The 42879-nt window shown below is 67.5% G+C and carries 42 protein-coding genes, 1 tRNA gene and 1 pseudogene (1 of these 44 only partly in view); 21 read left to right on the top strand and 23 right to left on the bottom strand.

The genetic code is table 11. The features are described 5' to 3' along the window. A pseudogene (locus AB0L57_RS24170) lies at positions 1-358 on the bottom strand (hypothetical protein); the annotation flags it as partial. A gap of 10 nt (positions 359-368) precedes the next feature. On the opposite strand from AB0L57_RS24170, the gene AB0L57_RS24165 reads away from it, so the two are divergent. Together AB0L57_RS24165 and AB0L57_RS24160 are read left to right on the top strand one after the other, a co-directional pair. Next, positions 369-704: a hypothetical protein gene (locus AB0L57_RS24165; protein WP_364966240.1), complete on the top strand. Its 336-nt coding sequence runs from the start codon at positions 369-371 to the stop codon at positions 702-704. Positions 705-727: 23 nt separating this feature from the next. Further along, complete coding sequence (locus tag AB0L57_RS24160; protein WP_364966521.1) at positions 728-1915, top strand: aminotransferase class V-fold PLP-dependent enzyme; 1188 nt, start codon at positions 728-730, stop codon at positions 1913-1915. A 9-nt stretch (positions 1916-1924) separates the two neighbouring features. Here AB0L57_RS24160 and AB0L57_RS24155 read toward each other — a convergent pair whose 3' ends face one another. The 4 genes from AB0L57_RS24155 to AB0L57_RS24140 form a co-directional block, all read right to left on the bottom strand. Next, positions 1925-3007: an ADP-ribosylglycohydrolase family protein gene (locus tag AB0L57_RS24155; RefSeq protein ID WP_364966237.1), complete on the bottom strand. Its 1083-nt coding sequence runs from the start codon at positions 3005-3007 to the stop codon at positions 1925-1927. A gap of 208 nt (positions 3008-3215) precedes the next feature. Beyond that, positions 3216-3794, bottom strand: a complete 579-nt coding sequence (pth, locus tag AB0L57_RS24150) for an aminoacyl-tRNA hydrolase (RefSeq protein ID WP_364966234.1) — start codon at positions 3792-3794, stop codon at positions 3216-3218. Positions 3795-3816: 22 nt separating this feature from the next. Next, positions 3817-4422, bottom strand: coding sequence for a 50S ribosomal protein L25/general stress protein Ctc (locus AB0L57_RS24145; protein ID WP_364966231.1), 606 nt, complete (start codon positions 4420-4422; stop codon positions 3817-3819). A gap of 246 nt (positions 4423-4668) precedes the next feature. Continuing rightward, positions 4669-5331, bottom strand: a complete 663-nt coding sequence (locus AB0L57_RS24140; RefSeq protein WP_364966228.1) for a lysophospholipid acyltransferase family protein — start codon at positions 5329-5331, stop codon at positions 4669-4671. Between the two features lie 194 nt (positions 5332-5525). On the opposite strand from AB0L57_RS24140, the gene AB0L57_RS24135 reads away from it, so the two are divergent. Together AB0L57_RS24135 and AB0L57_RS24130 are read left to right on the top strand one after the other, a co-directional pair. Further along, entirely contained in the window at positions 5526-6080 is a 555-nt protein-coding gene (locus AB0L57_RS24135; protein ID WP_364966225.1) for a TetR/AcrR family transcriptional regulator, read from the top strand. A gap of 125 nt (positions 6081-6205) precedes the next feature. Then, complete coding sequence (locus tag AB0L57_RS24130) at positions 6206-7861, top strand: peptide chain release factor 3 (RefSeq protein ID WP_364966222.1); 1656 nt, start codon at positions 6206-6208, stop codon at positions 7859-7861. 195 nt (positions 7862-8056) lie between these two features. Here AB0L57_RS24130 and AB0L57_RS24125 read toward each other — a convergent pair whose 3' ends face one another. Both AB0L57_RS24125 and AB0L57_RS24120 read right to left on the bottom strand, forming a co-directional pair. Beyond that, on the bottom strand, positions 8057-8614 hold the full coding sequence (locus tag AB0L57_RS24125; protein WP_364966219.1) for a nuclear transport factor 2 family protein: 558 nt from the start codon (positions 8612-8614) through the stop codon (positions 8057-8059). Between the two features lie 89 nt (positions 8615-8703). Beyond that, complete coding sequence (locus tag AB0L57_RS24120) at positions 8704-9576, bottom strand: DUF4393 domain-containing protein (protein WP_364966216.1); 873 nt, start codon at positions 9574-9576, stop codon at positions 8704-8706. A gap of 459 nt (positions 9577-10035) precedes the next feature. Here AB0L57_RS24120 and AB0L57_RS24115 point away from each other — a divergent pair, with 459 nt between their 5' ends. Next, positions 10036-11358, top strand: coding sequence for a hypothetical protein (locus AB0L57_RS24115; protein ID WP_364966214.1), 1323 nt, complete (start codon positions 10036-10038; stop codon positions 11356-11358). After that, entirely contained in the window at positions 11355-12263 is a 909-nt protein-coding gene (locus tag AB0L57_RS24110) for an Abi-alpha family protein (RefSeq protein WP_364966211.1), read from the top strand. The genes AB0L57_RS24115 and AB0L57_RS24110 overlap by 4 nt, the downstream gene beginning before the upstream one ends. 75 nt (positions 12264-12338) lie before the next feature. Here AB0L57_RS24110 and AB0L57_RS24105 read toward each other — a convergent pair whose 3' ends face one another. Then, positions 12339-14138: an ABC-F family ATP-binding cassette domain-containing protein gene (locus tag AB0L57_RS24105; protein WP_364966209.1), complete on the bottom strand. Its 1800-nt coding sequence runs from the start codon at positions 14136-14138 to the stop codon at positions 12339-12341. On the opposite strand from AB0L57_RS24105, the gene AB0L57_RS24100 reads away from it, so the two are divergent. Both AB0L57_RS24100 and AB0L57_RS24095 read left to right on the top strand, forming a co-directional pair. Next, on the top strand, positions 14106-14825 hold the full coding sequence (locus tag AB0L57_RS24100) for a DUF4267 domain-containing protein (protein ID WP_364966207.1): 720 nt from the start codon (positions 14106-14108) through the stop codon (positions 14823-14825). The genes AB0L57_RS24105 and AB0L57_RS24100 overlap by 33 nt on opposite strands. Positions 14826-14991: 166 nt before the next feature. Then, positions 14992-15864 (top strand): LLM class flavin-dependent oxidoreductase, encoded by an 873-nt coding sequence (locus AB0L57_RS24095; RefSeq protein ID WP_364966205.1) that lies wholly within the window; start codon positions 14992-14994, stop codon positions 15862-15864. 17 nt (positions 15865-15881) lie between these two features. On the opposite strand, the gene AB0L57_RS24090 is transcribed toward AB0L57_RS24095, so the two are convergent. Then, positions 15882-16811, bottom strand: a complete 930-nt coding sequence (locus AB0L57_RS24090) for a 4-(cytidine 5'-diphospho)-2-C-methyl-D-erythritol kinase (protein WP_364966202.1) — start codon at positions 16809-16811, stop codon at positions 15882-15884. Between the two features lie 241 nt (positions 16812-17052). Here AB0L57_RS24090 and AB0L57_RS24085 point away from each other — a divergent pair, with 241 nt between their 5' ends. The 4 genes from AB0L57_RS24085 (at position 17053) to AB0L57_RS24070 (ending at position 20880) form a co-directional block, all read left to right on the top strand. Then, positions 17053-17259 carry a copper ion binding protein gene (locus AB0L57_RS24085; protein WP_364966199.1) on the top strand — a complete coding sequence of 69 codons (207 nt, stop codon included), beginning with the start codon at positions 17053-17055 and terminating at the stop codon, positions 17257-17259. Position 17260: 1 nt separating this feature from the next. After that, positions 17261-18157, top strand: coding sequence for a hypothetical protein (locus AB0L57_RS24080; RefSeq protein WP_364966197.1), 897 nt, complete (start codon positions 17261-17263; stop codon positions 18155-18157). Continuing rightward, the gene (locus AB0L57_RS24075; protein ID WP_364966195.1) at positions 18154-20391 is read left to right on the top strand and encodes a heavy metal translocating P-type ATPase; all 2238 of its coding nucleotides are present in this window, start codon (positions 18154-18156) and stop codon (positions 20389-20391) included. Before AB0L57_RS24080 ends, AB0L57_RS24075 begins: the two co-directional genes overlap by 4 nt. Before the next feature lie 144 nt (positions 20392-20535). Then, positions 20536-20880, top strand: coding sequence for a hypothetical protein (locus tag AB0L57_RS24070; protein ID WP_364966193.1), 345 nt, complete (start codon positions 20536-20538; stop codon positions 20878-20880). A 137-nt stretch (positions 20881-21017) separates the two neighbouring features. Here the strand turns inward: AB0L57_RS24070 and rsmA are convergent, their stop codons facing one another. Together rsmA and AB0L57_RS24060 are read right to left on the bottom strand one after the other, a co-directional pair. After that, positions 21018-21899 (bottom strand): 16S rRNA (adenine(1518)-N(6)/adenine(1519)-N(6))-dimethyltransferase RsmA, encoded by an 882-nt coding sequence (gene rsmA / locus AB0L57_RS24065; protein WP_364966190.1) that lies wholly within the window; start codon positions 21897-21899, stop codon positions 21018-21020. Positions 21900-21921: 22 nt separating this feature from the next. After that, positions 21922-23109 carry a lipase family protein gene (locus AB0L57_RS24060; protein WP_364966187.1) on the bottom strand — a complete coding sequence of 396 codons (1188 nt, stop codon included), beginning with the start codon at positions 23107-23109 and terminating at the stop codon, positions 21922-21924. A gap of 190 nt (positions 23110-23299) precedes the next feature. On the opposite strand from AB0L57_RS24060, the gene AB0L57_RS24055 reads away from it, so the two are divergent. Continuing rightward, positions 23300-24064, top strand: coding sequence for an SDR family NAD(P)-dependent oxidoreductase (locus AB0L57_RS24055; RefSeq protein WP_364966183.1), 765 nt, complete (start codon positions 23300-23302; stop codon positions 24062-24064). Positions 24065-24179: 115 nt separating this feature from the next. On the opposite strand, the gene AB0L57_RS24050 is transcribed toward AB0L57_RS24055, so the two are convergent. Both AB0L57_RS24050 and AB0L57_RS24045 read right to left on the bottom strand, forming a co-directional pair. Further along, positions 24180-25307 carry a transglycosylase family protein gene (locus AB0L57_RS24050; RefSeq protein ID WP_364966519.1) on the bottom strand — a complete coding sequence of 376 codons (1128 nt, stop codon included), beginning with the start codon at positions 25305-25307 and terminating at the stop codon, positions 24180-24182. Positions 25308-25587: 280 nt separating this feature from the next. Beyond that, positions 25588-26424: a TatD family hydrolase gene (locus AB0L57_RS24045; RefSeq protein ID WP_364966180.1), complete on the bottom strand. Its 837-nt coding sequence runs from the start codon at positions 26422-26424 to the stop codon at positions 25588-25590. Positions 26425-26527: 103 nt separating this feature from the next. On the opposite strand from AB0L57_RS24045, the gene metG reads away from it, so the two are divergent. Together metG and AB0L57_RS24035 are read left to right on the top strand one after the other, a co-directional pair. After that, positions 26528-28090 (top strand): methionine--tRNA ligase, encoded by a 1563-nt coding sequence (metG, locus tag AB0L57_RS24040; RefSeq protein ID WP_364966177.1) that lies wholly within the window; start codon positions 26528-26530, stop codon positions 28088-28090. A gap of 12 nt (positions 28091-28102) precedes the next feature. Further along, positions 28103-28768 (top strand): TetR family transcriptional regulator, encoded by a 666-nt coding sequence (locus tag AB0L57_RS24035; protein WP_364966175.1) that lies wholly within the window; start codon positions 28103-28105, stop codon positions 28766-28768. On the opposite strand, the gene rsmI is transcribed toward AB0L57_RS24035, so the two are convergent. Next, positions 28765-29613: a 16S rRNA (cytidine(1402)-2'-O)-methyltransferase gene (gene rsmI, locus AB0L57_RS24030; protein ID WP_364966172.1), complete on the bottom strand. Its 849-nt coding sequence runs from the start codon at positions 29611-29613 to the stop codon at positions 28765-28767. The genes AB0L57_RS24035 and rsmI overlap by 4 nt on opposite strands. Before the next feature lie 134 nt (positions 29614-29747). On the opposite strand from rsmI, the gene AB0L57_RS24025 reads away from it, so the two are divergent. Then, positions 29748-31334, top strand: a complete 1587-nt coding sequence (locus AB0L57_RS24025) for a phospholipid carrier-dependent glycosyltransferase (RefSeq protein WP_364966169.1) — start codon at positions 29748-29750, stop codon at positions 31332-31334. A gap of 9 nt (positions 31335-31343) precedes the next feature. Here AB0L57_RS24025 and AB0L57_RS24020 read toward each other — a convergent pair whose 3' ends face one another. Both AB0L57_RS24020 and AB0L57_RS24015 read right to left on the bottom strand, forming a co-directional pair. Next, positions 31344-31712 carry a GntR family transcriptional regulator gene (locus tag AB0L57_RS24020; protein ID WP_364966167.1) on the bottom strand — a complete coding sequence of 123 codons (369 nt, stop codon included), beginning with the start codon at positions 31710-31712 and terminating at the stop codon, positions 31344-31346. Positions 31713-31717: 5 nt separating this feature from the next. Continuing rightward, positions 31718-32944 carry an arginine deiminase gene (locus AB0L57_RS24015; protein ID WP_364966165.1) on the bottom strand — a complete coding sequence of 409 codons (1227 nt, stop codon included), beginning with the start codon at positions 32942-32944 and terminating at the stop codon, positions 31718-31720. A gap of 119 nt (positions 32945-33063) precedes the next feature. Here AB0L57_RS24015 and soxR point away from each other — a divergent pair, with 119 nt between their 5' ends. Next, entirely contained in the window at positions 33064-33624 is a 561-nt protein-coding gene (gene soxR / locus AB0L57_RS24010) for a redox-sensitive transcriptional activator SoxR (protein ID WP_364966162.1), read from the top strand. Here the strand turns inward: soxR and AB0L57_RS24005 are convergent. The 6 genes from AB0L57_RS24005 to AB0L57_RS23980 all read right to left on the bottom strand — a co-directional run bounded on the left by AB0L57_RS24005 (position 33605) and on the right by AB0L57_RS23980 (position 40142). Beyond that, positions 33605-34453 carry an SDR family oxidoreductase gene (locus AB0L57_RS24005; protein WP_364966160.1) on the bottom strand — a complete coding sequence of 283 codons (849 nt, stop codon included), beginning with the start codon at positions 34451-34453 and terminating at the stop codon, positions 33605-33607. The two genes, soxR and AB0L57_RS24005, sit on opposite strands and share 20 nt — an antisense overlap. 129 nt (positions 34454-34582) lie before the next feature. Next, entirely contained in the window at positions 34583-35710 is a 1128-nt protein-coding gene (locus AB0L57_RS24000) for a glycosyltransferase (protein ID WP_364966157.1), read from the bottom strand. 130 nt (positions 35711-35840) lie between these two features. Further along, a complete protein-coding gene (locus AB0L57_RS23995; protein WP_364966154.1) occupies positions 35841-36899 on the bottom strand; it encodes a GAF domain-containing protein in 1059 nt (352 codons plus the stop codon). 9 nt (positions 36900-36908) lie between these two features. Then, complete coding sequence (locus AB0L57_RS23990) at positions 36909-38726, bottom strand: EAL domain-containing protein (protein WP_364966517.1); 1818 nt, start codon at positions 38724-38726, stop codon at positions 36909-36911. 544 nt (positions 38727-39270) lie between these two features. Further along, positions 39271-39702, bottom strand: a complete 432-nt coding sequence (locus AB0L57_RS23985; protein WP_364966151.1) for an effector binding domain-containing protein — start codon at positions 39700-39702, stop codon at positions 39271-39273. Beyond that, the gene (locus AB0L57_RS23980) at positions 39699-40142 is read right to left on the bottom strand and encodes a GyrI-like domain-containing protein (protein ID WP_364966149.1); all 444 of its coding nucleotides are present in this window, start codon (positions 40140-40142) and stop codon (positions 39699-39701) included. Before AB0L57_RS23980 ends, AB0L57_RS23985 begins: the two co-directional genes overlap by 4 nt. 459 nt (positions 40143-40601) lie before the next feature. Between AB0L57_RS23980 and AB0L57_RS23975 the strand changes: the two genes are divergently transcribed. Together AB0L57_RS23975 and AB0L57_RS23970 are read left to right on the top strand one after the other, a co-directional pair. Beyond that, a complete protein-coding gene (locus AB0L57_RS23975) occupies positions 40602-41306 on the top strand; it encodes a uracil-DNA glycosylase (RefSeq protein WP_364966514.1) in 705 nt (234 codons plus the stop codon). A gap of 89 nt (positions 41307-41395) precedes the next feature. Next, a tRNA-Ala gene (locus AB0L57_RS23970) sits at positions 41396-41468 on the top strand. A 56-nt stretch (positions 41469-41524) separates the two neighbouring features. Here the strand turns inward: AB0L57_RS23970 and AB0L57_RS23965 are convergent. Next, the gene (locus tag AB0L57_RS23965; protein ID WP_364966147.1) at positions 41525-41662 is read right to left on the bottom strand and encodes a hypothetical protein; all 138 of its coding nucleotides are present in this window, start codon (positions 41660-41662) and stop codon (positions 41525-41527) included. 192 nt (positions 41663-41854) lie between these two features. Here AB0L57_RS23965 and AB0L57_RS23960 point away from each other — a divergent pair, with 192 nt between their 5' ends. Both AB0L57_RS23960 and AB0L57_RS23955 read left to right on the top strand, forming a co-directional pair. Further along, entirely contained in the window at positions 41855-42664 is an 810-nt protein-coding gene (locus AB0L57_RS23960) for an alpha/beta hydrolase (RefSeq protein WP_364966144.1), read from the top strand. A 55-nt stretch (positions 42665-42719) separates the two neighbouring features. Continuing rightward, positions 42720-42879 carry the 5' end (the start) of a hypothetical protein gene (locus AB0L57_RS23955; RefSeq protein WP_364966141.1) on the top strand. It continues 245 nt past the right edge of the window, so 160 of the gene's 405 nt are visible here — the first part of the coding sequence; it begins with the start codon at positions 42720-42722; its stop codon lies beyond the right edge, outside the window.

Genomic DNA, 42879 nt, shown 5'->3' with positions numbered 1-42879 from the left:
GCAGCGGCAGCAGCGGCAGCAGCGGCAGCAGCGGCAGCAGCGGCAGCAGCGGCAGCAGCGGCAGCAGCGGCAGCAGCGGCAGCAGCGGCAGCAGCGGCAGCAGCGGCGGCAGCGGCGGCGGCAGCGGCGAGCGGCAGCGGCGGCAGCGGCGAGCGGCAGCGGCGAGCGGAATGTGGGCGTAGATGATCCTGGGAACCAGCTCACCGGCCCGCGCGGCCGCGAGCGCCTGCTCGACATCGGTGCGCTGTTCCGCATCGGATGTGCGGATGACGACGCCGAGGGCACCGCCCATACCGTCGAGCCCCGTTGCGACAGCGTGCGCGCCTCGAGCGGGGCCGGATTCCCGGAGGCGACCCATACACGGCCCGATGCGCGGCCTCGACCGGATCACGGCGCGCGAGCCGGCCACGCGCGCCATGGTCAGCGGAGCAGCGTTCCACCGCGACAAGTGCGAACTGGTCGAACAGATATTCGCCGAGGCGATGGTGGAGATGGCCGACGTCACGGCCATGTCGAGCGAACGTCTGGCCGGACAGAGCGCGAGGGGATTCGTCCCCGGCATCGTCGGGGCGATGTCCGTTCGAACGATCGTGGGGTGGCTCGACACCGATCGGCCGAGCCCGCCGCAGGAGAGTGCCGCCGCGGCTGCGCAGCTGATCCAGGCCGTGCCGGCAGCGGTTTGCGGCGATGACGACCGCCCATGACATACCGTCGTGTCGTGCTCGATATTCCCCGCCTGCGCGCCGATATCCCCGCCTACGCCGATCCGGCCGGCCTGTCACCGGTCTTTCTCGACAGTGCCGGATCCTCCCTCCCGCCACAGGTCGTGGCCGACACCATCACCGCCCATCTGCGCCGCGAGGGCGAGATCGGCGGATATCGCGCGGCCAATGAGCGGCTCGACGATCTCGCGGGGGTGAAATCCGCCATCGGCACGCTGATCGGTGCCGATTCCTCCTCGATCGCCCTCAGCGACAGCGCTTCTCGTTCCTGGTCGGACTTCTTCTACGCCGTCCCATTGCGCCCCGGCGACCGGATCCTCATCTCCGGTTCGGACTACGCCAGCAATGCCATCGCCGCCCTGCAGCGAGCCCGCGCCACCGGAGCCACCGTCGAAGCGATCCCGAGCGATGCCACCGGCCGGATCGATCTCGAGGCCCTGGCCGAGCTGCTCGACGACCGCGTGAAGGTGGTGTCGCTGCTGCACGCACCGACCAATGGCGGCCTGGTCAATCCGGTGGCCGACGTCACCCGGATCGCACATCGGGTGGGTGCGCTGGTGCTGCTGGACGCGTGCCAGTCGGCCGGTCAGCTCCCCATAGATGTCACGGAGCTGGGTGTCGACGCGATGTCGGCCACCGGGCGGAAATGGCTGCGTGGACCGCGTGGCACCGGATTCCTCTACGTCCGGCCGGAGATCTGCCGGGAGCTGGAACCCAGCCGCCTCGATCTGCACAGTGCCGCCTGGACCGGACCGCAGGATTACCGGATCGCCGCCGACGCCACCCGATTCGAATTCTGGGAATGCGATGTGGCGGCACGGCTGGGATTGGGTGCGGCCGTGCGCTATCTGCTGGATCTGGGGCCGGACAACGTCTTCGCCGCGGTCGCCGCCAATGCCCGCTATCTGCGCGAACACCTGCCCGGCGTGCGCGGAGCCACCGTGCGCGATCTGGGCACCGAGCATTCGGGCATCGTCTCGTTCACGATCGAGGGAATCGATCCGGTCGAGATTCGCGATCGGCTCCGCGAATCGGATATCACCGTGACGGTGAGTCATCGCGGTTCGACGCTGCTGGACATGTCGGCCCGCCACCTCGATGCCGTGGTTCGCGCCTCACCGCACTGCTTCGTCACCACCGCCGAACTCGACCGCTTCCTCGATGCGGTCGAGCGGCTGGCTCATACGAACTGAGCGCGGCGCCTACCGCGCGACGGCCTCTTCCACAACATCCACGGGATACCTGGTCCCCAGCGGCGCCCGGTCGCCGTAGACGAAGTTCGCCACCAGATCATCGGCGACCCGGGCCAGCTCATCGCGCCCCTCCACCGCGCCGCACCAGTCCAGCGGGAGCTCGGTGAGTCCATGGCAGGCGCCCAGCAGATTGCCGGCCACCGCGCCCGTGGAGTCGGAATCACCGGAATGGTTGACCGACAACAACAGTGCGCGGCGCGGGTCACCGGACCGGTCGGCCTCCAGTGCGCAGTAGACGGCGACGGCCAGGCATTCCTCGGCCACCCAGCCCTCGCCGACCGTCTCGACGCCTTCGGAGGTCGCCGGGCCGGCTTCGGCGGTCGCCACGGCCCGCCGCAGCGCCGCCGCGGTCTCCGCTCCGCCGGGAGAGTTCTCCACCTGAACAATGCTGTCGCGTACCGCGGTTCGCAGATCGATTCCGGTGACCACCCGATCGATGAGTGCGGCGAAGGCGCCGGCGGCCGCGGATCCGGTGGGGTGGCCGTGCGTGAGCTGGGCACAGCGCGCGGCCAGTTCGAAGGCACCCTCGGGACCCAGCGCCGCCAATCCGAAAGGCGCCGAACGCATCACGGTGCCGCAACCCTTGGAGTCGGGATTCACCGAGCCTGGTGTGCCGAACGGCTGCGGCGGAATGTACTGCGCCGTCTGCCGATTCAGCCCGCCCATACAGGCGTTGCCCGGTGCGCGCACCGCGTACAGATACGGCAGACTCGACAGCCAGCCGTCGGACCGCGGACCGGGCCCCGATTCCCGCTGAGTCTGCAACCAGCGAAGATAGGCGCGTCGCAGCACCGGTACCGGGTCGGCGCCCGGCGCGCACCGCAACAGTCCCTCGGCCGTGAACAACGTCATCTGCGTATCGTCGGTGATGTGCTTGGGCGCGGGATCGCTTGCCGCCGGAGCGAAATCGGTGAGCCCGTCCGGCCCGAACCGATCGCGGATCTGCTCCAGTTTCAGAAATTCGATCGGCCACCCGAGTGCGTCACCAACCGCCCCACCCAGCAGCACACCGCGATATCTGTCGAAGATCATCGTATGGTCCCGCACAAGCGAATCATCGCAGAAGATCATGTGATCCCGCAGGCTGACCGGAACACCACAGCCAGATCGCACGGCGACAACCGATTTCGAAAGCACATGGGTGACTCACCGGGTACCGGCCGACAGAACCACCCTCGCACCGCCGGTCACCGACGCAACCCCCGAACCTGAACCAGGCCGAGATTCCCGGAGTGGTGGGTCAGTGCAGTTGGTTCTGAGCGGTTTCCAGCCCCACGCGCAACAGCAGTTCCACCGCGTCGGCGGTCTGTTCGACCAGGACCGGAACCTCTTTGCGTTCGGCGGCGGCAAAGGGTTTCAATACGAAATCGGCCGGATCCTGGCGCCCGGGCGGGCGGCCCACGCCGAAGCGCACCCGCAGATAGTCCTTGGTGGACAACGCATTAGAAATCGAGCGCAGCCCGTTGTGGCCGCCCTCGCCACCACCGCGTTTGAGCCGGATACTGCCGAACGGCAGATCGAGTTCGTCGTGCACGACGATGACCTCGGTGGGCACAACCGAGAAGAACCGCGCGAGCGCCGCGACCGGCCGGCCGGACAGGTTCATATAGCTACGCGGCTTGGCCAGCAGGATCTTGCGGCCGTCGAGCCGGGCCTCGAGCAGATCGGCACCCGACTTCTTGTGCACGGAAAACCGGCCGCCGATGCGCTCGGCGAGCACATCGGCGACCAGGAAACCGGCATTGTGACGCGTGCGCTCGTATTCGGTCCCGGGATTACCCAGGCCCACAACGAGTGCGGGCGCGTTCGAATCCGTCATCGAAACGATGGCGTGGCGCGAATTATTCGGCGCTCTCTGCCTCGGCCTCGGCTTCACCCTCGGTGGCCTCGGTGGCCTCGGCGGCCGGGGCGACGATGATGTTGACGATCAGCTGCTCCGGGTCACCGGCCAGGGTGGTGCCCTTGGGCAGCGCGATCTCACCGGCGGTGATCTGGGTGCCCGCCTCGATGCCCGCGACGGAGACCTCGATGGATTCGGGCAGCTTCAGCGCGTCGGCCTCGACCGACAGGGTGGTGGTCTCCTGGGTGACCAGGGTGCCGGGGGCGGCGTCGCCGGACAGCGCGACCGGCACGTCCACGACGACCTTCTCGCCACGCTTGACGATCAACAGGTCGGCGTGCTCGATGTAGCGGCGGATCGGGTGCACGACCACGGACTTGGTCATGGCCAGCTGCTTCTTGCCGTCGATCTGCAGGTCCACGATGGCGTTGGTGCCGTGCTCACGCAGGATGGCGGCGAAGGCCTGGGCGTTCACCGCCACATGCGTCGGCGCCGAGCCGTGGCCGTACAGGACAGCGGGAACGTTGCCGTCACGGCGGGTACGTCGTGCGGCGCCCTTGCCGAATTCGGTGCGGGTCGTGGCTTCGAGAACGCTGACGTCGGACATGACTGGAATACTCTCCTACGGCTTTCCGGGGCGGACGGTGTGCTGGCCAGATGCCATCCGTATTCGGACCATCTGGCGAAAGGGTCTGCTTGTCGGGAGACGACCACACGACAACGACCGGAAGCCGAGCCGCGTCGATCACGGTGTGCACTGGGTGCCACACCCTCGCCGAGACAACCCGAGAACAATAGCATGTGACCGAAACCGCCCCGTGCAACCCCCCGATACGGTAATGCGGTCCCGGAGTCAGGCCGATTCGGCCCGGAAATTCGCGGCGTAGCAGTCGACATACCGGCGGCCCGAGCGCATGGCCAGTTCGACCATCAGATCATCGGTCGCCGCCCGCACCGCGGCCCGGCCGACCGGCTCGAACCGGCGCGGCGGACCGAACACGATGCGCACCTTGCCGAACCGCAGCAGCCGCGCACCGCGCCGATCCACCCGATCGGTGCCGGTCAACGCCACCGGGACGACCGGCGCACCGGTCCGCACGGCAACCCGGACGACGCCGGTCCGCCCGCGATAGACCCGGCCGTCCGGCGATCGGGTGCCCTCGGGATGAATCCCCCACACGCCACCGGACGCCAGAATTCCGACCGCCGCGGCCAGGGCGTCGGCGGCGGCCGAACCGCCCGTCCGGTCCACGCGCACCTGGCCCGTCGCCGTCATCACCCACCGATTCAACCGGCCACGCCACCCTCGCTCGTCGAAATACTGACTCTTGGCCAGGAAGGTGATCCGGCGGGGCAGGACCAGCGCCAGGTACAGCGAGTCGATCGCGGCGAGGTGATTGGCGGCGATGATCACCGGCCCCTCATCCGGAATATTGTGCAACCCTTCGACTTTCGGGCGGCCCAATATTCGCAGTACGGGACCGATCAGGATGAATTTCAAAATCCAATACCACATACCACTCCTCCACGAACCCTTGTAGACAGTGTCTACCCATGCTAGTAGACACTGTCTACTCAACGCATCCGCGGATCGGCACAGGAAGAGGCGGACCCGGAACACGTGCCGATCTCCGCCGCGACTGATGCGGCGCGCCACTCCGATTCACCCGAGGTGCGTCCACACCGCTCCTGGGCGCGACAATGTGTGGCATGGGTGTGGACGAACCGGTGCGAGAACGGCTGGTCAGCGTGGGGGTGGCCATGCTGGAACAGGTCGGGGCGGCACAGCTGGGACTGCGCGCCATCGCCCGCGAAGCGGGGGTCTCCCATGGTGCGCCGCGGCGCTATTTCCCGACCCACAACGCATTGCTGGCCGGGATCGCGGTGCGCGGATTCGCGGATCTGAGTGCGCGTTTCGCCGCACACGATCACGAACCACCTCGGGTGCGCATCGACCGGATGGCCACCGAGTACATCGACTTCGCGGGCCGGCGACCGGAGATGTTCACCCTGATGTTCCGGCACGACCTGTTGCAGGGATCGGGGGAGAATCTGCGTCGCAGGACGTTGCCGATCTATCGATCCTGGGTGGACCTCGTCGCCGAATGCGCCCCCGACCGTCCGGCGGAGCGCGCCTTCGGCCTGTGGACGAATATGCACGGCATCGCCACACTGGTCGCCAATCGCAGCGTCGAACTGATCGCCCCCGGGATCGGTCTGGACGCACTGGTACGCGACACCGTCGCACTGCACATGTCGGCCTGAGAAGGTCCCGGACTCCGGCCAGGGTCCGCGACCGGGCCGGCTGGCCGGCACGCCTGTGACCGGGCGCTTTCCCGTCCGAGACGGAGATCCCGGCGCGGGCCGGATTCACCGGTTCCCGTATTCTGATGCTTTGCACTCATCCCGCGAAGAGGAGCCGATCGGTGAATTCCCCCGCAGCCAGCACGACCACATCCGGGCGGGTGGCGCAGGAGGCGGAACGGCGGCGCACCTTCGCGGTGATCTCCCACCCCGACGCGGGTAAATCGACACTCACCGAAGCGCTGGCACTGCACGCCAAGATGATTTCCGAAGCCGGTGCCATTCACGGGAAATCCGGCCGCAAATCCACGGTCTCGGACTGGATGGAAATGGAGAAGGCGCGCGGTATCTCGGTCAGCTCCACCGCGCTGCAGTTCGAATACGGCGAGTGCGTGATCAATCTGGTCGACACCCCCGGCCACTCGGATTTCTCCGAGGACACCTACCGAGTGCTGACCGCCGTCGATGCCGCGGTCATGCTGATCGACGCGGCCAAGGGCCTGGAGCCGCAGACGCTCAAACTGTTCCAGGTGTGCCGTCATCGTGGCATTCCGGTGATCACCGTGATCAACAAATGGGACCGGCCCGGGCGCGCACCGCTGGAACTGCTCGACGAGATCAGCGAGCGCATCGGCCTGACCCCCACTCCCCTGTTCCTGCCGGTCGGTATCGCGGGCGATTTCCGGGGCCTGCTGCGCCGCGGCGACGAGGGCACCGCGACCGAGTACATCCATTTCACCCGCACCGCCGGTGGTGCCACCATCGCTCCCGAGGAGTCCTTCGCTCCCGAGCAGGCGGCCGCGCGTGAGGGTGAGCCGTGGGACACCGCCGCCGAGGAGAGCGAACTGCTCTCGGCCACCGGCCAGGACCACGATCAGGAACTGTTCCTCGCCGGGCAGACCTCACCGGTGATCTACGCCTCGGCGATGCTGAACTTCGGTGTGCGCCAGATCTTGGACACGCTGGTGTCGCTGGCTCCGCCGCCCGCCGGGCGCGCCGACATCGCCGGCACCGAGCGGGAACCTGCCGATCCGTTCAGCGCGGTGGTGTTCAAGGTGCAGGCGGGTATGGATGCCGCCCATCGCGACCGGCTGGCGTTCATGCGCATCGTGTCGGGTGAATTCGAACGCGGCATGGTGGTCACCCACGCCCAGACCGGCAGGCCGTTCGCGACCAAATACGCGCTCACGGTCTTCGGCCGGGAACGCGCGACCGTCGACACCGCCTATCCGGGCGATGTGGTCGGCCTGGTCAATGCCACCGCCCTGGCTCCCGGGCACACCCTGTTCGTCGACAAGAAGGTGGAGTTCCCGCCCATCCCGTCCTTCGCGCCGGAACATTTCGCCACCCTGCGCGCCCGCAGTGCGGGGAAGTACAAGCAGTTCCGCAAGGCCATCGACCAGCTCGATTCCGAAGGTGTCGTGCAGGTGCTGCGCAACGATGTCCGCGGTGACGCCTCTCCCGTCCTGGCCGCGGTCGGCCCGATGCAGTTCGAGGTGGTCACCGCCCGGATGCAGGCCGAATTCAATGTCGAGACGCAACTGGACTTCCTGCCCTATCAGCTGGCCCGGCGCACCGACGCGGAATCGGCGCCGGAACTGGATCGCCAGCGCGGAGTCGAGGTCTTCACCCGCACCGACGGCGTGATTCTGGCTCTGTTCAGTGACAAGTGGCGGCTGCAGTACATCCAGAAGGAGATGTCGGAACTCACCCTGGAACCGCTGGTCGCGACCGCGGACTGACGAGCCGGGCCGCCTTCGGACCGCCGGCCAACCAAGTACCGGCCGAACACCCTCACGCATCGAAAACCCTGATGGTTTTCGGCCCGCCTCGATTTTGGACCGACGGAGCGAAGGAGCGCAGCGACTGAGCGGAGGAGGGAAAAATCGAGGCCCAAAGGGCCGAAAACCCGCGTCGGCGAAGCCGACGCCAACAACTCAGCCGATCGCCTCGTCGGGCTCTTCCTCGCGCCCACCGGGGATGTCCTCGATATCGGAGACCACGGCCGGGATGTCGGGGACCGTTCCCGGCTCGCCCGTGATCACACCCCACCGGCTCGCGGTCAGCCGCAGGCTCGGCAGGTCCGACAGCGACAGCACCACCTCGTAGGTCCGCTCGTACCCGGTGTGGGCGATCCGCCAGCGGCCGTCGTCGCAGCGCACATATCGGTCGTTGTAGAAGGCCGCCCCGCGCAACAGCATGTTGTGGCCGGGGATGAGGACGGTATCGGCCAGATACCAGGTCCCCGTCGCCGCGTCGCCGTCGACATCGATTTCGGGGTGGTCGCACCGGTGTTCGGTGATGACATGCGGACCCAGGGTATTGCGCATGAACGCCAGGAACGCGTCACGCGATTCGAACTGCAGGTACTCGCTGTAAGTCGCCGTCGCCTCCGGGATCATCGTGTCGGCGAAGTCTTCCCACGACTTGGTGTCGAGTGCGCGCAGGTACCGGAATTTCAGCCGGCTGATCGCGGAGACCGCATCGGAATCCATACATCAACAATCCCACCGGATCCGGCTAATCTGCGCAGATCGGAAAATCTGTATCGGATCGCTATACAGCGTTCACCGGTGCGGCCGGATCAGGAACCGTTGATGGTGAAGCAGGTCTTGCAGAAGTCTTCGCCGAATTCGGTGAGGCGCAGGCTCTTTCGCACGATCTTGGGGACCCGGCCGGCCTGTTTGAGCGCCGATTCCACGATCGGCTGGACCTCGAGCACCATATAACGGCTCAGCACCACCGGATCGTCGGATGTGGTCAGCAGACCGAGCCTGGTCAGGTTGATCAAATACAGCCGCGACCGGTCCGGATACCGCACACCGGCCTGTTCGGGTACGGAGGTCAGATCGCCCGCGACGAGCTCCGAGCCGATTCCGAGCGGCCGGTTGGTACGCACGTCGACCGACGGCTGCGGGCCGTTGATGGCCATGAATCGCAGAATGCGGGCCTCGTCGGAGGCGAGCTGATCGAGGATGCGGTCGTAGGCGGGATGCACTTCCTCGGTGAAGTACACATCGGCCGACCGGGCGAGCAGATTGTCACCGCGACGGCGCAGATCGACCAGGCTGGCCGAGCGGACCAGCCCACCGCTCGCGGGCGGCGGCGGATGCCCGTTGGTGGGTACGTAACTGACGATCTCGCGGACCGACCCCTCGGTCACGCCGAGCACACTGCGGGCGACGGACTGCAGTGCGGCACCGGTGCGTTCGGCGATCTCGGTGGAGGATTCGCCGTCCAGCGCGGCCTGTGCGATCTGCTTGGTGACCTCGAAACCCGTACCGACCGCCCACTGCCCGCCGCGGACCGCGGTACCCGCCGCCAGCCCCGCTGCCCGGAAGACGCCGCGGATCATGCGGGCTTCGTTGCTGATCTGCCGCTTCTCCACATCCGAGCTGCGTTCCACAGCACGGGAACCGGGTCGGACCACATCCTGTCCGGTCCTGTCGTCTGTCACGTCCGTCTCCGAGTATCGCCAGGTGAACGAATCCGCCCACATATCCCTACCGCGCCATGAGCACCGACACCCCGTACAGCGTCTGCGGCATGAATGTGGTTCCGGTCATTCTTGCGGCCACCGCTGTCCGGTGCGACATTCCCATCGCACGATGTGATCGAAGCCTCTGCCGATACGCTACCGTGTACCAGCTGCCGAGCTGAATCCGATGGCGACTTACGCGGCGGCCTCCATGGTTACGCACGCTGCCGCCTCCGGCCACGTCGCTACAGTCGCAGAATCCGATGGCGACTTACGCGGCGGCCTCCGTGGTTACGCACGCTGCCGCCTCCGGCCACGTCACCAGAGTGGCAATTGGACCCGTTTCCTGAATTCACAGTAAGGTTCGCCTGGCCGACGGGGTACGTTGAAGTGCTGGTGTGACGGCGGTCACCGGTAAGGGGTCGGCAGGAGGGTGTCGTGCTGGATAGTTTGCTGGGTTTTCACCCAACGATTTTGCTCGAACTGATCACGATCCCTCTGTTCACGGGCGTCATCGGCTATATCACGAACTGGACCGGCATCCTGATGCTGTTCAAGCCGATTCGTTTTCACGGGTTTGCGATGCCCGGTCTGAAATGGCTGTTTCCCTACCTTCCGAAGCGCATTCAGGTGCTGCCGTTGCTGCAGTACGACGGCCGGATGGGATGGCAGGGAATCGTTCCCTCGCGCGCGGACAAGATGGCATCGATCGCCGTTGACAAAGGCCTGTCGAAACTCGGCAGTGTGGCCGACTTCTATCGCGAACTCGAACCCGATGAACTGGCCGCGCACCTCACCGATATGGCGCAGTCCCAGATTCGCGAGATCGTCGAGGACATCGCCCGCCGCGAACATCCCCAGCTCTGGTACAACTTGCCCGCGCCGGTTCGCGAGCGGGTGCACGAGCGGGTCCGCGAACAGTTGCCGGAGATCCTGAAGGAACTGACCGACGAACTCGGTTCGAACATCGAACAACTACTCGATGTCAAACAGATGGTGATTCGGTATTTCCAATCGCGGCCGCAGTTGCTCAACACGGTTTTTCAGGTGCTGGGCGCCAAGGAGTTGCGGTTCATGCAGAACTTCGGCTTCTATTTCGGCGCGCCGATGGGTCTCGTCCTCGTCGCTCTGCTGCATCTGACCCATTGGTCGCCGTTGGTGGTGCTGCCGGTGGGCGGCGTGGTGATCGGCTGGGTGGTGAACTGGATCGGGCTGAATATGATCTTCGCGCCCGCCTATCCGAAGTGGTGGTGCCCGTGGCGGCAGGGTTTGCTGATCAAGCGGCAGCCCGAAATCACCGAGGGCTACGCGGAATTGGTCGCGACCCAGATCATCACGATCGCCAATGTCGGTGACGAACTGCTGAACGGACCGCGCTCCGACCGCACCATGCAGATCCTCGAGGACACCTTGCGCCCGGCCACCGATCGCGCCCTCGGCCCCATGCGCGGGGCTTTGAAATTCATGATCGGCAACCGGGACTATGCGACGCTGCAGAACCGGTTCACCGATGAGGCCAAATCGCTGGCACCGGTCGCCTTCGCCGATCCGGGCTTCAACGCGCAGCAGAGCAAACAGGTCAGCCGCTACATCGCCAAGCAGATGGCGGCGCTCAAACCGCCGGACTTCGTCGACATGTTGCGCGCGGCGATCAAACAGGACGAGTGGCTCTTGTTCGTTCACGGCGGTGTGCTGGGGCTCATCGCCGGTTACGCTCATCTTCTGATCTTCGGAACGGAAGTGGCGAACGTATGGCTGTGAGCGGACCCGGCTCCGCCTCGGAACCCGATGGTGGCGCCGAGTTCTCGGATGAGAACGAGACGACCGCCGCACCCGAGGCCGACATCGAGGCCGAGGAGACGATCGAGGACGCCGAGTACACGACCGAACTTGTCCGCCGCCCGTCCGCGGCCGTGGTGGTCGCCGATTCCGGCGCCGCCGGACCGGTGCGCGTCACCACGGGCGTCGTGCGGGTGGCACTGGGTGCGGTGACCGAGGTGGCGTCGTGGGGGCTGGGCACCGCGGTCGGGGTGACGGCCACGGTGGTGCGCGGCAGTATGGCCGGGCAGCCACCGCATCGGGTGCTGTCGCAGGCCGGTGACCAGGTTCGCGCTTCGGTGCGGCGCGCGCTCGGGATCGACGGCGCGCACGCGGGCGCGCCCATCGCATCCGATGCGCCCAGCTTGCGCGAACGCGGCGCCGAACTGCTGCGCCGGTCCGCCGATGTGCACGGCGAGGACGCCGACCATCCGGCCTTCGCCCGCATCCTGGCCGAGCTGGCGCCGGACGAGGCTCGCATTCTGCGCTTCCTCTACCTCGACGGCCCGCAACCCGCACTCGACATCCGCACCGGCCGCGCATCGAGTGCCGGAGCACAACGATTCGAGGCCGGGATGTCGCTGATCGGCGAGGTCGCCGCCCTGCGCTACCCCGACCGGGCGGTCACGTATCTGACGAATCTGCGGCGGCTGGGCCTGATCACCGTCGACGGTGATCAGCTGGGCAATCCGGCGCGCTACCAACTGCTGGAATCCCAGCCCGAGGTACGGCGGCTGATGAAGCGCGGGTTCGGCACCAAGGTGAACCATCGCAGTATCGCGCTGATCCCCTTCGGCACCGACTTCACTCGAACGTGCCTGCCGGTGCCGCTGGACCAGGCGCTCTGAGCCGACGCCGGATGCGCTGCCCGGGCGCCGGCGGCGCCCGGAGGGTCACCGCTGCGGATACGGCCGTCGCCGAGCTCAGCCGACCTCTTCGGCCAGCTCCAGCCAGCGCATCTCGGTCGATTCCTTCTCGCTCTGCACCTGTTTCAGCTCCACACCCAGGCTGACGAGTCTGTCCGGGTCGGTCGCGGCCTCGGCCAGTGCCACGTGCAGCCGTTCCTCGCGCTCGGTGAGTTTCTCCAACGCCCGCTCCAGCCGGCCGAACTCCTTGCGGGCCGCCCGGTATGCCGCGGAATCCGTTGCCGGAGCTGAGTTTTCGGCAGGAGCGGAACCCGCCGAGGGACGGCGGGCGGCTGCTGCTGCCGCGCGCTTGCGCAGGTATTCCTCGATACCGCCGGGCAGGTTGGTGAGTTTCCCGTCGCCGAACAGGGCCCAGGTGGAATCGCTGATGCGCTCGATCAGATAGCGATCGTGGCTGATCACCACGAGGGTTCCGGGCCAGCCGTCGAGCAGATCCTCCAACTGCTGCAGGGTGTCGATGTCCAGGTCGTTGGTGGGCTCGTCGAGCAGCAGTACGTTCGGCTCACTCATCAGGATGCGGGTCAGCTGCAAGCGCCGGCGTTCACCACCGGACAGGTCACCGACCGGCGTGCGCTGTTTGGCGGGTGTGAAGCCGAGCCGCTCGGCCAGTTGCCCGGCACTGATCTCCTTGTCCCCCAGCATGGTTCGTTCGGCGACATCGGAGACCGCCTCCAGTACGCGCATATCGGTGGGCAGATCGTCGAGTTCCTGCCGGAGCCAGCCGATCCGGACGGTCTGACCCTGGATCCGCTTGCCTGCGACCGGATCCGCGTCACCGGCCAGTGCGCGCAGCAGGGTCGTCTTACCGGACCCGTTCACCCCGACCAGACCGACCCGCTCACCGGGCGCCAGCCGCCAGGTCAGATCACGGACCAGCTCGCGGCCGTCGGGGGTCGCGAGGGTGGCATCCTCGAGTTCGATCACCACGCGGCCCAGGCGCTTTCGCGCGAACGAGGCCAGCTGCACGTTGTCGCGCGGCGGCGGCACGTCGGCGATCAGCGCCTCGGCGGCCTCGACCCGGTAGCGCGGCTTGGAGGTGCGGGCCTGTGGTCCGCGCCGCAGCCAGGCCAGCTCCTTGCGGGCGAGATTGCGGCGGCGCGCCTCGGTGGCGTCGGACTGGCGGGCGCGTTCGGCGCGGGCGAAGATCCAGTCGTTGTAGCCGCCCTCGTAGCTTTCGACCTTGCCGCCCACCACTTCCCAGGTTCGCGTGGCGACGGTGTCGAGGAACCAGCGATCGTGCGTCACGACCACCAGCGCACTGCGGCGGGCGAGCAGATGTTCGGCCAGCCACTGCACACCCTCCACATCGAGGTGGTTGGTGGGCTCGTCGAGCACCAGCAGATCGAGTTCGCGCACCAGCGCGGCGGCCAGCGCGACCCGGCGGCGTTCACCACCGGACAGATTCGTGACGGAGCTGCCCATGCCGAGATCGGCGATGCCGATGCCCTCGAGCACACTGCGGATCCGCGGATTCGCGGCCCATTCGTGCTCGGCCACTCCGTCCGTCCGAGCGTCCTCGGCCAGACCGGCGAGCACCACCTCACCGACCGTGGCGCCCTCGGGCAGCACACCACGCTGGGTCACCACCGCGATGCGCAGCCCGTTGATCCGGCTCACCCGTCCACCGTCGGGTTCCTCGATTCCGGTCAGCACCTCGAGCAGGGTGGTCTTACCGCCACCATTGAGACCGACGACTCCGATCCGCTCACCTTCCTGCACGCCGAGGGACACATTGTCCAGCAGCGGGGTGATTCCGAAGCTCTTGTGGACCTGCTCCAGATTGATCAGATTCGCCAAGGGTCGATCCTCTCCGAGTACGGCGTGCCTGGGGGTACGTGCCGCGAGCTCGAAGGGGCCCGGCGGCCGTGTCGCCGCACCGCCAGCGCTCCCCCAGCGGCGATACCACGCCCGTCGGCTTTCGTCTGTGCACCTTACGGCAATACCGGACACGGTCCCGGTGCGGGTGAGGGTCGCCGAGAGCACATCCGGGTCGGTCCGGCCGAGGGCCGGACAGCGGTCACGCGGCGTTGCGGGGCGGCCCCGGCAGCGGAGCCACGGCGACGGCCTCGCGGGCCGCGGGCCCGGTCGGATCGAGGGGCTGGGGCCGTTGCGCCGCACACCCTTCCGGGGAGGCGACGGGCAGCGGTTCCCGACGCGACGCGCACTCCGTCCGCCGGCGATGGCGGCGGCTTTCTCGTCGTGAAGGGCTGCCGCGACCTCGCGATGGGCCTGGGCACGGGCATCCTGCTGGTGACCGGCCAGCGCCGCGCCCTGGGCTGGGTCCTGCTGATGACGGCCGTCGCCCCGCTCGGCGATATGGTCAACGTCGCGGCCCACCACGGCTCCACGGCCACCACGTTCGGCGTCCACGGCCTGACCTCGGCGTTGATCGCGGCCACGGGTCTGCTGCTCCTGCGCGAGACCGACAAGGCGCACGAGGTCCAGCAGGTCGCCGGCCCCGCGTCCGCCGCGCAGCCTGCCTGAGTTCCGCGCGATGTCGGCTTGCGGGCCGCATCGATCGCGGCTACATTTCTCGCAATCCAATCGGTGCTCTCCAGAGGTATGCCGTAGTGCGGGAGCATCCACCTCCGATCGCGAGGTGCGGAGTGGGCGGCGCGATTTTGTCGACCCCACTGATGGAGAATTCTTGATGATCACCACCGAATCCGGCCGCATGACATTCGGCATCGGACTGCCGATCGGCGATCCGGAAGGCCTCACCGAATGGGCGTTGCGAGCCGAGAACGGCCCGTTCAGCACCCTCGGCCTGCTCGACCGGCTGGTCTACGACAACCCGGAACCCCTTGTGACACTGGCTCATCTGGCCGGGGTGACACAGCGCCTCCGGTTGCAGACCGAGGTGCTGATCGCCCCGCTGCGGGAGCCCGCGTTGCTGGCCAAACAGGCCGCCACCCTGGATCGGCTTTCGCACGGCCGCCTGACCCTCGGCGTCGGTGTCGGCGGGCGCGCCGACGACCATGAGGCTTCCGGTACCGAATTGCGCACGCGTGGAAAGCGTTTGGATGCGCAGATAGCCACCATGCGGCGCCTGTGGGCGGGCGAACCCTACAGTGACAGTTGCGCCGCCATCGGCCCGCTACCACACACCGCGGGCGGACCGGAACTGCTGTTCGGCGCATTCCAACCCGCCGCACTGGAGCGGGTCGCGCGCTGGGGCGGCGGCCTGCTCGCCGCGGCCCCGCCGGCGTGGGCGCCGCGATTGTTCGACGCCGTGCGCCGATTCTGGGCCGAATACGACCGGCCCGGATCGCCCCGGATCGTCGCGCAGGTCAATACCGCGCTCGGCGCACCGGAGGTGATCGACGACGCGCGTGCGGCGATGTCGGCCTACTACGCCTTCAACGAATACGGCAACAGCATGGTCGACGGCATGCTCACCGAACCGGCCCAGATCCGCACGGCCGCACAGCAATTCGCCGATATGGGCGTCGACGAGGTGGTCTTCTACTGCTACGGACGCGATCCGGAGCAGGTCGATCGGCTCGCCGACATCCTCGGCTGACATCGGGATGAGGCCGGTCAGTACTGGCCGGCCTCGCCCGTCACCCGGGCACCGGGAACCGGCCCGGCGGCGGTGCGCACGCTGCGGCAGACACCGGCACCGGCCAGTTCCGCAGACACCGCCACCGCCGCGGACTCGCTGCCGCACAGGAAGGCACAGGTGGGGCCCGATCCGGAGACGATTCCGGCCAGCGCACCCGCCTCGACTCCGGCCCGCAGGGTGCGGCGCAGGGCCGGATTCAGCGACAGCGCCGCGGCCTGCAGATCGTTTCCGAGCAGCGGGGCGAGCTGGGCCGCATCTCCGGACGCCAACGCCTGCAGCAATTCCTGCGGATCGCCCAGCCGCGGCGGTTCGCCTTGCTCCCGCAGCCGGTCGAGTTCCCCGAACACCCGCGGCGTCGACAGTCCGTCCTTGGCCAGCGCCAGCACCCAGTGGAAGGTGTTGCGCGACAGTACCGGAAGGAGCTGTTCACCGCGGCCGCGCCCCAGTGCGGTACCGCCGTGCAGCGCGAAGGGCACATCACTGCCGAGTTCGGCCGCTACATCGGCCAATTCGTCGCGCGACATCTCCAGATTCCACAGCTGATTCAGCCCGACCAGCGTTGCGGCGGCATCCGCACTACCACCGGCCATCCCGCCCGCGACCGGAATCCCCTTCTCGATCGCGATCTCGACCGTCGGCGCCCGGCCCGCGAGATGTCCGAGCCGCACGGCCGCCTGCCACACCAGGTTCGTTCGATCGACGGGAACTTGCGCGGCACCCTCACCCTGCACCGTCACCGCGAGCGAGCCCGCCGGGGAGATTCGCACATCGTCGGCGAGGGAGAGCGCCTGGAAGACCGTGGTCAGTTCGTGGTAACCGTCGCCACGCAGGTCACCGACCCCGAGATGAAGATTGACCTTCGACGGGGCACGCACGACCACCGAACTGGGTACTACAGACAGCACGGGGCAAGGTTATCCGGCCGCGCCGCAAACGGCTGGTTTGCCGCGCATCCCGGTCTCGATCGATGGGTGACACACCTCTCGTACCGCGATGAGCTGCGGTGATCTCACGCATGCCCGGAGCACCCGTGGCCGCCGCCGGAATTCCTCGCTGGAGCGGCTTGCATCAGGTACCCATGGGGGGTATGTTCGGAGATGTCAGGGGATACCCCCTCACCGTATAAAACGATCGAAGGAAGCGACAATGGCTACCAGCACCTACACCGTCACCGGAATGACCTGCGGCCACTGCGTGGCGTCGGTGCAGAAGGAGATCGGCAAGATCGACGGCGTCACCGGCGTCGATGTCGACCTCGCGTCCGGCCGCGTCCAGGTCGAATCCGCCGCCCCGCTGACCCCGGCCGACATCGTCGCCGCCGTCGACGAGGCGGGATATCAGGTGGCGAGCTGAGATGAACGATCGACTGAAGTTCGCCGCGTTCGGCGGCGGGCTGGTCGTGCTGTTCGGGGCCGCGTTCGGTATCGGATCGCTGGTGGGCGATCCGACCGAGCCGGCCGCCGGCCACCACACCTCCGCGACCGGCGAAGCCACGGGCACCGGGCTGCGGGCATCCGAATCCGGATACACCCTCACCGCACTGAGCGCACCCACCACCACCGACACCCCCGGCAGTCTCCGCTTCCGGATCGACGGCCCCGACGGCGCCCCCGTCACCGCGTACACCGATCTGCACGAGAAGGATCTGCATCTGATCGCGGTCCGCTCCGACACCACCGAATACCGGCACGTGCACCCGGTCCGAGATGCCGCCGGCACCTGGTCCATCGACTGGACCTGGCGCACGCCGGGCACCTACCGCATCTTCGCCGATTCCCGCCCGGCCGGCGCTCCCGGTGAACTGGTCCTCAGCAGTACCGTCACCGTCCCCGGACCGGCCACCGACACACCACTGCCGGCCGTTTCGCGCACCACCACCGTCGATGGTTACCGGGTCCGCATGGACGGCGATCTGTCGACCGGCGGCAGCGACGTGAGCTTCGCCGTCAGCAAGGACGGGAAACCCGTCACGGATCTGCAGCCCTATCTGGGCGCCTACGGGCACCTGGTGGCACTGCGCTCGGACGATCTGTCCTATCTTCATGTTCATCCGGAAGGCGAGATCGGCTCGACTCCCGCCGGGCCGCGGGTCGCCTTCCACGCCCAGGCGCCGAGCGCCGACGCCTACCGCTTGTACCTGGACTTCGCCCATGACGGCAAGGTCCACACCGCGGAGTTCACCGCCGATGCCATCGGCGGTGCGACACCCGGCCCGAACACCCACGACCGGCACGAAGGAGGTCACCAATGAGCGCGCCCACGACCGAGCGCTCCATCGAACTGGAAATCGGTGGGATGACCTGCGCCTCCTGCGCCGCGCGGATCGAGAAGAAACTCAACCGGATCGACGGGGTCAGCGCCACGGTCAACTACGCCACCGAGAAGGCGAAGGTCAGCTTTCCCGAATCGGTGACGCCCGATCAGATCGTCGAACGTGTCGTCGACACCGGCTACACCGCGACCGTGCACGACAGCAGGCCGCCGGAAAGTGCTGCCGCCGAGGATGTTCCGTCGAATTCACCGCTGCACGAGCTGCGCCGTCGACTCCTCGTGAGCCTCGCACTGTCGGTTCCGGTGATCGCCCTGGCGATGATCCCGGCACTGCAGTTCCGCAACTGGCAGTGGCTTTCACTGACCCTGGCCACCCCGGTGGTGTTCTGGGGCGGCGCCGCCTTCCATCGCGCCGCCTGGGTCAATGCCCGGCACGCCACCGCCACCATGGACACGCTGATCTCACTGGGCACCCTGTCCGCATACGCGTGGTCGGTGTACGCCCTGTTCTTCGGTGATGCCGGCATGCCCGGGATGAAGCACGGTTTCAGCTTCTCGGTCGAGCGGGCCGCCTCGGCGTCGAACATCTACTTCGAGGTCGCCGCCGGGGTGATCCTGTTCATCCTGGCCGGCCGGTACTTCGAGACCCGGGCCAAGGACCGCGCCGGATCGGCGCTGCGGGCACTGCTCGAATTGGGCGCCAAGGATGTGGCCGTCCTGCGCGAGGGTGCCGAACAACGGGTACCGATCGCGGAACTGCGTGTCGGGGATCTGTTCCTGGTCCGCCCGGGCGAGAAGGTCGCCACCGACGGTGTGGTCACCGAAGGTGGTTCGGCTCTGGACATGAGCATGTTGACCGGTGAATCGGTGCCGGTCGAGGTCGGTCCCGGCGATCCGGTGATCGGCGCGACCGTCAACGTCGGCGGTGTACTCACCGTGCGGGCCACCCGTATCGGAGCCGATACCCAGCTCGCCCAGATGGCCGCGCTGGTCGAGGACGCGCAGAACGGTAAGGCGCCCGTGCAGCGGCTGGCCGATCGGATCGCCGGTGTGTTCGTGCCGATCGTGATCGCGATTTCGGTTGTCACCCTGGGCTTCTGGCTCGGCAGCGGGTCCGCGGTGGCGGTGGCCTTCGGTGCCGCGGTCGCGGTGCTCATCATCGCCTGCCCGTGCGCCCTGGGCCTGGCCACACCCACCGCACTATTGGTCGGCACCGGTCGCGGCGCCCAGCTCGGCATCCTGATCAAGGGACCGCAGGTGCTGGAATCGACCCGCCGCATCGATACGGTCGTACTGGACAAGACCGGAACGGTGACCACCGGCACCATGTCGCTGGCAGATGTGATCGCCGCCGAGGGCCAGGACGCGGACGAATTGCTCACCGTCGCCGCGGCCGTGGAACACGGCTCCGAACACCCGGTCGCACGGGCCGTGGTGCGCGGCGCCACCGAACGCGGGCTCGGTGGTGAATCGGTGCAGCAGTTCGTGAGCCACGGCGGCAAGGGCGTGCAGGGCCTGGTCGGCGATCGAGCCGTCGTGGTGGGACGCACCGAGTTGCTGGCGGATTGGTCGGTCGAGATCCCGGAATCGTTGGCACAGGCCAAATCCGAGGCCGAGCGGGCGGGCCGGACCGCGATCGTGGTGGCCTGGGACGGCACGGCACGCGGTGTGCTCGTGATCGCCGACGCGATCAAGGCCACCAGCGCCGACGCCATCGCGGATGTGCGTGCACTGGGACTGACCCCGGTCCTGCTGACGGGCGACAATGCGGCCACCGCCCGCACCGTCGCCGATCAGGCCGGCATCGACGAGGTCATCGCCGAGGTACTGCCCGCCGACAAACTCGATGTGGTGAAGCGGCTGCAGAACCAGGGCAAGGTGGTCGCGATGGTCGGCGACGGCGTCAACGACGCGGCCGCCCTCGCCCAGGCGGATCTGGGCCTGGCCATGGGCACCGGCACAGATGTGGCGATCGAGGCCGGCGACATCACCCTGGTGCGTGGCGATCTGCGCACCGTGGCCACCGCGATCCGGTTGTCCCGCGCCACGCTGCGCACCATCAAGGGCAATCTGTTCTGGGCCTTCGGCTACAACGTCGCCGCGATCCCGCTGGCCGCGGCGGGTCTGCTCAACCCGATGCTCGCGGGTGCGGCGATGGCGCTGTCGAGCGTGTTCGTGGTGAGCAACAGCCTGCGCCTGCGCCGGTTCCGCTGACCACCAGCACAAACATGGCCGACCGGACCACCGATCACTCGGTTCGCCCGGTCGGCCATAATTTCTGTGCGAATACACGAATACGCTGTCGAGTCAGATGAATTCATCGGGCCGGCACGGCACGAGGAGATTTCAGGGGAGCACATGACCGTTCTGTTCGGGGCCGGAATGGCGATCTGGTTCGCCAGCGTCGCCGCCCTGTTTCTCGCCCGGGCTCTCGACGGCCCCACCCAGCGCTACTTCCAGCTGAGTCTGGGCCTGTGCGCGGTGGGATCGCTGGCCCTGGCAGCCAGCAGTCCCGCCGTCAGTGGTGCGTCCACCGAACGGAATGTCGTGGTGAGCAGCATATTCGGGGGGATGGCCATCCTGTGCGTGTACTCGATCCTGATGGTGCGCCGCCGCAACGAGCCCCCGCCACCGGTGCGGGATCCGCTGGCGACGATTCAGGCCGCGCGGGAGATCCCGGGCATCGAGCAGACTCGGCTTTGATCAGCGGAGGCCCATTCTCCGCCAGGCCCGCGATGTCCCGCGGCACCGAGCCGACACCGTCGCTGTCGAACGCGCGGCACGTGTTCGCCGCCGTACCGGATGCCGAGCTGTCCCACCGATCCCGATCCAGCTCGGCGTCAGCTCTGTTCGGCCAACCGTACGAATGCCGCGGTGTCGAGCGTTTCCCCGCGAGCCGTCGGTGCGATTCCCGCGGCGACCAACCGCCGTTCCGCCTCCGCCGGGGATCCCGCCCAGCCCGCCAGTGCGGCTCGTAATGTCTTGCGGCGCTGAGCGAATGCCGCATCGACGACCGTGAATACCCGCGCACGATGTTCGGCGTCGAGCGACCATGGCGGCCGCTCGTAACGTTCGATGCGCACCAGACCGGATTCGACCTGCGGAACCGGCCAGAACACCTGTCGGCCCACCGCTCCCGCGCGCCGTACGGTGCCGAAGAAGCCCGCCTTCACACTCGGCACCCCATAGATCCGCGAACCGGGCTCGGCCGACAGGCGATCGGCCACCTCGGCCTGCACCATCACCAAAGCCGTTCGGATGCTGGGCAATTCGGCCAGTAGATGCAGCAGCACCGGCACCGCGACGTTGTAGGGCAGATTCGCCACCAGCGCGGTCGGCGCGCCAGGGACATCGGCGGCGGAGACCCGCAGCGCGTCACCGGGCACCACCGTCAGCCGGTCCATCAGCTCCGGGGCCCGGTCGGTCACCGTCTCCGGAAGATGTTGCGCGAGAACCGGGTCCAGCTCGACGGCGATCACCCGATCCACCACGTCGAGCAGCGCCATGGTCAGCGAGCCGAGCCCCGGCCCCACCTCCAGCACCACATCGTCGCGATGCACTCCCGCCGCCGCGACGATCCGGCGCACCGTGTTCGCATCGTGGACGAAGTTCTGGCCGAGCTGCTTGGTCGGCCGCACGCCGAACCGCTCCGCCAGCACCCGCACCTCGGCGGGACCGAGCAGTTCGGCCAGGCCACGGGCTTCGCTCACAGGTTCGGACACGCCCGACAAGGTATCAGTGCGACTACGGCACGGTGGGCGTGGACCGGACGCGCGCGAAGAACTGGTCCATGGCCGCCCACATCTGCGGATTCAGATCTCCGTGCTGGCCGGTGCCGACCACGGACTGCGCATCCACCCCATTGGCGGCGAATTGCGCGGCGAGGGCGGCGTGCAGCGGAGAGGGCACGGTTTTGTCGGTCGCGTTGAGCAGCAACAGGATCGGAGCGTTGTAGCCACTGGTCGGTATGGCCATGTAGTCGGTCAGAGCGGCGGTGAACTGCGGATCGCCCAGCGGCCTGGAGAACAGCTGTCCGAGCGGCAAGCCCTTGACCTGCTGGACCATCTTGTCCAGGCACGCGGCTTCGATGCTGTCGAGTAGCCGGCGGCCGCTGGGGCTCAGATAGCTGTTCACATCGATATCGGGCCGGGTCTCACGCAGTCCGACCAGGATCCCGGAGATGAAGGCGGTACTGCCGTCACCGATCGCCGAGGTATCCGGCACCCACGGCCCGGCGGCGGGCAGGACCTTTTCGACATCGGATTCCGGATCGACCGCGATGGTCCCGCGGAAGTCGAGATCGGGCGCGTAGGTCCGTTGCATGTGGCTCGTACCCAGTGCGGCTTGTCCACCCTGCGAGACACCGGCGGCCACCCAGGTCCGCGACAGCTGCGGATAGGCGGCCCGGGCCGCCCGCACCATATCGATGGTGGCGGTCGCCTCGGTCCGGAGCTGCAGGTAGGGGTGCGGGCCGGTATCGAAAGCGCCCAGACCGAGATAGTCCGTCGCCACGACCGCGAACCCCTGCGACTGGAAGTACTGCAGGATGCGGTTCTCCTTCGCCCGGCCGACCGGGAAGGGCGCACCCTCGGGATTGGAGATCCCGCTGCAACCCATCCCCAGGCCGGCGGTCCCGTGGTCGTAGGCGACCACGGGCCAGCCACCCGGGGGTGCTTCGCCGGGCGGCAGGAAGACCGCACCGCTGGCCCGCGCCGGTGCGCCTGCGGAGGTCGTCGTCCAGTAGTCGAGCACGGAGCCGCCGGTCATGCCGTGCCAGCCGTCGGGCCGTGCGGTGACCGAGATCGTGGTCCCGGCGGGCTCGGCGGCGGCCCGCGGTACCGCCACCACGGAGACCGCCAGCAACGCTCCCGCCGCGAGAGCCACGGCCGCGAGGGGACGGCGCATCCGAGCCGAGCCATTCGACACACGCATGAGGCCACCTCACATCGTCGGGGATCTGCCGATTTTACGGCGCCCACCTTCCGCGCACTCGCGAATCACCAGGCCGTGGCGTCACAGAGCGTTGACGGAAACTGATACACGTTCTAATTTCTGTGTATTCGCCGAACGGGCGGTGGCGCATCCGGTTTCACCGTGCCCGAAGCAGGAGAGGACGACCGCTATGACGCGCAGGCACGAGGGACGACGAGTGGTGGTGACCGGGGCGGGCTCGGGCATCGGACAGGGCATCGTGGCCCGCATGCTCGCCGAGGGCGCGCACGTGGTGGGCGCCGACATCTCCGAACCCGGCCTGAAGGCGACCGTGGCCGCCGCGGGCGAGCACGCCGATCGCCTGCACACGGTGACCGTCGACGTGGCCGATCCGGAATCGGTGCGAACGGCGTGCGGTGCGGCCGTCGATCATCTGGGCGGACTGGACGTCCTGGTCAACGCGGCCGGAATCATGCGCACCGCACACACGCACGATATGCCGTTCGAATCCTGGAACCAGGTCATCGGCATCAACCTCACCGGCACCTTCCTCATGATGCAGGCCACCCTGCCGGCGCTGCTGCGGACCGAGCACCCGGTGATCGTGAACTTCTCCTCCACCGCCGCCTTCGGCTCCCACCCCTACATGGCCGCCTACGCCGCGTCCAAGGGCGGCGTCAACGCGATGACCCATGCCGTGGCCCTCGAGTACTCGAAACAGGGGCTGCGCGCGGTGAACATCGTCCCCGGCGGGATCACCAGCGGCATCACCAGCAACCTCGAGACTCCGGAGAACGCCGACTGGTCCCTGTTCGCCCGCCTCACCGGCTGGCTCGACGGCGGCGCCCTGGGCAGCCCCGCCGACGTCGCAGGCGTGGTGGCCATGGTTGCCTCCGAGGACGGCCGCTACATCACCGGTTCCGAGATCCGCGTCGACGGTGGCGCGCTGATGTGAAGGGCCGCCCGCCACCAAGGTCAGCGTTCCCGAGACGTGCACATCGATGGTTTTCGGCCGCCTCGATCTTGGACTGACCCGAAAACCCCGCCGCGGCGAAGCGGCGGACACAAATTCAGCTGATCCCCAGCCGACCGGTGCACGTGGGCCAGGCTCCCCATCCTTGCCGGGCCCGCGTCACCTCGGCAATGGCGATCTGTTCCTCGCGGGTGGCCAGATCCGGACGCTCCGCGTAGCGCAACCCGCCTTGGCGCGACCAGGTGTTCGTATCGAACTGGACGCCCCCGAAATATCCGTTCCCCGTATTGATTCCCCAGTTTCCGCCCGATTCGCATTTGGCGAGTGCGTCCCATACCGCCCCGTCGCGTACCGGCGGCACCTCGGTGCCGGGTTTGGCGCCCTTGCGCACGGTCTTGGCCTGCGCGGGGACGATGACGGCATGGTCCACGGCTTCCCGCCCGGCTTCCTGACCGTTGACGATGGACACGTTGTAGGTGACGTCCTGCACCCCGGCCTTGCCCGGATTCTCGACGACCGTCCGGCTCATGTTGAGGTCGGCATCGTCGATGACGTTCTCGGGAGGATCGAGCGGTTCACGCTCGGTGACCTTCTCGGTGCGCTTGCGGGTGACGGTGATCTTCATACCGTCGTGCAGTGTGGTGGTGGCGCCGGGTTCGACGGTGTCCTCGCCGGCCAGCGGCACACCCTGCACCTGCAGCAGTTCGCCGACGGTCGGCGCGGCCAGCCGGACATAGCTCATCGCGTCACCGTTGTCGGACAGCTGAACGGTGCGCGGGCTGGTGACGGCCAGCGCGGCGCCCTGCAGCGGCAGCGGGGTGGGACGCGAGGGCGAGACGAAGACATCGCCGGGCAGCTGCAGCTTGGTCAGCGCGTCGCCGACGGTGTAGGCGGTCGTCCAGACCTGCTTGGTCCTGCCGTCGAAGGTGAGGGTGACCGGGCGGGCGCGATCGAGGGTGATGGTGGCGCCATCGGCGATATCGGCGTCACCGCTCGGCGATACCGAATCCTTGCCGGCCAGCGTGAACCCGCCGGCCTTGAGCACGCCCTTGACGCTGGCGGCCATCGTGTGGACGGTGGTGTGCTGCCCGTCGACCACCAGCGTGACGGTCTTGCGATTCACGATCGCCAGACTCGCCCCGATGATGAGGGCGATCAGCATCGCGGCGATCGCCGCGTAGAGCAGCGGCGATCGCGACGTGTTGATCCGCTGGAGAGCGGATATCCGAAACTCCGGCATGGTCACAATACGATAACGAGGGGCTCGGTCCGTGGCAACTTCATGCCCTGGAACAGGGGATTTCCACATCACGATTCGATATCGTCGACCCGGAAATATTACGACCGCGCAATCGTAAGTGAACTGGAGCACACCGCGCGCTCCAGCCGCCGGTTATGTGACGCACTGCACGCCGAATTCGATCGCGACGTCCGCGCGACCCTCGTGGCGGGGCACGCTGCCCCGTCCGGGCCTCGTTCGCCGAGGCTCCGAGAGGGGCCGGGGCTCAGGAACGCGGCAGCCCGTAGACCCGCTCGGCGTTGGCCGTGGTGATCTCGGCGAGTTCGGCCGGATCCTGTTCGCGCACCCCGGCCAGGGCACGGACGGTATACGGCAGGCAGTACGGCTCGTTCGGCGCGCCTCGGAACGGATGCGGCGTCAGGAACGGCGCATCGGTCTCCACCAGGATCTGCTGATCCGGCACCACCTTGGCCGCCTCCCGCAGCTCGTGCGCGTTCTTGAAACTGACCGTGCCGGAGAAACTCAGCACATATCCCTCGGCCACGCAGGCCAGCGCCATGTTCGCGTCGGAGGAGAAGCAATGGAAGATCACCGTCTCCGGCGCACCCTCGTCCAGCAGCACCGCCAGCAGATCGTGATCGGCCTCGCGATTGTGGATCATGAGCGGTTTGCCCAGCCGCTTGGCGAGGTCGATGTGCCAGCGGAAGCCCTCGACCTGCTCCTCTACCGTGGCGCAGCCGTCGAGTTTGCCCGGCCAGTAGTAGTCGAGTCCGGTCTCGCCCACCGCGACCACCCGTGGGTCGGCGGCGAGTTTCTCCAGTTCGGCTCGAGCGGAATCGTCGAGGACGTTCGCGCGGGTCGGATGCAGGGCGACCGCGGCGTACACCCGCGGATCCCAGTGCGCGGCGTCGACGGCGAACCGGGCGGCATCGAGATCGTCGGCGATGGTCACGACTCTGCCGACACCCACCGCGGCGGCCCGATCCACCATGGCGGCAACCGATTCCGCGTCCGTCGCACCGCACGCGTCGAGATGGGTGTGCGCGTCGACCAACGGCGACAGCGGTTCGGGCGGCTCGGGTGCGGGTCGTTTACCGGGCATCGGACCAGATTAGACACCCGCGGCGAACGCGCGACCGCCCCGGCGCCTGCGGGCGGGATATCGGCGTGAGGCGATAATGGCGGCGGATTAGAGTGGACCCACCATGAGCGCACCCGAACGCACGGCACCGGCCTTCTACATCACCACGGCAATCGCCTATCCGAACGGCGCACCGCATATCGGCCACGCCTACGAGTACATCTCCACCGATACGCTGGCGCGGTTCAAACGCCTCGACGGCTTCGACGTGTTCTTCATGACCGGCACCGACGAGCACGGCCAGAAAGTGCAGCAGGCCGCGCGCGCCGCGGGTGTGAGCGTGGAGGAATACGCCGCCCGCAATTCGGATGTGTTCGAGCGGATGGACAAGGCGCTCGATATTTCCCACGACCGGTTCATCCGCACCACCGACGAGGATCATCTGGCCGCCAGCGTCGCGATCTGGAAGCGGATGCAGGCCGCCGGTGACATCTACCTCGACACCTACGCGGGCTGGTACTCCGTCCGCGACGAGGCGTTCTACACCGAAGAGGAAACCACCGTCGCCGAGGACGGGACCCGGCTGGCGACCGAAACCCGGACGCCGGTGGAGTGGACCGAGGAGTCGAACTACTTCTTCCGGTTGTCCAAGTATCAGGACAAGCTGCTCGAACTGTACGAGAACACACCGGATTTCATTCTTCCCGCCACCCGCCGCAACGAGATCGTCAGCTACGTGAAGGCCGGCCTGAAGGATCTGTCGATCTCGCGGACCACCTTCGACTGGGGCGTTCCGGTGCCCGGCGACCCCGCACACGTGATGTATGTGTGGGTGGACGCGCTCACCAACTATCTGACCGGCGCGGGCTTCCCGAATACGGATTCGGCGTCCTTCCAACGGTTCTGGCCCGCCGATGTGCACATCATCGGCAAGGACATCACCCGTTTTCACACTGTGTACTGGCCGGCGTTCCTGATGTCGGCGGGCATCGAATTGCCGAAACGTGTATTCGTGCACGGCTTCTTGTTCAACAAGGGCGAGAAGATGTCGAAATCGGTCGGCAATGTGGTGGATCCGCTGGATCTGGTCGAACAGTACGGCCTGGATGCGGTGCGGTTCTTCTTCCTCCGCGAAATCTCCTACGGCCAGGACGGCTCCTACAGCCACGACGCCATCGTGGGGCGGATCAATTCCGATCTGGCCAACGAATACGGCAATCTGGTGCAGCGCAGCCTGAAGATGGTGGCCCGCGATTTCGATTCCGTCGTACCGACTCCCGGTGAATTCACCGATGCCGACCGCGAACTGCTCGATCGCGCACGCGGGCTGCTGGAACGCTGCCGCACCGAATTCGACGTCCAGCAGATCCATCTGGCGCTCGAGGCGATCTGGCTGACGCTGGGCGAGACGAACAAATACTTTTCCGCACAGCAGCCGTGGGCGCTGGCGAAATCGGGAACCCCCGAGGACATCGCCCGCGAGGCCACCGTGCTCTACGTGACACTCGAGGTGCTGCGGATCGTGTCCATCCTGGTGCAGCCGGTGATTCCGGGTTCGGCGGGACGAATCCTGGATCAGCTCGGCCAGACCGCGCGCACCTTCGGCGATATCGAGACCCCGATCGTCGCCGGATCGTCGTTACCCGCGCCCGAACCGGTTTTCCCGAAGTACGTCGAGCCGAAATAGCGGCCCGCCGGTATGGAACCGGATCACACGGAGGGCCTGGAGTTCGCCGAGCGGCACCGCACCACACGTGCGGAGGCACTCGCCAGCCCGCGGGGGCGGCTCATCGCCGCGATAGTCGAATGTGTCGGCGCCCGTGGCTATTCCGCCACGACCCTGACCGATATCGTCGGCTCGGCCCATGTCTCACGAAGCACCTTCTACGAGCATTTCGTCAACAAGGAGCACTGCTTCATCGAGGCGGTGCACACGGGCGTGGGCATCATCCGCACCCGGATCGCCGACGAACTCGCGGAACTGCCCGCGGACGCCGATCCGCAGGTCCGCATCGCCGCCATGATCACCACCTTCTGCGCGGTGGTGGCCGCCGAACCCAATTTCTCCCGGCTGATTCTGGTGGAGGCACTGTTGGTCGGCGAGGCCACCGCGGGCTTGCGCGATGACGCCGTGGACAGTTTCGCGATGATGTACCGGCAGTTCCACGATCAGGCGCGAGCGCAGGATCCGGCACTGGGTGAGGTGTCCGACGACCTGATCGCCCTGGTACCCGATGGCATCGGCGAACGCACGCGGCGGTTGCTGGTGCGCGATGGCGCGAGCCGAGTGCCCGAAATGGCCCCCGCCTTCATCGAATTCGCGAATACCGTGCTCGGCCTCGCCACGGCTCCGGTGCGCGCCTAACGGTCGCCGCGGGCGGCGAGGACAGCGTCGTAGAGTTCCCGGCGCGATACCGCACCCGCCCGCGCGGCGACCTGCGCGCAGGCATCCTTCAGCCGGATACCGTCGGCGACCAGTTCCTCCACCTCGGTCACCAGATCGGCGGGATCGGCCGAAACCGGTTGGGCGCCTTCGACGACCACCGTGATCTCACCGCGCGCGCCGTCGACCGCCCAGCGCGCGAGCTCGCCGAGGCCGCCGCGCACGACCTCCTCGTAGGTCTTGGTCAGCTCCCGGCACACCGCGGCGCGGCGCTCGGGGCCGAGAACCTCCGCGGCGGCGGCGAGACAGTCGGCGAGCCGGTGCGGTGACTCGAAGAACACCACGGCGCGGGGTTCGGTCACCAGGGTGGCGAGCCACTGCCGGCGCTGCCCCGATTTGCGAGGTGCGAATCCGTCGAAGCAGAACCGCTCCATCGGCAGTCCGGACAGCGCCAGCGCGGTGGTCACCGCCGACGGGCCGGGCAGGCAGGTCACCGGAAGATCGTGTTCGATACAGGCCGCGACCATCCGATATCCCGGATCGCTGACCGACGGCATCCCGGCATCGGTGACCAGCAGCACCGTCCGGCCCGCTTCGATTTCACCGAGCAGCTGCGGAATTCGCGCGGTCTCGACGTGATCGTAGAAACTCACCACCCGGCCGGTGATCTCGACCTCCAGCGCCTTGGCCAGTGCCCGCGTGCGGCGGGTGTCCTCGGCGGCGACGATGTCGGATTCGGCCAGGGCCGCCCGCAGCCGGGCGGACGCGTCGCCGATATCGCCCATCGGCGTCGCCGCCAGCACCAAGCGTCCGGTCTGCTCGCCCATCGCCGTCCTTCCCGCGGAAAACCGCGTCTGCATCCCCACCCGGCACACCATCACACCGCATTCGCCCACCGGCGCGGCACGCAGGTCCGGTCACCGCCGGGCAATGGCTCGGCCCCACCGCATACGATCGGTGCGTGACCCAGCTGACCGATACGCGACCCGCGATCGGGGCGGGCCCGGCTTCCTCCAGTCCGGCGCCGCTGCGCCCCACACCCGATTTCGGCCCCACCGATCGGGCCCGAGGCTGGCTGGTGGCGATCTTCCTCACCGCGATCGCGGCGGTCACCCGGTTCACGATGTTGAACTATCCGACCGACGCCGGCACTCCCGTCTTCGACGAGAAGCATTACGTGCCGCAGGCCTGGCAGATGCTCACCGGCGGCGGTGTGGAGGACAACTCCGCGTACGGGCTGGTGGTGCACCCGCCGGTCGGCAAGCAGATGATCGCTCTGGGCGAGGCACTGTTCGGCTATACGAGCTGGGGCTGGCGTTTCGCCGCGGCGGTCTTCGGATCGATACTGGTACTGCTGGTCATCCGGATCACCCGGCGCATGACCAGGTCCACGCTGATCGGCGCCATCGCCGGGATCCTGCTGATCGCCGACGGCCTGACCTTCGTCTCCTCGCGCGTCGGCATGCTCGACATCTTCCAGGCCGTATTCGTGGTCGGCGCGTTCGGCTGCCTGATCGTCGACCGCGACGACGTGCGGTCCCGGCTGGCACGCGCCGAGGCGGAGGGCCGCATCGCGGTGACCGCGTTCGGGCCACGCCTGGGTGTGCGCTGGTGGCGATTCGGCGCGGGGCTGCTGCTCGGACTGGCGTGCGGCACCAAATGGTCGGGCATGTATTTCATCCTGTTCTTCGGGCTGATGACGGTCGCCTTCGATGTGGCCGCCCGGCGTGCCTACGGAGTCGCGCGCCCCTGGGTCGGCACCGCGGTGCGCGATATCGGCCCGGCACTGTATGCCCTGGTGCTCATTCCGCTGCTGGTCTATCTGGCGACCTATTGGGGCTGGTTCGCCAGTGAGGACGGCTACGACCGCTATTCGGTCGGCAATGCCGTCGGCACCGGCGGCACCTGGTCCTGGATTCCGGATGCGCTGCGCTCGCTGTGGCACAACCAGGGTGAGTCGCTGAAGTTCCACTCGAGCCTGACCAACTCGGCCGGCAATCATCATCCCTGGGAGTCCAAGCCCTGGTCGTGGCCGATGGGGTTGCGGCCGATGCTGTACTACTACGCCGACAACGGTGTCACCGGCTGCGGCCAGGCCGTCTGCGTGAAGGCGGTCATGCTGATCGGCACCCCGGCGATGTGGTGGTTGTCGTTGCCGATGCTGGCGTGGGCGCTGTGGCGCGCGATCACCCGCCCGGACTGGCGGTATGCGGCGATGCTGGTCGGCTACGGCGCCGGCCTGCTGCCCTGGTTCGCCGATCTGGACCGCCAGATGTACTACTTCTACGCGGTGCCGATGGCGCCCTTCCTGGTGATGGGCCTGGCCCTGGTCCTCGGCGACATCCTCGGTCCGGCACCGCTGCTGCGGAACCGGACGGGCCGGTGGATCGTGATCGGCGGCGAACGCCGCAGTCTCGGACTACTTCTGGTCTGTCTCTATCTCGGCCTGGTGATCGCCAATTTCATCTGGCTGTGGCCGATTCTGACCGCGCTGCCGATCACCCCCGGAGATTGGCACAACCACCTCTGGTTACCGAGCTGGCGTTGACCGCACCGGCTAGTCGCCGATCTCCCCCAGCGCCGCCCGCACGTAGCGCAACGCGGCCTCGTCGTCGATGCCGAGGCGGCGGACCGCGGCGACGTATTCGGTCGCGGCTCGCCCCGCCGCATCGCGCGTCGGGTCCCCCGAGGACGCGATGAACGAGCCGAGCCGCCCGCGAGTCTCGATCACGCCGTCCTGTTCCAGTTCACGGTAGGCGCGCGCGACGGTGTTGGGGGCCAATCCCAGCCGCCCCGCGAGCGCGCGCACCGTCGGGATCTTGGTCCCGGCGGTCAGCTCACCGGATTGCACCCGGGCGACGACGCCCAGACGCAACTGTTCGTAGGGCGGGACCGTCGAATGATGGTCGACCGGAATATCCAACATCGGTGCTACACCTCGTCACGCGACAACGGGCACGACAGACATCGCGGCCCTCCCCGGCCGGAGCCGAGTTCGGACCCCGGAATGGTCAGCACCTCGATGCCCGCCTCGGCCAGCCTGCTGTTCGTATTCTCGTTGCGTTCGTAGGCGACCACCACCCCCGGTGCCAAAGCGAGTGTGTTGTTGCCGTCGTCCCACTGTTCGCGCTCGGCGGTCACCCCGTCCAGACCGGTATCGATCACACGTAACTTGCCGATGCCCATCGCCTCCGCCGCGGCGGGCAGGAACGGGTCCGGGCCGCTCATTCGCACCGACTCGCCGTCGGAGCGAATGGTGAATGCGCACAGCGAATTCTGCACGCCCGGATACATCACCACCGCATCGGAATCGACCATGGTGCAGACCGTGTCCAGATGCATGGTCGCGCGATTCTGGGCAATCGGCACCACCAGTACCGTGTGGGCGAGCGCATCGTCGAACAGGCTGCGCGCCAAGGCTTCCGCACCCGCCGGGGAGGTCCGCTCCCCCACACCGATCGCCACCACCCCGGGCGCGAGCAACAGCACATCACCGCCCTCCATCGGCGCGGTGTGCGATTCGTAGGCGCGGCGCACCCCGAGGAACCGCGGGTGGAACGCGTAGACCAGATCGGTGAGCGAGGTCTCCCGGGCCCGTGCGGGTAACGCGAGCGAGGTGATGGCCACCTTCGGCCCCACCCAGAACGACGAATCCCGGGTGAACAGCAGGTTCGGCAGGGGGTCGATGACGAAATCGGTACCGTGGTGCATGCGCCGCACCAGCGAGGTGGCATCCGGTTCGAACGGCAATTCGTCGAATGTCATGCCCGCCATGAGAATTCGGGACAACTCCGAGGCGGGAATCGCGCGCAGATACGCTTTGAGATCCTCGGCCAGCGCGAACCCGATGCGCCGGGCGTCCACGGCGGCGGTGATCCCCATACTGCGCCCGGCGCCGCTGACCGCCAGCGTCTCGGTGAGCAGATCGGCCAGCAACAGCACCTCGACCCCGCGGCCGCGCAGCACCCCGGCGAAGGTCTCGTGTTCCTGCTGCGCCCGTTCCACCCAGGGAATGGCGTCGAACAGCAGTTGATCGTTGTTGCGCGGGGTGAGCCGGCGCAGCTCGTCGCCGGGCCGGTGCAGCAGCACCGCACGCAACGTCCCCACCTCGGTCGTCACGGAAAACGGTCCGGCCTGGGGCACCGCCTCTGTTGCCATAACCCGACCGTAATGGGCCATCGCCGGGTTGGCACGCAATTGTCGCCCACCGCATCGGCTTCGCACCCGTTGTCGGCGGTTCCGGCCCGCACTTCAACTACCTGAAGTATTGTTCAGGTATGCCGCATACGACCTGGCAAGCCAAGGAGCTCACCCCGGGCCAACTGTCCGAACGCAGCGGAGTCGCCGTGTCGGCACTGCATTTCTATGAACGCGAGGGCCTGATCGCCAGCCGCCGCACCAGCGGTAATCAGCGGCGATACTCCCGGGAGACGCTGCGCCGGGTGGCATTCATCCGGATCTCGCAGCGCGTCGGGATTCCGCTCAGCGAAATTCGCAAGGCCCTCGACACCCTACCGGAGGGACGCACTCCCAATCGCAAGGATTGGGAACGATTGTCGATAGCTTGGCGAACCGACCTCGATCAGCGCATCGAACAACTGTCCCGATTGCGCAACAGTCTCACCGGTTGCATCGGCTGTGGCTGCCTGTCACTCGGCAGCTGTCGCATCGTCAACTACCACGACCACCTCGGCGACGACGGGCCCGGCGCCCGCACCCTGGACGTCAGCATCGACTGCGATCAGCCCGATGATTCCGGCAATTGCGAAAAATCCTCCGGCCCTGCCGAAGCCGCACCGGAGCCCTCGATGTGCGATGTCAGCGAAGGAATCTGTTGAACTGGTCGTTCGCGCGGCGCATGACGAACTCGTAGGGCCAGGCGAACTTTCGCGCCCACCAGTACCCGAACCGGACATCGAACGAGGTGTAGACGATGAAGTGGTTCTTCTCGATACCGCGCAGCATCGCCCGCGCCGCGTCGTCCGGCGAGGCGGCGTGGGACTGGAACCGCTTCACATAGCGGTCGATTCGTGGATCCTCGCGATCCACCCCGGCGATCTCGACGGTCTGCACCAGATGAGTGTTCACCGCGCCCGGCACCACCAGGTGCACCGTGATCCCGTGCCGGGCCAGATCGAACCGCAGCACCTCCGACACACCGCGCAGGCCGAACTTGCTCGCGCTGTAAGCGGCGTGCCAGGGGAACGCGAGCAATCCGGCCGCCGAGGACACATTCACCAGCGCGCCGCCGCGCCCGGCCTTCACCATCGCCGGAACGAAACTCTCGATGACGTGGATCGGCCCCATCAGATTGACGTCGACCATCGACCGCCAATGCCGGTGTTCCAGATTCTCGACCGTGCCCCAGGCCGAGATCCCGGCCACATTCATCACCACATCGAGGCTGCCGTGGCTGCGATGCACATCCTCGGCGAAGGCGGCGACCGCGTCGTAGTCGCTGATGTCGAGGGCCCGCGATTCCAGCACCTTGCCGCCGGATCGCCCGATTTCCTCGACGGTGGCGGCGAGACCGTCGGCGTCGATATCGGTCAGAACCAGCTCGGCGCCCCGGTCCGCGGCGGCGATGGCCGTCGCCCGGCCGATTCCGCTGGCCGCACCGGTGACCAGAGTCTTCTTGCCGCTCACGGACTTCAAGCGATCACGCACGCCGTTCCTCGAATGCTCTGGGGTCGGGCCCGTCATACCGGGCACCCGGACTGACTGTCTCCGTTGTCCAGGAGCATACGTGTTACCGGCCGCGGCGGCGTGCTGCCCGGCCGGTCGACACTGCCACGATTACGACAATTCGCTCATTACCGACAGCATTCCGTCGACCGCCACCGGCCAGGGAAACTGTTCGGCCCGCGAACGAGCGGCCCGGCGGCGTTGTGCGGCCGGGCGGGCCAGCACATCGGTGACCGCGTCGGCGAAGGCGGACGGATGATCGGCGGCCACCGCCCCGCAATCGGCGGTGACGATATCGGCCAGTGCCGAGGACCGGCTGGCCACCACCGGAGTCCCCGCCGCCAGTGCCTCGAGCGCCGCGAGTCCGAAGGTTTCGTGCGGTCCCGGCGCCAGCGAGATGTCGGCACTGGCCAGCAGGGTCGCCAAATAGGTTCGGTCGTCGATGAATCCGGTGAAGTGCACACCCGGCCGGCCATCGGGCAACGCCACCACACCACGCGCCTGCCGGGCCAGCGCATCGCGGCGCGGACCGTCGCCGGCGACCACCAGCCGCACGTTCACCCCGCAGCGGCGCAGGCGATCCACGGCCTCGATACTGCGATCGACACGCTTTTCCACCGACAACCGGCCACAGTGCACCACCAGATGCGATCCGCCCAGCCGGGCCCGCAACGCCCGATCGTGCCGATGCGGTGCGAACAGTTCCAGATCCACGCCCAGTGGGACCAGCGCGAGATTCTCGGCACCGATGCGCTCGAATTCGGCGCGGGCGAAGGCAGTCGTGCAGACCACCATGTCGAAGTCGGCGGCCGTGCGGCGATTGGCGATGTCGGCGCCCCGGCGGGCCACCACCGTGGGCAGCACCTGCCCGAGCAGCCGGTCGAGCCGCTCGTGCGAGATCATCACCGAAGCGATGTCGCGGCGGCGCGCCCAGCGGCCGAAGCCGCGCAGGGTCAGCCGGTCCGACACCTCCAGCGCATCGGGAGCCAGCCCGGTGAGCAGATCGGCCACCGGCCGCGGATCGGTCGCGCGATAGCCCCCGGTCCACGGAATCCCCAACGCCGGCACGGTGATTCGCACCACCCCGCTGGGCAGGATCTCCTCGTCACGGTGCGCGCCCGGCACGATCAGCACCACCTCGTGCCCGGCGGCCACATATCCGGCGCCGAGGTGATGCAGTGCGGTGCGAAGCCCGCCCGAACGCGGGCCGTAGAAGTTCGCCAGTTGAGCGATGCGCACGCGCCGATCGTTGCGGCCTCGCGAACCGCCGGGACCAACACGGGGTGAATCGCCGCGGAAGGTTCGGCTAATGGGTCAGCGCCCGGTGGCGACGACGAAGTGTCACCCCCTCGGTCGACGACAGGCTCGGCTATCCGCGAGCGGGCCGGACCCGGATCATGCCGTGTGCCCGCTCCGCACCGAGCCGGGACAGTTCGGCCCGCACCGCAATCCACTCCGAATCGGAGAACCGGATCCGGAAGACGAACTCCCGCGTCGCGTCCACATCGTCGTCGGCGAAGACGGCCGCGCAATTGGCGCGGTAGATCCGCTGATCGTCCGGATGTATCGCCGGCCGCTGGGTGCACCAGCGATCCAGCGGCGGAAGCGGCGGACTGGTCCACTCGTAGACCACACCCATCGCAAATTCCACGAAGCCCACCCCACCGCCACGCGACCGGGACACCGCCCGCGTGATCGCCAGATCGGTATCGGGCCGGGGCGGACTCACATCGGTGATCTCGTGCAGCAGCGCGCGGGTGATGTGCGCATCGCGGGGCGCGTCCGCGGAACCCAGGTGCGGATCGGCACGATGCACCCGAACCGCCAGCTGGAAGGTGCGCACGACCTCGTCGTCCCCGCGGATCGCCACCTCGCCCTGCCACCGGCCGGCCGGATCGGTTCCGGCGATGACCGCCGTGTAGGCCATCCGCTCGTCGAAACGCACCATCCGGCCGAAGATCTCGGGCGGAGTCCGTACCAACCGCACCTGCTCCGGCGCGCGTGCGAAGGCGAGTTCCTCGAGTCCGGGCCCGTGATGGGCCAGCTCGGTACCGGCATCCCAGTCCCAGGCCGCGACCGCCCGCCGCGGTGGTGGCCGCTGCCCGCTCGACCCCACCCACAGATGCACACCGTGCACGGCACCGAACGAGCAGAAGATCGGCACCCCGATGGCGGTCCAGTCACCGTCGGACAGTACGACGTTGTTGCGCGGATCATCCACGGCGCCAATACTTTCGATGGGAACAGCCCGCGCGGCCGCCGCGACGGCGGCAGTCGCCACGGCGGTGGCGGCCGCACCCAGCGATCGGCCGGCCCGCGCCGTCGTCGTCCAGTCCCGGATACGGGACCCGTCCGCGACGACGGTCGACTCCGGGCCGGGGGCCAGCGTTTCCACCAGCAACCAAGCCGGACTCGAGGATTCGGACATTCCCCGCGATCAGATCCGGTGTACCCCACGGGAGACCCGCGGAAGTTCCAGGTCGAGCGGAATCCGGCCCGCGGCCAGATGGGGCTCGGCCTGATCGGCGGGCATCGGGCGCGCGATCAGGAAACCCTGGGCTCGATAGCAGCCGAGGCCGACCAGGGTGCGCGCCGCGACGGCCGTCTCCACGCCTTCGCCGACCACTCCGAGGCCGAACGAACCGGCAAGTCCCACTATGGATTTCACAATCGCCAGATCGTCGGTACTGGCACCGAGGCGCTGCACGAAGCCGCGGTCGATCTTCACCGCGTCGACCGGCAGTGCCTTCAGATGCGACAGCGAGCTGTAGCCGGTGCCGAAATCGTCGATCGCGATCTGCACACCCATCCGCTTGAGGCCGCGCAACGTCACCTGGGTGCGGGTCAGATCCGAAACCACGACATGTTCGGTGATCTCCAGGCAGATCGAACTGCCGTCGATCCCGTGCCGGCGCAGCACGTCCTCCACGCATTCGACGAAGTCCAGGCTCACCAGCTGCACCGGCGAGACATTGATTCGGATCACCACATTCGAGGCAAGTCCGGCACGCCGCCATTTCGCGAATTGTGCGCAGGCCGTGCGCAATACCCAGCGCCCCAGCTCGCCCGCGAGATTCGTCGCCTCGGCGACCCCGACGAACGCACCGGGCGGCAGCAGGCCGCGGGTGGGGTGCTGCCAGCGCACCAGCGCCTCCAGCGCCACGATGCGACCGGTCCGCAGATCGACCTCGGGCTGATAGTGCAGCAGCAGCGAGCCGTCGGATACCGCACCGCGCAGATTCAGCTCGACATCGTCCTGCAGTTCGAATTGCGCCCGCATGGCGTCGGTGAAGACCGCGACACCGTTGCCACCACCGGCTTTCGCCGACAGCAGGGCATGATCGGCGCGGCGCAGTACATCGGCCACCGTGGTCTCCCCGGGCATACCCAGCGCCACACCCACACTCGCGCCGCGGCTCACGGATTCGCCGCCCACCGACACCCGCCGGGTGATGAGTTGCTGAATCCGGGTCGCCTCCAGTTCGGCGGCCACCGAATCCACCGGCTTGGCCGGCACGATCACGAATTCGTCGCCGCCCAGCCGCGCGATCATGTCGTTCGGGTCCAGATGCTCGCGCAGCCGCGCGGAGAGGGTGCGAATGAAATTGTCACCCGCGGTGTGGCCCAGGAAATCGTTGAGCGCCTTGAGCCGGTCGAGATCGAGGAAGAAGGCGGCCACCGGTCCGGGACTGTCCGGGCGCAGCCGCTCCTCCATGTGTTCGAGCAGGGCGCGGCGATTGGCCAGTCCGGTCAGATCGTCGTGCAGGGCGATGTAGCGCAGACGTTCCTCGGCCACCACCCGGGCCTGCAATTGCGCCAGCAGGGCGGCAATCGCCTTGAGTACGTTGATCTCCCGGGTGCTCCACTCGCGGTCACCGGCCTTCATGAAGCCGAGCAGACCAGTGGATTCACCGCGCGAGAGCAAGGGGACGGCCGCGGTGGTGACATCGCCGAAGCCGGAGGAGCGCCGGATCGTCTCCTGGAAATCGGAGTACTCCGGGGTCGGGCGGGCGACCATGGGCTCGGTGGCGTGTTCGATGGCGCGGAACACCGAATCGGCCTTGTCGAAATACACCACCCGCAACGGGTCGGGGTCGGGGACGTTCGGACGCGGGGGCCATTCGGCGATGAGCACGGTCGCCCGGCGTTCCCGGTCGGTATGGCGGACGAAACTGAAATCGACGTCGAAGTAGTCGACCAGTTTGGCCAGCACTCGTTCGGTCGCCGCCACCATCGTCGTGGCGTCGACACCCATCAATTCCGCAGCGACCTGCGTTACCAGTGAGTCGAGCGTTCGCCGAGGCACCTTGTCTCCGATCGCGCTATCCACGGCATATCAAGGGAAGGACGTCCACGCCCCGAGCGTCGATGGTTCCGCCCTGAACCGACGTTAGTGTAACGACGTATCGCGGTGAAATCGCGACGAGTTCGCGGTGAGATGCGAGGAAGAATTCGCGGGAGCCCGCTGTGCGGGCGAAATCTCGGGGGCGCACGCGGTCGTCGACAGCCATATCGACGCGGCGCACCGGTGCGGCTTCCAGCCCAGTCATACAGTTCCTACTCTGTTGCTGCGCGACCCTCCGACCGTTTCCACACGACATGCGGTACCGCTGGTGTCGGATAGGGTCACGTAGGGCAGTATCCGTCATCGCAGCGGAATTGACCAGACGTCTGGCAAATCTTCCGAAACCCGAGTCGGCGGTCGGGAATCACAGCAGGTCACCCTAATACCGGCGAACCAAACACAGAACAACAAGACTGTCCGGTTCGTAACTGGCTACCTTGCGGCAACCTTCCGTTCACATCAATATCGAAATGAACAGCTCCAGCTGGTCGGCACCGTGCCAGACCTCGATCTCCTCGCAATATGCCCGGGTGATCTCGGCCGATGCGGTCGCGTCGTCCACCTGCGCCCAGACATCCTCGACCGGATCGTGATAATCACCATTCGGTTCGAATCGGGCGTAGACACCCTTGGGCACCCGGATCATCACATCACCGACCGGAACCCGATCCGGTGTCGGATATTCGTAGCTGACCAGCACGTTGTAATTTCCGGCCGGATCGGGAACGTAGGCCGTGCACAGCGATCCGCCGACCCCTCGATCACGCAGCCGATCGCGCAGGAACTCGATCAGCTCGCTGTTGCTGACCTTGAAACTGGGACGCACCCGCGGCACCACCAGGCCGCCGTAGATGGCCGTGTCGCGGACCACGATCGAATAGCTCATCGGGGATCGACCGCCAGGTACAGATCGATCTTGTAGGCGTGCGGATAACACTCGAAATCCCCGGTGAAGGTGCGTTTGATCTGATTGTGCTCCTCGGCGTAGGCAATCTGTGTCCACAGATCGGTCATGACCTGCGGGAAATTGCCGACCGAGGAGAACCGCGCATAGGACCCCGCAGGCAGCCGGGACACGATGTGGCCGCGCGTCACCTGGTCGAACGACGAGCACTCGTAGCCGACGATCTGGGTGTTGAACGTGCCCGGATCGGGTGCGAAATCGGTGTAGGAACAGGCCAGCGGTCCACCGAGTTCCTGATGCAGCACGGCGGCCCAGGCCGCCTCGAGATCCTGGTCGCGCAGTTTTCCGAGCGCACGTTTCGGACTGCGCACCGGTAGCCCGGCGACCCACGTCTCGTCCCGTTCGACGATTTCGAACTGCATGAAAGAACTCTCTCGATGTGATCACATCGGGCCGCGCAACCGGTGCTGCGGCGGACCGTCCGGCCGGAAAACGCCATGCTATCAACACCGAATGAGAGCAACCCGCACCTCGGCGCGCCGCTCGATCGAACATTCGACCAGTTCAACCGCAGCGACCGACCGGTCCGCACACCCGAAACTCGCCCCACCGCGGAGTTCCGGCCGCTGGGCCACCGGTCCCATTCGCCCGATCTCGAACCGGACCCGATCACCCCGGAGTGCCCCACCCCGGATTCCAGCCGCCGAGGCCATCCACGCAAATGTTGAGCTATCAACGTTGCCTGGGTATGACACCCATGTGTCGAACGGGCACACTCACAGAGGTACCCACCGAACGGAGGCTCCGATGGGGCACAGCACCACCCACAGCGAACCCGCCCGCTACCGGCTGTGAGCGACACATACTCCGATCTGGCGGCGATGGATTCCGCCCTGATCGAGTGCCGGGCCTGCCCCCGCCTGGTGGCTTGGCGCGAACAGGTGGCGCACGACAAACGCGCCGCCTTCCGCGACGAAACCTATTGGGGCCGACCGGTCACCGGCTTCGGCCCGGCCGACGCCTCGGTACTCCTGGTCGGACTGGCACCGGCCGCCCACGGCGGAAACCGCACCGGCCGGATGTTCACCGGCGACCGCAGCGGCGACGTTCTGTTCGCCGCCCTGCACGCCATCGGCGCCGCCACCCAGCCCACCGCCACCTCCCGCGACGACGGCCTGCACCTGATCGGCACCCGAGTCACCGCTCCCGTGCACTGCGCACCCCCCGACAACAAACCCACCGTCACCGAACGGGACACCTGCCGGCACTGGCTGATCACCGAACTGGACTTGCTCGCCCCCACCGTCCGCTCGGTCGTCGTCCTCGGCGCCTGGGGCTGGCAGGCCCTGATGCCCGCCCTGACCCAGGCCGGCTGGCAGGTACCCCGCCCCCGACCGAAATTCGGCCACGGCGCGCACTACTCGATCACCCCCGCCCGCCCCGGCCGCCACCGGATCGACCTGTTCGGCTGCTACCACGTCAGCCAGCAGAACACCTTCACCGGCCGCCTCACCCCCGCGATGCTGGAAGAGGTCCTCACCACCGCCACCGAAGCGGCCGGCCTCCCCCTCACCCGTCCCACCTGACCAGTGCCTCCACCAATCCGACCAGCGGATTCGGAATCTCTCACCCCCACCTGCTAAAGTTTTCCTCCGTTGGCCCGGAAACGAGCCACGGGGCTATGGCGCAGTTGGTAGCGCGTCTCGTTCGCATCGAGAAGGTCAGGGGTTCGATTCCCCTTAGCTCCACCGAAGAAACCCCTTTGACCAGGCAAAAATTCAGAGGGGTTTTTCCATTCCAGGGGTCAGTTGGCCCGTGTGGTGGTGGGACCACCAGGCTGCGCCGAGGCGAGTCCGGCGCACCGGACGATGCGGTGGCCGCTCGGCCGTGGCACACCCGCTGCCACCCGCCAGGCGAACAGGGCTCGATTCAGCGACTTCATCAGCGCGAGCATTCCGCGCGCCGCCGCACAAGGCCGCGAGGTCCTCCACCCGAAGCCCGAAACGAGCCCGGGCTCGCAGCAGGCCCAGAGGGACCACCACACCCAAGCCTGTGACCTGGCGAAATACCGTGTCAGCGGGCGTGTCAGGTGGTTGTCAGGGCGTTGTCAGCCCCGACGCCGAATGTTGTCGGCATGACGAACAACAGCCTCGCCTCCACCACCTCGGCCTGGACCGGCATGGTGACCATCGACGACACCGCCCTGGCCGTCACCGACACCGGCGGCACCGGCACCCCGATCATCTACTGCAACGGCCAATTCGCCACCCAGGGCTACTGGAAGCGCGTACTCGCCGACCTCGGCACCGACTACCGCCACATCACCTTCGACGAACGCGGCCGCGGCAAGAAATCCCAACTCTCCACCGATTACTCCTTCGAAGCCGCCGTCCGCGATGTCGACGCCGTCCTCGAAGCCCGCGGAATTCAGCACGCACTGATCGCCGGCTGGTCCTACGGAGCATTCGTCGGCGCACACTGGGCCAGCCGCAACCCCCACCGCGCCCTGGGCGCGGTCCTGATCGACGGCGCACAACCCCACGACTGGCTCGACGACGCGATGGAACAACGCATCCGCAAGCTGTTCAAACGCCTCAGCCCCCTCACGACACTGCTGCGCCCCACCGGCCTGACCCCACGCCTGAGCGCCACACAACAGGCCGAATGCAACATCGAACTCGGCAAGATCTCCCGCGAAGCCAACCTCGGCCCCGTACTCGACAACATCACCGTCCCCACCCGCTACATCGTCGCCTCGGGCGCGTCATTCGGAAGCCACGGCGACGAACAGGAGCTCATCCGCGCCAGCCTCGACAACGTCTGCGCCCGCAACCCCCACATCCGCATCAGCGCCAAGGTTCCCAGCAATCACGACCACATCCTGCGCAAGGACTTCCACGCCATCGCCGACGCCATCCGCGACATCACCCCGTCCCACCACTGACAACCCGATCACCCGAACTCGTTACACCGCAACATATTCGAAGGAGCACACCCTCATGTCCATCACCCTGACCGACCACGACGCAGCCACCATCCGCACCGCCGCCTACGGCGCCGTCGCACTGATCGCCGCCGCGGACGCCACCGGCAAGCCCCACAAGACGGCCACCCAGGGGTCGCTGGCCCTGTACTCCGCGACCGGACCCCTCGGACACG

Origin of the sequence: Nocardia sp. NPDC052254 (genome assembly GCF_040679495.1) — a bacterium.
Lineage (GTDB): Bacteria > Actinomycetota > Actinomycetes > Mycobacteriales > Mycobacteriaceae > Nocardia.
This window is presented reverse-complemented; position numbering and strand designations above follow the sequence as displayed.

Bases quoted from the DNA above. Each gene is read 5' to 3' on its own strand.
- AB0L57_RS23960 (WP_364966144.1), top strand. From the start codon at position 41,855: ATGACGAACAACAGCCTCGCCTCCACCACCTCGGCCTGGACCGGCATG.
- AB0L57_RS23980 (WP_364966149.1), bottom strand. From the start codon at position 40,142: ATGCAGTTCGAAATCGTCGAACGGGACGAGACGTGGGTCGCCGGGCTA.
- AB0L57_RS24080 (WP_364966197.1), top strand. From the start codon at position 17,261: ATGAACGATCGACTGAAGTTCGCCGCGTTCGGCGGCGGGCTGGTCGTG.
- AB0L57_RS24055 (WP_364966183.1), top strand. From the start codon at position 23,300: ATGACGCGCAGGCACGAGGGACGACGAGTGGTGGTGACCGGGGCGGGC.
- AB0L57_RS24045 (WP_364966180.1), bottom strand. From the start codon at position 26,424: ATGCCCGGTAAACGACCCGCACCCGAGCCGCCCGAACCGCTGTCGCCG.
- rsmI (WP_364966172.1), bottom strand. From the start codon at position 29,613: ATGGGCGAGCAGACCGGACGCTTGGTGCTGGCGGCGACGCCGATGGGC.
- AB0L57_RS24085 (WP_364966199.1), top strand. From the start codon at position 17,053: ATGGCTACCAGCACCTACACCGTCACCGGAATGACCTGCGGCCACTGC.
- AB0L57_RS23985 (WP_364966151.1), bottom strand. From the start codon at position 39,702: ATGAGCTATTCGATCGTGGTCCGCGACACGGCCATCTACGGCGGCCTG.
- AB0L57_RS24070 (WP_364966193.1), top strand. From the start codon at position 20,536: ATGACCGTTCTGTTCGGGGCCGGAATGGCGATCTGGTTCGCCAGCGTC.
- AB0L57_RS23975 (WP_364966514.1), top strand. From the start codon at position 40,602: ATGGATTCCGCCCTGATCGAGTGCCGGGCCTGCCCCCGCCTGGTGGCT.
- AB0L57_RS24020 (WP_364966167.1), bottom strand. From the start codon at position 31,712: ATGTTGGATATTCCGGTCGACCATCATTCGACGGTCCCGCCCTACGAA.
- AB0L57_RS23990 (WP_364966517.1), bottom strand. From the start codon at position 38,726: ATGGGTGTCGACGCCACGACGATGGTGGCGGCGACCGAACGAGTGCTG.
- AB0L57_RS24135 (WP_364966225.1), top strand. From the start codon at position 5,526: ATGGGTGTGGACGAACCGGTGCGAGAACGGCTGGTCAGCGTGGGGGTG.
- AB0L57_RS24075 (WP_364966195.1), top strand. From the start codon at position 18,154: ATGAGCGCGCCCACGACCGAGCGCTCCATCGAACTGGAAATCGGTGGG.
- AB0L57_RS23965 (WP_364966147.1), bottom strand. From the start codon at position 41,662: ATGAAGTCGCTGAATCGAGCCCTGTTCGCCTGGCGGGTGGCAGCGGGT.
- AB0L57_RS24145 (WP_364966231.1), bottom strand. From the start codon at position 4,422: ATGTCCGACGTCAGCGTTCTCGAAGCCACGACCCGCACCGAATTCGGC.
- AB0L57_RS24130 (WP_364966222.1), top strand. From the start codon at position 6,206: ATGCTTTGCACTCATCCCGCGAAGAGGAGCCGATCGGTGAATTCCCCC.
- AB0L57_RS24015 (WP_364966165.1), bottom strand. From the start codon at position 32,944: ATGGCAACAGAGGCGGTGCCCCAGGCCGGACCGTTTTCCGTGACGACC.
- metG (WP_364966177.1), top strand. From the start codon at position 26,528: ATGAGCGCACCCGAACGCACGGCACCGGCCTTCTACATCACCACGGCA.
- AB0L57_RS24060 (WP_364966187.1), bottom strand. From the start codon at position 23,109: ATGCGTGTGTCGAATGGCTCGGCTCGGATGCGCCGTCCCCTCGCGGCC.
- AB0L57_RS24140 (WP_364966228.1), bottom strand. From the start codon at position 5,331: ATGTGGTATTGGATTTTGAAATTCATCCTGATCGGTCCCGTACTGCGA.
- AB0L57_RS24155 (WP_364966237.1), bottom strand. From the start codon at position 3,007: ATGATCTTCGACAGATATCGCGGTGTGCTGCTGGGTGGGGCGGTTGGT.
- soxR (WP_364966162.1), top strand. From the start codon at position 33,064: ATGCCGCATACGACCTGGCAAGCCAAGGAGCTCACCCCGGGCCAACTG.
- AB0L57_RS24165 (WP_364966240.1), top strand. From the start codon at position 369: ATGCGCGGCCTCGACCGGATCACGGCGCGCGAGCCGGCCACGCGCGCC.
- AB0L57_RS24035 (WP_364966175.1), top strand. From the start codon at position 28,103: ATGGAACCGGATCACACGGAGGGCCTGGAGTTCGCCGAGCGGCACCGC.
- AB0L57_RS24125 (WP_364966219.1), bottom strand. From the start codon at position 8,614: ATGGATTCCGATGCGGTCTCCGCGATCAGCCGGCTGAAATTCCGGTAC.
- AB0L57_RS23995 (WP_364966154.1), bottom strand. From the start codon at position 36,899: ATGTCCGAATCCTCGAGTCCGGCTTGGTTGCTGGTGGAAACGCTGGCC.
- AB0L57_RS24095 (WP_364966205.1), top strand. From the start codon at position 14,992: ATGATCACCACCGAATCCGGCCGCATGACATTCGGCATCGGACTGCCG.
- pth (WP_364966234.1), bottom strand. From the start codon at position 3,794: ATGACGGATTCGAACGCGCCCGCACTCGTTGTGGGCCTGGGTAATCCC.